Genomic DNA, 51,854 nt, shown 5'->3' with positions numbered 1-51,854 from the left:
TCTTGTAGCTCCTGTACTTCATAACTTCCCTCCTTTTGAATTATTTTCGTGACAAACAACCATGGGGAAGTTTATAATTACTCACTTAGCAATTTCCCGGTCCTTTTTACTTTTCCTGCTGCGTAGTATAGATATCGTTAGATGTAAAGATATATGAAAGAAATATTTGAAATTGCAGCGGCTATAATTGCATCTTCTGGCGTAGCGGGTGCAGTCTTGTTTGGACTTTCAAGTTGGCTTGGAAAAGTCTGGGCAAATAGAATAATGGCTGATGAAAAAGCTAAACATGATCGTGAACTTGCGACACTTAGAGCTGATCTACAGCACCAAAATGATAGAAATATAAGTGCTCTGAAAACGGAATTTGATATATATAGAGAAACTTTTCTAAGAGGGCACAGTGATAAAGTTGTTATTTATCGGCAAATCGCTGACATGGTTGTGGATTTTTTAATGGATATCAATATAGCAATAGTTAATGGGAGCACAATTACTCCCCAAGCAATTGCCGATTTTGAAAGACGTCGAATGAAGGTTTATGCTTATCTTGGAGCTCTTGCGCCTCAAAGGGTTATGGATGCTTATGATCAACTTGTAGATCATCTTTTGTTTGTAATTGAAGGTCGTAGACAGTATAAGTGGGCCGAAGTAAGGAACTTAGCCTTGAATATGATAAATCAGGTTAGATCAGACATTGGTATTGATACAACTCCTATTGAATATAAAGGAGATAGATAAAAACATCTAACAAGTCAGTGCAGTGAAATCGAACCACAAGACACTTTTTCAGCATGTGTTCGGTTTGAAGTCAGCGAATCGGTTTCTTGCTCTTTGATGAGCTTCAGTGGTTCGATTCACTGACTTCTACGTTATCTGTCTAAACATATTGCAGTGGCAAAATGTCATATAATTTTTGGAGGAAATCAGGAACATGAAATGTTTCGATAAGCTGATTAATATCATAAAAGGAGTTACTGATTTCTTTAAAAGCCTTGGACATCCTCAAATCATCTTAATAATCATACTCCTTTTTTATATTCCTTTAAAAAGTTTAATAATAACCGCGACTGAGAGGATGAGTAAGTCTTCACAATTTAGCATAGGTAATATTAAATTTCAATTAGACGATTTTGCACAACGAACTGGTGATAAGGATATTAAAGATGCTCTACAGGGATTGTCCTTCAATGCATTTTATCATTTTCTTGTTATTGGTGGTGAATATGGAGATAAGACTCAATATACCCCTCCTCTTGAAACTTTTGATTCCAGAACCACGATGCAAGAACTACACTCTCGGGGATTAATTGAACTTTTATCAGTATCAAAAGAACCACCACCAGATAGACCTAATATTGCAAAAATTCCCAGCGGTAATTATTGGCAATATAAAACTACTGAAAAAGGAAGAAAAGTTCACAAAATACTTATGCGAGCACTTGATGATCAGTTGTTGCTTTCACAAGAAAGGAACAGATAACAAATCATTGGAGTGAACGAGTGCCTGAAAACTTGCGAGAGGTTGAGCAAAAAAACGGATGCTCAGAATGCGCTGTATTGAATGATCTCGATCGAGGCAAGGGTTTATGATTCCCAAAATCAAATTGATTTTTCGAACTGGAGACTTATTCTACAGGCTCGTTAGGGCAACATAAAAATGGAGAATACGTTGGTAGCAAATGCACGATATGAAAACCTATGGTTGAGTTATTTTGATTTAATGGGATTTAAAAAACTTGTGCAAAAACATCAAGATCTGATCGAATATGTGCTTCTAATCTATGAAGATGTATTAAAAGCAATTGAGCAAAATGTGGGGTTCAAACAGAAATATGGGATTTCTTATTCATGGTTTTCGGACACTTTCATTATTTATTCACAATCAGATAGCAATCAAGATTTTGCTTTAGTGGAACAAGCATCCAGGCATTTCTTCCAAAAACTTATTCTCCATTATATTCCTGTACGTGGAGCTATGACCATTGGTAAGTTATATTCTCAAAGAGAAAAAAATATATTCTTAGGTGAGGCACTCATTGATGCATACGAATATGGTGAAAAGCAAAATTGGTTAGGCTTTATTCTTACTCCGAACATATTCAGAAGGTTCGAGAATACAGAACTAAGTCTTACTCGAAGATTACATTACCGGGAAGTCGATATTCCTGGAGTTATTACTCATTCTGAACCAGATAATGTATATGCTTTTGCGTTCAGTAACAGTGATATAAACGGTGAGAATATTTACTTAGAAGCTCTATCTGAGATGAAGATAGAAGCAGGCAATTTATATGCAGACAAGTATAACAATACAGAGAAATTTATTCGGGGCTCACACATAATAAGGCCCTAACAATCAGATGCACGTGAACGAGTGCCACAGGACGCTTTTACAGATGAGCAGTGATTTGAGATGTGCAAATCAGTTTCATGCTCTTTAACGTCTTACATGGCACTCGTCAGTGATCAGGACTACTTCCCACGTTGTCAAGTATTTTTTTATAAAAAATAAAAATATTTTCATACTCTGCCTGTTTTGAGACGCAGGAATCCTGTTGATTCAGGGATGAGGGCTTAAACCGGAACGGAAGTCCCGTTATTTTTGTCTTCCGGTCAATGCTTACTTTCGTTATACTTGATAACCAATATTCTTATTCGACCCGGGGACTAACGGGGTCAGACTTGTCTATTGACATTTGAGAGTGTGCCCTGCTAAGGTGACGCATGGCAAGGAAACCGAGGATAGAGTTTGAAGGGGCGTTTTACCACGTAATAATCCGAGATCCCGTGCTCATGCACATGAAAGTGCAAAAGAGCAGAAGCGCAACAGTAAGCGGCGCTCTACTCGCTCTTCTTTGTTGAATAGTCGTTGAGGCTGAACTTTTCCATCCTGTACAAAAAGGTCTTGTAGCTCATCCCGAGGAATTTGGCGGCCTTTGTTGCAACGCCGTTTGCCTTTGCCATCGCCTTTTTGATGAGCTCCTTTTCGAGATTTTCAAAGTCCATTCCCTCGTCGGGGATATCAAGGTCGAATGAAGTTTTTAACTGGCCTGTCCACAATTCATTTTTAATGTCGCTGACCGTTATCGTGTCCTTATCATTCATCAGCACCGCGCGCTCTATGGCCGTCTCAAGCTGGCGGATATTACCGGGCCAGTGATATTCGCTGAGCATCTTCAGGGCGGCAGGCTCGATTGCTTTTATTCTTCTGCCGAACTCCTTGTTGTATTTATTAATGAAAAACCTCGCGAGTTCCGGTATGTCGTCCGCCCTTTCTCTCAGGGGCGGAAGTCCGATGTTGACTATCTTGAGCCTGTAAAAAAGGTCTTCCCTGAAAGTCCCCGCGGCGAGTTCTTTCTCAAGGTCCTTGTTTGTGGCCGCGATGATCCGCACGTCCACCTTTATCGACTCTTTGCCGCCAACCCTTCTTATCTCTTTGTCCTGAAGCACGCGAAGGAGTTTCGACTGCATCGGCAAAGAGAGGTCTCCTATCTCATCGAGAAACAGCGTGCCGGTGTCAGTTATTTTAAACAGGCCGTCCTTTCTCGCGACGGCCCCGGTGAACGCGCCGGCCTCGTAGCCGAAGAGTTCGCTTTCAAAAAGGTTGTCGGGGATGGCCGCGCAGTTGATCGCTGTAAAGGGTTTTGTGCGCCTCGGGCTGTTATAATGGATGGCCCTTGCTACAAGCTCTTTCCCTGTGCCGCTTTCCCCCCTGATGAGCACTGTCACGGCAGAAGGCGCCACCTTTTTCAGGACCTCCAGCACTGTCTGCATCTTCGGGGACTTGCCGACTATTCCCTCTATGTTGAATTTCTTGAAAAGCTCTTTCTGCAAATGAATGTTCTCCCTCAGCAGGGTCGCCCGTTCAACCGCCCTGCGAACGTTCAAAAGGAGAGTGTCCTTATTGAGAGGTTTTGTCAGGTAATCAAAGGCGCCCTTTCTCACCGCCTCTACTGCCGAGGAGATCGTGCCGTGCGCGGTTATGATAATGATGGAAGGCTCAAAGGGTGTTTTGGGAATTGCATCAAGCAGCTCGATCCCGTCCATGCCTTCCATTCTCAGGTCGGTAAGTATCACATCCGGCTGTGTGCCCGCGATAATAGCCAACGCCTCTTTGCCTGAAGCGGCGGTATGTGTCTCATAGCCTTCGGAATCGAGGATGGTCTTTAAAATGTCCCTCTGAAGCGGCTCATCGTCGACAACAAGTATCACTGGCATTATTAAGTCTCCTTGTCCAGCGGCAGAAGGATAGTGACAACGCTGCCTCTCATCTCTTTACGGGCAAACGTCACCTTGCCGCCGTGTTCTTCTATTATCCTTTTTGTGAGTGAAAGGCCAAGTCCGAGCCCCTTGCTCTTTGTAGTAAAGAACGGCTCAAAGACCTTTGCGATCTGCTCTTCGGGGATCCCGGTCCCCGTATCGTCAATGACGAGCGAGAACCTTGAGTCGGACTTGCCTGTCTTGATGGAAAGCGATCCGCCGTCAGGCATGGCCTCAAAGGCGTTGATGATGATGTTGTATATGCAGGTCTTGATGAACTCCGGGTCCACATACAGCTCAGGCAGGAGTCTGTATTCTTTTATGATTGAGATGTTCCCTTCCTTCGCTTTTGCAGAGACGAGTTCGAGGACCTCTTCGATTATCTTCCCGATGTCCGATTTGTGGATATTGAGTTCGAACGGTTTGCCGTAATGAAGGAACCTCTCCGCAAATTTACTGAGACGCTGGATCTCGTTCTTCATGTTCAGCACGAGCGAATCATACTTTTCTATATCAGCAGGGTTGCACGGTTTGTAGCGCTCTCTCATATGGTCGATGGAAAGGCTGATGAAGTTCAGGGGGTTCTTTATCTCATGCGCGATGTTCTGCGCGACCTGCCCGATGCCGGCAAGGTGTTCGGCCTTTCTCAATTTCTCCTTGAGCTCGCGCTCCTCCCTGAGTTTCTCAACCATATAATTAAAGCTGCGTGAAAGCTCTCCTATTTCATCCTTCCTTTTTGTGCTCAGCTCCTGGTCGAGGTTGCCTGACGCCACCTGCCTGGCCGCGTTTACAACCTCGTCAATGGGTTTTGTGTACCTCGTTGCAAGAAATACTGCGAGTATTATCCCGATGCCGAATATCAGCAAGGCCGCCACGATCCTTCTGATTATACTTGTATGCTGGAAGACCGAAAAATCCTCGGTATTGAGAGTGAGATTTATATAGCCAAGGTGCTTGTCTCCTGAGATGACCGGGATGATGACCGTGTATACCTGCCCTTCTCCTGAAACAGGCTGGCCGATGTCCGCCTTGACCATGAGGGTCTTCTGGCTTTTTGTGATCCACTTCCCGATGTCTTTGGGATTTGAGCTCGCCACGATCCTGTCGGAGGCGCTGATGATCTGGATCTCCTTCACCCCTTTTGGATTGAGCTTCTTCAGATATTTCTCCAGGCGCTTTTCCGACAAACCGCCCTTTGCGACCTCTTCAAGGCCAAGCTGTATCGCCTTTGAAAGCTCCGAGGTCTGGCGCTCAAATTCATTATACAGCACCTTCTCGGTCTGATAATAAAGAAAGACAAGTATAGAGATAAGGCTCAGGCTTAAAAAAAGCATCATCACCACGAGCCTCTTGTTTAAAGACGGTTTGAGCAGGAACTGTTTAAATCTGTTCATATCGGTCAGTAATATTTAAATGAAATGGAGAACAATAAATCAAGTATACCCTGCGGCGATAAAAAACAGAAACATTATCTGGTAAAATTATAGACAGCTCACTATTCGTCATTCCCGCTGTCTGTTGAGCGGGAATCCAGTTTTTAAATAAGTTCTGGATGCCCGATTAAAAACTTCGGGCATGACAAATTTAATAAATAGCAATTTATGGACAGACACTGTGTCCTGATTTTATTCGAGTCAATTCGTGAAACTTCGTGTCTAAAACTTTTTTTAAGGAGGTCCTCTATGAGAACACTACCGGTCCTGTTTATATTATTTCTTCTAACAGCAGGATGCGCGGGGACCCAAAAGGGCCTGTTCGCCCCTTCGGATATTGAGGTATATTGCCGGAAGATATTGGGAGGCCCTGACGCGGACAATGAGGCAGTGTATCAGTGTATCCAGCAGGAACGAAGCGCAAAGGACCAGCTTGCTGAAATGAACATTCCCCCGGAAGTGGAGAAGCGCTGCCGGAAACTTTCAGACTCGACAGGCGGAAGCTACCAGGTCATGTTAACCTGCGTGCAGCAGGAAATGCCGGTGAAGAAAAAGGGGAAATGATCTGAAAATGAGTCTTACGGGTAGTATATGATATTGTCCGAGTTTTCCACTAAAGACCAGTAGACCGAGCGGGCGTCCTCTTCGTTTAATATTAGATAGATGGAAGTATACGGCCTGTCTTTGATCGTATTCCATATCGTAAGGAGCGGGCGAGATACATACCAGCCGGCGTAGCTTCCAGCGCTGTAGAGCTTTCCGAGAAAGCCTGTCCCCTTCTGCCTGACCGATATGAAGATCCTTTCACGGAATTCCAGGTCGTAGTTCCCCGGCATATCTTTAAGCTCCAGGGCCTCGATATCAAATGCTGCGGGATTTGCAGGCGCGGGGGTAGTGGTGGTTGTATCAACGCTTGTTTCTTCTTCTTTGTTTTTGTTTGGATCAATATTTACCCTTTTTGGTTCCTTAAATAATGCGCTCTTCCTGACTAAGGGCCGCGGCCCCGCGTCAACAAAAGTGCCCCAGAATTTCACATCGTCGATCTTCATTTCTTTAAGCACAACACCGCGCGCTTTTAATGATATCTCTTTGCTTTTCAGGTTGAATATAAAATATATGTTTGTTTTTTTAGCTAATGACAATTCCGATTCAAGCAGACGTGTGTCATCCTCTGTGACGGAAGCGCCCTGGGCCATCGCATTTACGCATGAGAAAATTACAAGTAGAAAAATAAAGGGGAAAGTCCGGGAGATTTTCATGCTAAAAGATCAGCACCTTTGTGCCCGGCGGGATTGTGTCATAAAGTTCTTTAAGGTCTTTGTCTCCGATCCTGACGCAGCCATGTGTTACGTTACGTCCAAGCAGTCTTGTATAAAGAGTGCCGTGAAGCATGTACCCGTCGCCAAGATGAAATGCGTAATCTCCGAGAACGCCTTTTTCAACTCTGTCCTTGAAGCTCTTGGGGACATCCTCCCCTTCTTCAATGAACGCCCAGTCGGGCTTGGTCCATACGGGATTTGTTGTCTTTGACTGGATTGTACGTTCGCCTCTTGGAGTGTCAAATATCCACTGCCTGTCGCCTTTGGGGTCGTTAAGTATACTGCCGCTGCCTGTTGAGACCACAACCTCTTTTAAGGTGGTGTCTCCCTTTCTTACGTAAAGCCTGTTCCTGGCTGTATCAATCACGAGATAAGTCCCCTTTGGAGAAAGTGCGGCAATCTTCTTTTTAAGGTTAGGTTTCTTTGCCTGTGGAGCAGTTGAAGACTTTGCATCTGCCGCACCGGCGCCGCGTTTTGAGAGATAAAAGCCGGCTGCCTCCAGCGCTGCAAAAGCGAACACAATTATAAACAGGACGGCGAGAAATATTTTCTTCTTACTATGATAAAAACTCCCGTGAGAAGCGGGGTTTGCAAGGCTGTTGTCAAGCCCGCCCGCGCTGAGCTGCCGGTATGACTGTTTCATTTTATTTTTAGAGGTCCTTTATTGTTGATGATATGATATTGTCAAAATCGATCGCTCCGACAATTGTCACGGGAGTCCCCACATCCACCAGATCGAAAAGTTCATCCACATGTTTATTGTCCATTGCGATACAGCCGTATGTCATTCCCTCTGTGCCGCCTCCGTGTATTTCAATAAGACTTCCTATGCCGACCCTCGCGGGGATGATGCCTTTCCTCTTGGCCCTCGCAAATTGCCTTAGATCTTCTTCGTTGGGATAATTTATAAGCAGTGCCTTGTAATATTTGCTCCTCCACTGTTTCTTAACGACGCGGTATTTACCCTCAGGGGTTGCGAGGTCGCCGGCGTAGAGTTTATCGTGAAAACCGTTTTTACCGAGTCCTACCGAATAGGTTTTATACGGGACCCCATTTCTATAAACGACCATTTTCCTGTCGATCTTACTCACAAAAATTGAAAGAATTCCTTTTTCCTTCGATAACGCGATAGTCTCGTTTACCCACGTGCGCCATTTTGCTATCTGTTCTTTGTCGGCATACCTGTTGAGCACGGGGGTGATGGCCTCGGTTGCCGATGTGGTATATATAGGGATGACCTTCAGCTTTCTCTCAGCCTCCTGATATTTACCCTTTTCAGCCAGCCTCTGGACTTCGGCCAGGAGCAACTCCGCTGTCATTAATTGCCGTCTCGAAACCCTGCCTTCATTAATGAGAGAAGTCAGTTTTTTCAGGGTGTCAAGCTTGCCCTGATAAAATACGATCTGCCCTGCTATGACAGAAGTTTTTGTCCTTTTATAATCCTGGATCTTACTGAGGAGGTTGTTGCCGGTTGAAAGGATACCGCTGAATTCCTTCTGAACGGATTCGTAATCCCTGAACCATGAAAACCTGCCCTGCTCTTTAATGAGGTTGTCTTTTCCGTTTCTCAGGACTGACTTGTATGCCTTGTATTCCGTGGGCGTATAAATTTCTGCACCAGCCCTCCAGAGTTCGTGTTCTTGCGTTTCCGCAATCGCAACTTCTGGAGGAACTGGTGCAGAATTACATCCGTAGAGAATGCCAAGGCATATAAGAAAAAACGTAGATGTTATGCCTTGAACAAACCGTAATTGCATTCCCTTATTTCTTCTTTGCGATAGCCTGATTGATCTGTTCCGCTACCTGCGCTGCCTTGTCTTTTGCTGCGTTTGCTTTGTCAGCTGCAGCAAAATAGTCTTCGCTGGTGATCATGCTCTCGACTTCTGTCAAGGATGCTTCAAGGCCTGCTACATCAGCTTTCAATGCTTCGATGTCAGCCTTTGAGCCTTTTCCTCTCGGTGCCTTGCCTAACAGTGTCTTTGCATCATTCACAGCGGTCTTTGCAGCTTCTAATGCTGCAGTGGCGTCATTCTTGGCTTTTTCTTTTCTTGCCGGGATCTCAGCCTTCAAAGCATCAGCGCTGCCTTTTACTTTAGCAAGCATCTCTTTTGCCTTGTCGTAGTTCTTGAAGAACTTGCCGTCCTGAACCTTTACTTCATCCAAAGCAGCGGTCAGTTCGTCATTGAGCTGTTTTACTTCCGCGTTCGCATACTTTTCACCACCCTCTGCTATCACGGCATCAATTGATGCCTTTGAAGCGTTCATATCTTCTGTGGGCTGTTTTGCGCAAGAAGTAAGTACAACCAGCATTGCCATTACTACTGTTAAAGTCACTAAAAATCTTTTCATGTCTTTTCCTCCTTTCTCAAAGGTTTTATTTAATACCAATGGTATTCGAGGAAGACATGTCTGCAATTTAGATGCCACATACAACATATTGTAAAACAATAAATCAAGAAACCTCAATCATCCTTAATTGGGGAATTGCTTCTCATTTAGGGAAACCCTGCGTTTATTTATTGCAGAATATTAATACACTCTTTCCAGGAAAGATGGAAAAATATCTTGCGGCTACGTCTCAAGTTGAACAACTATCTCCTTGAAATCCTGCTCTATGGCCATTATAAATCTTTCTCTTCTTTTCTTGTAGCGTCTAATTTTGTTTTTCATATACATTTTAAAGTTAAGCAGGAAATAAATTTCAAAACTGCCGCCCGCCACCGCTATTATAACTACAAAATCCTTAAGACGGGTGATGCCGGGGGACAAGTTCTGGTCCATCTTGAGGATAAAAATTACAACTATAAAAAGCGCCATTACTATTACCTTGGATATATTGTAAAACCGCCTCTCAATCTCTGACATCTCGATTGATTCAACATAATCAAAAAGCCTTCCGGCATTGACCTTAAATGTGTCCCAGTCGCATTTCCTTGCGTAGAAAAGAAGCGCGTTTTTATACCTGTTTACTTCGTCGTTGAATGTCCTGTGCAGATTGCTGTCCATAAGCCTAAACCTCACTGTCTTGTTAATAATATTGTCATCCTTTTATATTTTATATCGGTTTTTTAATAGAAAACTTAAATATTTTTTCAGCACGTTAACATGCTGAAACTTAAGGATAAAACCTGGCACGTATAAACAGGAAACCGGAAGGGACTATGGCCGGTCCATGGGACCTGAATGTTTGACAGATGCACACAACTGTAATAGAATAATTCACGCATTGTTATTAGACGCGGGACAATTGGAGGTTAGTACAATGTACGCTTTCTTTGACACCGGACTGCCGCAGAATATTCATGTGACGGTCCGGTGTTTTGCTTTTCACCTAACTAAAATTAATAAGGAGGGGGAATTATGTTGAAGGTCAAAGATGTTTTAAAAACAAAGGGCGAAACTCTTTGGACAATCCACCCCAACGAGACGGCATACAGAGCTCTTGAGATTATGGCTGAAAAAGATATCGGCGTTCTGCTTGTTATCGAGAGAGGGCAAGTCGCGGGCATTCTTTCCGAACGTGATTACGCCCGCAAGGTGGTCCTGAAAGGGAAATCTTCGCAGGAGACACTTGTCGGCGATTTGATGACGAAAGACGTTTACTCAATAACAACCGAAAAGTCGATTGAAGAATGCATGGCCCTGATGACAGCCGCGCACTGTCGTCATATGCCTGTGTATGAAGGCAACAACCTGGCCGGCCTGTTGACGTTCGGAGACATAGCGCGGGCAATTATGGCGGACCAGAAACTTACCATTACTGATCTCGAACATTACATAAAAGGCAACGGATATGTTGACACAGCCAAGCCGTAAGTTTGCAATTTACTCGCTTGAAACATTCACTGGTTACAGCACAGCTATGAGGCTGTCAATAAAATCCAGGTATTTCTGCGGCGGATTTATAATCTCAACACCAATGCCATTGTAATAACCGCTGATATCTTCCTGTCTGACCAGCCTGCCTGAAAGATGTAACATCTCTTCCCTTAAAGGAATAGAGACCTCGACATGCGAGTTCCGAAGAGAAGTTATTTGATGTGTCCTTATAAGCATCCCGTTCTCGGAGAGGTTTGTCACTGTGCCGTCATAACTTCTATTGTGACAATTGATCTTTACATCAATCAGTACATTTATCCTGTCAAAACCTCTGGCTCCCATTTTAAACACCTTTTCGTTTTTCATGTCTACATAATTTCATTACCACTAAATTCATCCCGTGTCAATTAACATAATGATGAAATAAATATTATTACATCTTGGCTGCCGCTGCACTGAGCGGCAGCCAAGACGTTTTCTCTTGAACAGGCCTCTGCTTAGTGGTAAAGTTATAGTGCCGAGGAGGGACCATGAAGAAAATCCTGACAATAATTATTGCCGTAACAGCAGTCATTATTATTTCATTTGTAGTATTTATTAAAACCTACGTCACGCCGGAAAAAGTCAAAGCCTTTCTCGTGCCGTATGCTGAGCAGGCATTAAACCGGAAGGTAAGCATCGGCCAAATAAACATCAGCCTGTTCAAAGGCATTGACGTAAAAGACCTTGCAATAAAAGAGACGGATGGGAAAACTGATTTCGTAAAATGTAAAGATTTCATCCTTAAATTCCAGCTGCTGCCTCTGCTTTCCAAAAAAGTGATCGTTGATGAACTGAAATTATTGTCTCCTGAGATCAGGATCATCCGTGATGTTAAAGGCAGCTTCAATTTTGAGGGCATCGGGGAAAAAGAGAAGCCGCATGCGGTCAAAGAAGAGAAACAGGCAGCGGAGGCAAAAGGGCTCCCGATCTCCCTGCTCGCAAAGAATATCTCGATCAAAGATGCCGGGTTTGCCTTTGTTGATTCGACAAAGGCGCTGCCCGATATAAAAGGTTCTTTTGCAATTGATTCAAATATTAATAGCGCTGACGGGACACAATTATCTTCTACCGGGAATATTGATCTGAAGCTTGATGAGATTATTTTCGGGACACCTTCGAGAAAACCCATCAGAAGTTTAAATGCGGCGCTGAAATACGCGGCGGACGTAAATCTCGCATCCGGTGATATCCGCATAGATAAAGCAGACCTTAAAATACAGGAGGTGCCCGTCTCGATAACCGGTGATATCAAAAACCTCAGGAAGGAACCCGATATCAATATTGCCGTTTCGATGTCGGGCACAAAGTCCGCTGATCTACAAAAACTGCTTGCGTCTGTCGTTGACATGAACGGGCTGGTCCTGTCGGGAAATTATTCTGCGGACCTTAAGATAACAGGTATGCCCAAAAAATTTGATACCCTGAAATCCAACGGGGAAATAAAAATATCCTCCGCGAAGTACAGGGACCTGACGATGAACGATTTTCACACTAAGTACCTGCTCAAAGACAGTAAACTTGAGATAGCAAAAATGTCCGCCGTTGCAGGAAAAGGAAAATTAAATGTAAACAGCGCGATTGACCTTTCAAAGCCGGGATACACTTACAACCTTTCAGCCAATATTGATTCCCTTCACGCGGACGAAGTTGTAAACTCTTTCTCCCCGAAGGCAAAGGGCACGGTCTTCGGGCTCCTTTCTTTGAACCTAAAATTAAACGGCTCAGGCACAGCGTCTGAAACTATCAAAAAGAATTTAATCGCCGACGGAGATTTTAATATCAAAGACGGAAAGATCACGGGCGCTCAAATAACCAGGAGGCTGTCGCAGTTTCTCAACATAAAAGAGCTGGAGACAATAAACCTGAAACAGGCAAACGGGAGAGTGACCGTCAGAAACAGCGTAGCCCATCTTGAAAGCGTCTTCTCCTCGGACGATATCGCAATGGACCCTTCGGGCAACATCGGCCTTAATGAAACCCTCGATCTCGCTGTTGATCTTAAACTCTCCCCCCGTCTAACCCAAAAGGCAATGGGGTCCGGTGTTGCGAAATATATAAAGGACGACAAAGGCTGGGGCAATATCCCACTGAAGATCACCGGGACTTTTTCAAATCCCATCTACACTGTTGATATTGCAAAAGCGGGGGGGCGTGTAATCGAGAAAGAGATTGATAAGGCGCTGGACAAGCTCTTCAAAAAAGACAAGGGCAATGGCGGTAGCACTGAGCAAGAGGGGAAACCTGTTGGAGATCTACTGAAAGGGTTATTCAAATAAAAGCGAAGCTGGTTTGCCTCTTGCTCTTATTTCCCGCCGGGGATATCAAGCTCCACCCGCACCTTGTTGTTCCGGTCTGATATTCTTACGTGCGAGTAATTGCCCTTCGGCAGTTTGATCATAACGCAGGGGCTCGTTATGACCTGCGCTGTGACATGGCCTTCCCTTGGTTCGATCCATGAAATTTTAACATCGGCAATAGCATTGCTCACAGATACGGTATTTTCAGCAAGTCTGATCTCATAGCCGGCAGTAGAGCGCTGTCCCATTTCAACAAGCAATATGTTTTCAGCGGTAAAATCAACTTCTGGGGCTTTGTCGTTTTCAATTCCGATAATGTGTTTGCGCAATCTGCCGTATATCCTGGAATAAGCTTCAGCATCAGAGATCAAAGTTGCAGCGGGTGCACTCTCAAAGGTGTTGCATATGGAGCTGCTGTAAATGCCAGAGGCGTTGATAGTCATTCCCTGACTGCTCATCACGTGATGAAAACAGCCCGTAAGCAATAAGGCAAGCAGGTACACTGCAAATAATCTAATAATGCGCGGCATCAAATCACCTTTTAATTTGTTTTGAAACATTACGCCGCATACCGGAGGAGGACAACACTGAATAAACCGGGTTGAAACCGGTGGAAAAATCAAGGCCTGTCAGAGAACCGTTAACAGTAACCGAAACGGGCTGGTCCAAGGTCAGATATGAACCGCAGGCTTCTCCCGTGTCACAGATAAAACCGTCATTGTCGAAATCAGTGCCTGCCAGGATGCGGTATGTATTGCCTGTGACCCCTGTAAAGGCATAATTGTATACGCCGTTGTCAGCGCTTGCTTCAGCTTCTTTCACTGTAGCATTAGTGTCAGGGTCCAGTAATAAAACATAGTGATGACCCGCATTGGTGGCAGCTCCGGTATTACTGACCTGCATGATGACAGGCACTGTTACAGGATTTACCGATGAAGCAACTGTAATGGAAGCCGTATATGTGCCGTCAGGAAGGCCGCTCCTGTTGACCGTTATGTTGTAAGCGCCCTGTTTGTTTGCGTCTACGCTCAGTTCGCTTACCGTAAGCCAGACCGCGTCATCAGACAGGCCATTAACGACAAGAGTCCCTCCGCCTGCGTTTTCGACTAAAAGTATCACTCTGTCAAGGGAGGTGCTGAAATTAAGGGATGCGGGATTGACAACGAGAACAGGGGCCAAAGGGATATTGCCTGCGGCTCCGACTGCCTTGTAGGCGTTTATTAAACCATAGCCGAACTGATTATCTTTTCCGGGCTCCCCCAGATCTTCAGTCAGTTGTCCGCCTGCAAGCAGACTGTCGAACTGAGGGGGGGTCAGTCCTGAATTTACGGATTTCATCAACGCGGCAACACCCGCCACGTGCGGAGAAGCCATTGATGTCCCCTGGAGAAATTCATATGTATATTGAAAAGGGTTTTGTAAGTCATCTCCCCTCGTGCTTAATACCCCGTCAGGATAGCCGTCCCCGTTATTGTCCGACCTCGTGTCTCCGCCGGGAGCGGCGATGTCCACAGACAAATTGAAATTGGAATAATAGGCCCTGCTTTTGTCTATAGTCACCGCGCTGACCGAAACCACTCCGTCATATGACGCGGGATAAGAAGGCGTGCTGCTGTTCTCATTGCCTGCCGCGGCAACGATAATGACCCCCGCGTTTCGCGCCTGGGTAAAGACCTCCTGCTCGGACTGCGAGGCCCCTCCGCCGCCAAGACTGAGGTTAATAATGTCCGCTTTCTTAACAGGCACTGTACCGGAAGCATTGGAAAGCCCTGCGGCATAAAGCACTGCCTGCTGTATGTCAAAGGATGTGCCGCCGGATTTACCGAGAACGCGCAAAGGCATTATCTTCACGCCCCATGCAATTCCCGCAACACCTGTAGCGTTGTTTGAAAGCGCGGCAATTGTGCCTGCCACATGTGTCCCGTGAAAACTGCTGCTGCCGTTGAGATTGGACTGGTCTCCCGGATCGGCAGGGCTGCTGTCAATCCCGTCTCCGTCAAGCGACATGGCAGGATCGCTGATAAAATCATAGCCGTCGCCGGCGACCTGCCCCTGAAGGTCAGGATGGTTAAGGAGGATGCCGGTGTCAATTACGCCTACTGTCACATTGCTGCTGCCTGTTGTTATGTTCCATGCGGAAGGGAGATTTATTAAAGAGTAATGCCACTGTCTTGAATAATATGTGTCATCCGGCACGGCATACGCGCGGCGGATGTAGTTGGGTTCGGCATACAGAATGTCGGGACGCTTTCTCAACGCCTTTATTATCTCGAGGGTGTCCTTCTTGCGTTTTATCTCATTATCAGTAACGGCTGAAACGCCTTCACTTCTTTTAATGCCGGGTGTTTTAAATGCGGCCTGCCTCTGCTGTTCATCCCCGATACTCATTAGCATCGCCCGTCCCCGTTCGCCTTGTTTATGGACCAGCCCGAGTGATTGAACGCTTGCCTGTGTCCCGGCGGCATTTCCTTTGGACAGCATCTGGTCCTTAAATTTTACGATCAATTCCCCGGGGACAAATTCATCGCTCAGGCTTGGGGTCCCGGCCGCAAGCAATGGACCGCCCTGGCCTATTGAAAGAGTATAGTTAGAGGCGCCGTTAAAAGCGCGAACTTCTATGTAGTAGTCGCCTTGCAAGGCTACGGTCAAAGATTCCGTTTGAGTTGTATTTTGAGATGAATCCACCGGGGCCTGGGCCTCGTTATACAAATACATGTCGAGGTCGGCTGCCGCATGACTGGCGATGATGAGCGTTATTGTCTGACCTGCGGCAAGAGTGACTTTAAAAAAATCCGAGACGTCCCCTGATTCGTATGATCTGCCGGCTGGACCGAGCCCTGCCACATTTACATAACCGCCTAATGTGACCGGATTGGAAATGGCCTGCGCGCTGTCAAAATTATCGTTGGATGAATAAGGCGCTCCGGGATCATTTACATCACTGTCTACCGCTGAGCCTGCGGACGCATTGACCGCCCCGCTGACAGTGTATCCTTCGGGCTGTGTAACAGTATTTGCACTGCTGCTGCCTCCTCCACCGCCGCCTCCGCAGGCGCTTGTGAAAAAGGATGCAGCAAGTATGACGATGAAAAAATTTAATGACTTCACTGTATCTTAAACGTTCCCCGATGCTTAAATAGTTCTGACTTGCCTCTAACTAAATGAATTTACCTTTTCAAAAAAAATGTTATGACAATAAACTTTCTTTAATATTACAGCTTGAGACGATTTATTTTTGTAATCTCCGTCACAAATTAAAAAAAACATCCCTCACATCCGGCCCGTAAACGAATCTATTTTCCCCATGAACAGCTCTTGCGAAACAAGAAAGGCGTCATTGTGCCCGCCCTGAAGCTGGACAAACTCTTTCGGCCCGGACGCTTCGTCGAAAAGCTTTTTACCCTGCTCAAAGGGGACGATATCGTCATCAACACTGTGGAAGATCAATTTAGGGATACTGATGTTCTTTATTTTCCCCAGCGAGTCATACCGGCTTTTAATGACCGAGGGCGGGACAAAAGGAAAAAACTTCTTTGCCATATCTCTTATTGACGTAAAAGTCCCTTCAATGATCAGCCCGCCTAATTCATGTTTGCCTGCCAGATCGATCGCAACCGCCCCGCCGAGGGATTCACCGTATGCAATGATCTCCTGCGGAATGGACCCTTTCTTATTCACCAGGTAATCATACATTGCCTCTTCATCAAGATAGAGTCCTTCCTCAGACGGCCTGCCTTTGCTCATCCCGTAGCCCCGGTAGTCGAAGATGAGGACGTTCAGGTTGAGATAATTGAACATGCTTATCTTCTCAAGCCTGTGGCTGATGTTTCCCCCGTTGCCGTGGCTGAACAATATTGTGGCCCTCGGTTTTGCCGCAGGAATAAACCACCCGGCGATCTGAACGCCGTCCTTTGTCGTCAGGACAACGTCTTCATACTCAAGGTCAATGCTTTTGGGGGTGGCTTCAATTTTATTCACGGCGTGATACAGCATGCGTCTCTCGATATATTCGCGGAAGAAAAAATGCAGGATGAGTATGACAAAGATAATCAGAAGGATTATTTTCATAAGACGCTTTGCCATTGGACCATGAAAAATGCAGGGCCTTTCATGAAAGCCCCTGCAAAATTAAAACTACGGTATAACTTTATTTAACGGATATTCGATGATACCTGACGCGCCGACCGCCTTGAGTTTTGGAATGATGTCGCGCACGGTCTTTTCGTCGATCACAACTTCAAGGGCGTACCAGCCTTTGTCCGAGAGCTGGGAAATTGTCGGGGAATGCATTGCGGAAAGGAGGGTCATCACCCTCTTCATGGATCTCTCAGGCACGTTCATTTTGAGACCGACCTTTTCTTCAGCGGAAAGAGCGCCCTTCAGCAAAAGCACGATATTCTCCATCTTCTGCCTTTTCCATTTGTCCTTCCAGGCCTTTTTGTTGGCGATGAACCTTGTGCTTGATACAAGAATGGTCTCTATCACCCTTAGATTATTTGCCCTTAGAGAAGAACCTGTCTCTGTCAGTTCTACGATCGCGTCGGCAAGATAAGGCGGCTTCACCTCTGTCGCGCCCCAGGAAAAATCAACCTCCGCCTTGACCCCTTGCGACTTGAGGTATTTTTTCGTGAAACAGACAAGCTCCGTTGCAATGCGCTTGCCTTTTAAGTCTTTGATGCTTTTTATCTTTGAATCATTCGGGACAGCGACAACCCATCTAACAGGCCTCAACCCGCCCTTCGCGTAATTCAATTCTGCGACCTCATGAACGTCAGCGCCCTGTTCCAGTATCCAGTCCTTTCCGGTCAGTCCGGCATCGAGCACTCCGTCGTCCACATAACGCGCCATCTCCTGCGCCCTGATGAGCAAGGCCTGAATTTCTATGTCATCAAAAACAGGATAATATGAACGCGCGTCAACGGACACATTGTATCCGGCCTTCTTGAAAAGCTTCAGTGTTGATTCCTGCAGGCTTCCTTTGGGCAAGCCAAGTCGTAAAACCTTTTTCATAATCTAAACCTCTCAGAACAATTTATCAGCTTTTCTATAATACAAGCGGGAATGAAAATATTCAAATGGACCTACTTATGGGGAACTCTGTTCCAATGGTTGCTGAAATGGAAGGCTGTGGAGGAATTTCTATACGACACCTTATAAAAGCAGAGAGCAAAGAGCGGAGAGCATAGAGTTAAAGGCACAAATACTATTTGCCCTGAAGCAAAAAATGTAATATGCCGTTTGTCGATTATAGAAATTCTGTAGCAGACTTTCATTTCAGCAGAAAGATCTTAAATATCAATTCAACTGTAGAGGAATTGATATTGCAATAGCGTCCAATTTGTGATATTAATCCGTTATAAGACCATCAAAAAAACCTCAAGGAGGACATCATGAAACGTTTGTCGTTCGTCATACTTCTGTTTTTTATTGCATGTCTATTCGCAGTTGACGTGTTTGCGGCTGAAAATCTCGAATTAAGCATCCCGCTTCCCCTGACCGGGGCGCAGGCGAAGTTCGGCGAGATGGAAAAGAAGTCGTATGAGATCGCCGCTGAAGAGATCAACGCGAAAGGCGGCATTAAAGGCAGGAAGGTTGTTCTGACGTTTGAGGATTCGCAGGGCAAGCCTGAGATCTCGAGGTCGATAGTGGAAAAGCTGATCGATGTTAAAAAGCAGCCTGTGATAATCGGCGAATACAGTTCCTCAAGCTCAAAGGCGGTTGCCGCCGTGGCAAATGAAAGGAAGGTCCCCTACCTTGTAGTGACCGGCGCGGACGATTCAATTACACAGCAGAACTATAAATATGTCTTCCGCATGAACCCGTCAAACGCGTACTACGCCACAGGGCTTGTGTCTTTCCTGAAAGAGGTCGTTAAACCGCAGTCCATCGCTATCCTCTATGAGAGCTCGGACTTCGGGACCTCCGGCGCAGATGACATGGCAAAACAGGCGGAGAAGATAGGCATGAAGGTATTGGTGAAGGAAAAATATGAAAAGGGCGCTGTTGATTTCAAGCCGATCCTTACCAAGGTAAAGGCGGAAAGGCCTGATATGATCTACATGGTCTCTTATGTCATGGACGCGTCCCTGCTGATGAAACAGATCAAGGAACTGAGGGTCGACGCGAAACTCTTTGCAGGCGGCGCGGCAGGCTTTGCGATACCTGAATTTGTCGACAACGCGAAGGACGCGGCTGAGTATGTCGTAACAGCAACACTCTGGTGCACAATGGCGAAATATCCTGGCGCAAGTGAATTTGCGGAAAAATATAAAAAGCTCTACGGCGATTATCCTTCATACCACGGAGCAGAGGCGTATTCAGCGCTCTACATCACAAAAGATGTCCTTGAGAGGGCAAAGAGCATGGGGCCGGAAGACATTCGTGAGGCAATGAAGGCCACCAATATAATGACAGCTTTTGGGCCAGTGAAATTTGAGGACAAGGAAGGTTATCAGAACCAGAACTTCATGGACACCCTTGTCCTTCAGGTAATAAACGGCAAGCATCACTGCATCTGGCCGGAAAAGTACGCAAGCAAAAAATATATCTACCCGATACCGGTGTGGAGAGAGAGGAAGTAACAAGTCGCAGGTAGTTAGTAGCAAGTAGTTAGTAGTTAAGGGGGTACAACTACAAATCTGTCCCCCTACCAGCTACTAACTACTTACTACTTGATTTACTACTTGCTCACCATCACGATTACAAATGAGCGTGAATTATGACGCCTGTCCAGCTTGAGGTCTTTCTGCAAACCCTGATAGCGGGCCTGCTGCTCGGCGGCCTGTATGCCCTCATCGGCTTGGGCATGACCCTCATCATGGGGGTGATGAAGATAATCAACCTGGCGCACGGCGAGCTTATGATGGTGGCCATGTATATTGCCTACTGGATGTTTGTTCTCTTTCACATTGACCCTTATTTGTCCGTTTTTATAGCTACCCCGGTCCTGTTCTTATTAGGCGCAGCAATCCAGAAATTCCTGATCAACCCGATGCTCAAGGTGGAATCCATACTGCCGGAGAACCAGGTCATCCTGACAGTGGGGATCGGCATGGTGCTGGCAAACCTTGCCACGCTGTTTTTTAAATCCGATTACCGTTCCACTCCTGTTGATTACGCGACCAGCGCATTTTACCTGAGTGATTTCTGGAAGGCCTCTCCGATCGAGCTTTCCCTGTCGCTCCCATGGGCGGTCTCATTTATCTTTGCTGTTGGAATTACCATCGCGCTGTGGTTTTTTCTTGCGAGAACCGACACGGGCAAATCCATCAGGGCCACTGCGCAGGACACTGACGCCGCCCTGCTCATGGGAGTAAATGTAAAGATGATGAGGGTGGTCACTTTTGGAATTGGATCCGGGCTTGTCGGAGCGGCAGGCTGCCTTTTCCTCCCGATATATTATTTGTTCCCCTCGCTCGGCGGACAGTTCACTCTCATTGCCTTTGTCATTACAATTCTTGGAGGCCTGGGCTCAACCGTCGGCGCGATAATCGGCGGACTGATTTTGGGAGTTTTTGAATCCATGACCGCAACCTATATCGGAATGGGCTGGGCGCCTGTCGGAAGATTCGTCGTCTTTGTGGCGTGCCTGATATTTCTCCCCGGAGGCGTTGCTTCGCTTTTGAAGAAAAAGAGGTTCGGGAAATGACACAAGAAAGTGCAAAAGTGCAAAAGTCAAAAGTCAAAAGCCAAAAGTCCATCCCCCCTTATCCCACTCTAATCATATTGGCGATTCTTGCGGTCCTGCCGCTTACCGGGTTGAGTTCATACATGATGCATATCTTTATTCTTGTCATCATGTGGGCGGTTATCGGCATGGCGTGGAACCTGCTTGGCGGATACTGCGGGCAGGTATCTTTCGGACACGCGGCGTACTTCGGCGTGGGCGCATATACTGCGGGGATACTCTACTCCAAACTCGGCCTCTCTCCGTGGTGGGGTATTCCATTAAGCATCATTGTTGTCGCCCTCTTCTCTTTCGTTTTAGGATTTATAGTCCTGAGACTGAGAGGCCCGTTCTTTGCGCTTGCCACACTCGCAAGCGGAGAGGTCATGAGGGTCACGGCAGAGAACTTACAGCCATTGACCGGCGGCACCCTCGGCATATTGGTCCAGGAGAGGACGTGGATAGTAAAGACATGGTATTACTATGTCATCCTCGCAATAGCGGCAGGCACATTTTTTCTGGTAAAGAAATTGATAGAGTCGAAGCTCGGATATTATTTTGTGGCAATAAGGGAAGACCAGGATGCCGCTGAATCACTCGGAATAAATACCACGTTATACAAGACCCTGGCATTGTGCATCAGCGGCGTGCTGACCGGGATCGCAGGCGCATTTTATACGAACTACATGGGCTACATTGACCCGCACGTAGCATTCGCGCTCCATGATATTTCGATCATCACCATCATGATTGTCATGGTAGGCGGCGTTGCCACTTTCTGGGGGCCTTTTGCAGGCGCTGTCATCATGGTCCTGCTTGCTGAATATATAAGGTCCATGCCGGGGCTCGGGGCCGCGCATCAGACGCTATTTGGAATTTTACTGATCGTCATAATTATCTTTTTGCCCAACGGCATAGTCGGTGATTTCCCGAAGCTTAAAAGGTTGTTAGGATTGCGGAGCGCTTCACAATGAACTTACTGTCAGTGAAAAATGTCTCGATGTTCTTCGGCGGATTAGCCGCGATAAGCGATGTCTCCTTTGAGATCAGAAAGGGAGAGATACTCGGGCTTATCGGGCCTAACGGCGCTGGGAAGACGACCCTCTTTAATGTCGTGAACGGTTTTTATCATCCGTCAAAAGGAGAGGTCTTTTTCAGCGGAAACAAGATTTCGGGATTGAAACCACACCGGATATGCAAGCTTGGTATCGCGCGGACCTTTCAGGTGGTAAAGCCCCTGCAAAGAATGAGCGTGCATGACAATGTGATCGCGTCCGCTTTTTTAAGGGCGAAAAACAGGGCGCGGGCAGAAGAGACGGCCCGCGAGACAATCGACTTTGCCGGGCTTTCCGAAGACAGGGATGTTATTTCAAAGAGCCTGCCCCTCGGCAAAAGAAAAAAGCTTGAGATCGCGCGCGCCCTTGCAACACAGCCGGAGCTGATTTTGTTAGATGAGTCTTTCGCCGGGCTTAATCCCTCCGAGCTTGATGAGTCCATTGAGATCATTAAAAAGATAAAGCAGCGGGGAATAACCATAATGATAATTGAACACCACATGAAGGTCATCATGTCTATTTCAGACAGGATCGTTGTTTTAAACTACGGCCAGAAGATTGCGGAAGGCACGCCCCATGAGATTGGGCACAGCCCGCTTGTCATTGAGGCGTACCTCGGAGAGGCGCAAGGCGCTTGAAGGAGCACAGACAAGAAAGGACAACAGTGCTTGAAGTAAAAAACATAGACGTCTTTTACGGTGATGTCCAGGTGGTCTGCGATGTTGCCTTTGAGGTGAAAGAGGGAGAAGTGGTCGCGCTCATCGGCGCAAACGGCGCAGGGAAATCAACCACGCTGAAAACAATCTCCGGCCTCTTGAGGCCAAAAAAGGGAGAGGTGATTTTTAACGGCGTTGAAATTCATAAGGTCGAACCTTACAAACTCATAGAGATGGGAATTTCCCTCTGTCCAGAGGCAAGAAGGCTTTTTGTAGAGATGACAGTTGAAGAGAACCTGGACATGGGTTCGTTGAAAGGCGCTGCAAGGAAACAGAGGCAGAAGACAAAGGAGATGGTGTTTGAATTATTCCCAAGGCTGAGAGAGCGGAGAAGGCAGCTTGCCGGGACCTTGAGCGGCGGAGAACAGCAGATGGCCGCGATTGGACGGGGGCTGATGTCATTGCCGAAATTGATGATGTTCGATGAGCCTTCGCTTGGGCTCGCGCCGATCCTCGTGCGGGAAATATTCGATATAATAAAAAAGATAAGAAGCGAGGGGACCACAGTCCTCATCGTTGAACAAAACACAAAACAAACCCTTTCAATAGCCGACAGGGCTTATGTGCTGGAGACCGGAAGGATCGCGCTTCAGGGAACAGGACAGTCATTACTAAATGATGAGCATGTGAAGAAGGCGTATTTGGGAGTTTAAAGAACGGGGATTGGGGATCAGGGATTAGGGGTCGGTAAAATTAACTAATCCCTAATCCCTAATCCCTAATCCCCAATCCCTAACCCCTAAGCCCTGTATTAAGGAGGTCACAATGTTTGTATCTGACTGGATGACAGAAAAGGTTTTTACCGTTGGCATTGATGACAGTGTCACTGACGCATTGAAGCTGATGAGAGAGAAAAGTATCAAACATCTGCCGGTCCTGAAGGACGATAGATTAAAGGGAATAATTTCAGACAGGGACATAAAGGAATTCAGCCCCTCAAAAGCCACATCGCTTGATGTATATGAACTCCATTATCTACTGGCAAAGACAAAGGTCAGAGAGGTAATGAAAGGCAAGACCATTACCACCACGCCGGGGACACCGGTCGAAGAGGCCGCAATGATAATGTTCGATCACAAAATAGGCTGCCTGCCTGTGCTGGAAAATGGTAAACTTGCAGGAATTATTTCCGACAAAGACATGTTCCGCGTGCTTGTGGACATTACCGGGGTCAGGCACGGCGGGAACAGGATATTCCTGACGATCGGGGACAGGCCCGGCTCGATAAAAGAAGTGGCTGACATTATCAGGAAACATGGGTTCCATCTTCAGAGCATCCTGACGTCATATGAAGGAGTAAAGGAAGGATTCAGGGACGTTGTGATAAGGACAAAAGGCGCGGGAAATTTTAAAAACCTCAAGGCGGAGCTTGAAGGGACTTTTAGTAATGTTAAGATAAAAAAGAGTTGAGTTGCAACGCAACAAGTGCAGACATTTTTTTAGATTAGAAATTATCACAGAGACACGGAGGCACGGAGTTTTAGATATTGAAAACTTAAATTGTAAATTTTCATTTTCAAATTAAATTTTCCTCAGTGCCTCCGTGTCTCTGTGGTTTTATAAAGATGAGTAGAGGAGAAAAATATGGCGCGTGTTCCGAGTCCGAGCTACAGTATTTTGATCCGTGTTGAAATAGATAACCGTGTCGGCATGTTTTCAAAGATCGCAAACGCCATCAGCATGGCTGGAGGAGATTTCGGCGCGATAGACATTGTCCGGGTCGAGAAGGGGAAGATCGTCAGGGACATCACTGTCAACGCGCGCGATGAAGGGCACGAAAAAAGGATCGTAAACTCATTAAAGACTGTTGAGGGCGTTAAAGTCCTCAGGGTGATGGACAGGACCTTTTACGTCCATGAGGGCGGGAAGATAGAGATACACAATAAAGTTTCCATCAGAAACAGCGATGACCTCTCAAAAGTTTATACGCCGGGCGTGGCAAGGGTTTGCCGGGACATTTATGAAAACAAAGAACACGCTTACCGCTACACCATCAAGGGCAATTCCGTTGCGGTAGTGACTGACGGCACCGCGATACTCGGCCTCGGTGACCTCGGTCCTGAGGCTGCCATGCCCGTTATGGAAGGCAAGGCAATGATCTTCAAGGAGTTCGCTGGAATTGACGCCTTCCCGATCGCTCTCAGGACTAAAGATACTGAAGAGATAATTAATACCGTAAAAAATATTTCACCTGCCTTTGGCGGCATAAACCTTGAGGACATCTCCGCTCCGCGCTGTTTTGAAATAGAGCCGCGTCTTAGAAAAGAACTGGACATCCCTGTTATCCATGATGACCAGCACGGAACTGCCGTTGTGGTGTTAGCAGCGCTTATGAATGTTGCAAGGCTTCTGAAGAGGGACATCAAAAAGTTCAGGGTGGTTGTATCCGGCGCAGGCGCGGCAGGCTCAGGGACCGCCAGGATACTTTTGTCCTTTGGAATAAAAGACATAATAGTCTGCGACAGGCACGGCGCAATTTATCCTGGCAGAAGACAGGACATGAACCCGTACAAAAGGACGCTTGCGAAAACAACCAACCCTCGAAAGATCAGGGGCAGCATGTCTGACGCAATGAAGGGAGCGGATGTCTTCATCGGCCTTTCAGCGCCCAATATCATAACGCCGGATGACATAAATAAGATGTCAAAGGAGCGTGTGGTCTTCGCCCTTGCCAATCCCGACCCTGAGATATCTCCAGAGGAAGCACTCCCGATCGTGAGAGTGCTTGCAACGGGACGGTCTGATTATCCCAACCAGATAAACAACATGCTCAGCTTTCCCGGAATATTCCGCGGGCTTCTGGACGCCAGGGCAAAGGGAGTCAATGAAGAAGTGAAGTTCGCCGCCGCCGCTGCCATAGCCCATATACTGAAGGACGATGAACTGCATGAAGACTATATCATCCCCGGGGGTTTTGACAAGAAAGTTGTTTCCGCAGTCGCGCACGCCGTAGCTGAAGCAGCAAGAAAGACGGGACTTGCTGGAAAGTAAATTATCCACAGATGTCGCAGATTGCACAGATTTATTGAGAATTTATTTTTTCAGGAATCTGCGAAATCTGAGCAATCTGTGGATTGATTTGTTTTTTTATTTTAAAATTAGCTCTGTGGTTTCAATTCATTTTTATGGAGAGCAATGTTGTTTTTTAAAAACACTGTCGGCAGAAAAATAGTAATCGCGGTTACCGGCCAGTTGATGGTGGTGTTTGTTATCTTCCACCTGCTGGGAAACTACTTCAACCCTTACTCAATTAATCTTCCCAACAGCGGAGTCCTCCTGTGGATGATGCGCGTTGTGATGCTCATTTCTTTTCTCCTGCACGCGTTTTTCAGCATACAGGTTGAACTCGAAAACCGCAGGGCCAAACCGGAAGCATACGCTGTTAAGAAAAACATTCGCGCTACTTTCGCGGGAAAGACCATGCTATGGACAGGACTGCTGATCGCCGCTTACATTATCTATCACGTGCTGCAAGTGAAGTTCTTGGTCCTGGAAGGCAGTTTCCAGGTAGGCTACGCTGTAGCGGCTGTTTATGCTGCCGCCCTTGTAACTTTGTTTCTCCATCTGTACCACGGCATTGCAAGTTTTTTCCAGACAATGGGATGGAACAGCGAAAGGGCGCTTCCTGTCATAGAGAAGATCGGCAAAGGCCTGGCAGTTGTCCTTCTCGCCGGGTATATTTCCATAATAATATTTAACAGGATTTAATAACACGAAAAATGCAATTAACCACAGAGGACACGAAGAACGACAAATTTCAGCCACAGATTTCGCAGATAACACAGATCAAGAAAAAATCTCTTAAAAAAATCTGTGTACATCTGTGCCATCCGTGGCTAAATTCAGTTTTATTTTTCTCCGTGTCTCTGTGCTCTCTGTGGTTATTTATGCATCTGCGGATTAGGCGGTCAGCATGATACTCAACGGAAAATGTCCGGCAGGGCCGCTTGCTGAAAAATGGGACAGGCGCCGCAATGAAATGAAGCTGGTCAGTCCTGCCAACAAGCGAAAATATAAGATCATCGTTGCCGGCACAGGTCTTGCCGGGGCGTCAGCCGCCGCGACCCTCGGAGAACTTGGATACAATGTTGAGGCCTTCTGCTATCAGGACAGCCCGCGCAGGGGCCACAGCATTGCGGCACAGGGCGGCATCAATGCGGCAAAGAATTATCCGAACGACGGTGACAGTATCTTCCGGCTTTTTTATGACACGATCAAGGGAGGGGATTTCAGGGGGCGCGAGGCGAATATTTACAGGCTTGCGGTATTGAGCAACAACATCATAGACCAGTGCGTTGCCCAGGGAGTTCCCTTTGCCAGAGACTATGCGGGATATCTTGAAAACCGCTCCTTCGGCGGAGTGCAGGTATCACGCACCTTTTACGCGAGAGGGCAGACAGGACAGCAGTTGCTGCTCGGCGCTTACGGCGCGCTTTCACGCCAGATCAAAGAGGGGACTGTCCGGCTTCATCCGCGCACAGAGATGCTTGACCTTGTAATTATTGACGGCGAGGCAAAAGGGATCACAGTGCGCGATCTTGTGACGGGTAAGATTGAATGTTACGCGGCGGACGCGGTTTGCCTCTGCACCGGCGGCTATGCGAATGTCTTTCACCTCTCAACCAATGCAATGGGATCAAATGTCACCGCAGCGTATCGCGCCTACAAAAAAGGGGCGTTCTTTGCGAATCCGTGTTTCACGCAAATACATCCGACATGCATCCCCGTCTCAGGCGAACAACAGTCGAAACTTACCTTGATGTCAGAGTCTCTGAGAAATGACGGCAGGGTCTGGACGCCAAAAAACAAACGAGACAGGCGCGTGCCCAATGATATTCCCGAAGCAGAGCGTGATTATTTCCTTGAGCGCAAATATCCGGCTTACGGGAACCTCGCCCCTCGTGACATAGCATCGCGCGCCGCAAAGGATATCTGTGATGAAGGGCGCGGGGCCGGAAGCAGCGGTTACGGAGTTTACCTCGATTTCGCTGACGCAATAAAACGCCTCGGTGAAAATAAACTTCGTGAACGATACGGGAACCTCTTTGACATGTATGAAAAGATCACCGGAGAGAATGCCTATAGACAGCCGATGCGCATTTATCCCGCGCCTCACTACGCAATGGGCGGGCTCTGGGTTGATTACAATCTGCAAAGCAATGTCCCCGGACTGTTTGTCCTTGGCGAGGCCAATTTCTCAGACCACGGCGCTAACCGCCTCGGGGCAAGCGCGCTCATGCAGGGGCTGGCTGACGGCTACTTCATCATTCCATACACGATATCAGATTATCTTGCTCAAACTGCTTTTGGAAAAGTTAATGAGGGACATCCTGAATTCAGAAAATCAAGGGAAGATTTGGAGACACTCACGAAAAAACTTTTATCAATAAACGGGAGGAAAACTGTAAGTGAATTTCACCGTGAACTCGGCAGGATTATGTGGGACAATGTTGGAATGGAGCGAAACGAAGAAAGCCTGAAGAAGGCGATTGCACTCATCCCCGGACTACGCACGGAATTTTGGGGAAATGTGAAAATCCCCGGCAACGGCATTGAGTTAAACCAGGAATTGGAGAAGGCAGGCCGTGTCGCGGACTTCCTTGAATTCGGTGAACTTATGGCGCGCGACGCCTTGCATAGAAATGAATCCTGCGGAGGACACTTCCGCACTGAATACCAGATGCCTGACGGCGAGGCAAGGCGCGATGATGAGAATTTCTGTTATGTCGCCGCCTGGGAGTTCAAGGGCGTTGATAAAGGACCAGAGCTTCACAAGGAACCGCTGGTGTTTGAGAATGTCGAACTTGCAGTCCGAAACTATAAATGAACCACAGAGGCACAGAGTCACGGAGAAGAGTGCAGAAGATTCTGTTTAATTATTTTCTCAGTGTCTCCGTGCCTCCGTGGTTTCTTAACAATCTGAACAAGAATGAAGGATAACTGATGAATCTTACTCTCTTCATATGGCGGCAGAAGGGCCCGGATGAAAAAGGCAGGCTCGAACAGTACGAGGCAAAAAATATTAGCGCTGAGATGTCATTTCTTGAAATGCTCGATGTTGTTAATGAAGGGCTGATAAAAAACGGGAAGGAGCCTGTTGCCTTTGACCATGATTGCCGCGAGGGGATCTGCGGCATGTGCTCGCAGGTGATAAACGGGGTCCCTCACGGACCAAAGGAGAAGACAACGGTTTGCCAGCTTCACATGAGGAATTTTAAAGACGGGGACTCGATATACATTGAACCATTTCGCGCAAGGGCGTTCCCTGTGATAAAAGATTTGATCGTGGACCGCAGCGCACTGGACCGCGTAATCCAGTCCGGCGGATACATCTCAGTACACACCGGCGGTGTCCCTGATGCAAATGCCATTCTCCTTCCCAAAGAAAATGCCGGGACAGCAATGGACGCTTCCGAATGCATAGGCTGCGGAGCGTGTGTTGCCGCATGTCCCAATGGCTCTGCCATGCTTTTCACAGCCGCAAAGGTAACCCATCTCGCAATGCTTCCGCAGGGAAAAATTGAAGCGGCCCGTCGTGTCTGCGTGATGACCGACGCGATGATGAATGAAGGCTTCGGCAATTGCAGCAATCACTATGAATGCCAGGCAGTCTGCCCCAAAGGAATCAAAGTGCAATTCATCGCAAAGCTGAACAGGGAATTCATGAAGGCTGTGATACACCGTAAGGGCGGGTTTTAAACCCGCCCTGCAATAATTTGTAATTCATATCCATTTCTGTTATTTTTCTTAATGCCCCGAACCACCAATTCATTAAAATCAAAATGGAATGATCTGTCTACACAGGAATGGTTTCCGAGGGTGTTCCCGTTCGCCGTCTTCATGGCATTTGTCATGCTGGAATCCGCATTCACCAGTCATGTGTACCTTATATATATCGCAAAGAGTATCACTGTTGGGTTGATATTACTGTACTTCAGGAACAGGTATTCCGAAATAAGCTGGAACATCTCTTTGAAAGATATCTCCCTTGCCGTCATCTTTGGAATTACGGTTTTTATCTTATGGATAAATATGACTTGGGACTTCGCGGTAATCGGTTCGCCGCGTACCAATAATCCTTATACAATGCTTGGCAAAGGTATTCTCTATCCCGCGATCTTCTTCCGCATCCTTGGGGCCTCGGTTGTGGTCCCTGTAATGGAAGAGATTTTCTGGAGATCGTTTGTAATAAGATGGATCGATGATAAAAATTTTCTCTCCATGCCAGTAGGCACATTCAGCCTTCAATCTTTTTTCATCACTGTCCTGCTCTTCGGGTCAGAGCACAATTTGTGGCTGGCTGGCATCGTTGCAGGAATTCTCTACAATCTGCTTTTGTACTACAAGAAAAGCATATCCCTGTGCATTATCGCTCACGGCGTCACGAATTTCATCCTGGGGATTTACGTTCTTTATACGGACAAGTGGATGTTCTGGTGAGAATGTTGGAAGGCATTTGTAGGGGCGGGTTTTAAACCCGCCTCTACCCTTTCTCTCTATGTGCTTAAGCCCTTCGGCATCTGCGATGGTTTAACATATCTTCCGAAAATTAGTGTTATCCCCCCTGCAATGAAAAGAAACGAGCTTACCGGCTCAGGCGCAACTGCTGCCTCATCAAAAAATCCCTCCGGCTTCTAAACAGGACCTTCTCAAAGGTGTAACTCCCCGGCTATTTGAAATCCTTTTATTTGGAGTTTTATTATTGTATAGTTGTTATACGGGAGTCATATTCAAAAGTATGAAGAAAAAGAGAATAAATGACATTTATTTCCATGGAGCTGACGACAGAGATGTTTTCGCTTTTACAGGAAAGTTTCTCGCAAGCGGATTATTCTGGATATATATCGCCATTAACCCCGGAAGGGAATGGAAGCAGGTCTATGAAAAACTTTCTCAGGATAAAAAGCCGGTATTCAGGAACGAATACAACAAGGCGTTATTGATATGCAATACTTACAAAAATCTCTCAAAGCTTTTTTTAAAGAAAGAACTTCATTTAAAGAATCTTTTCCTGCATCATGAAGACGAAATCCTGTTTAATAAGCTTGTCAAACTTGAAAAGGCAGATGAATCAAGATGGAAAGAAGTGCTCGAATTGGCAGCCTGAAATCCGTTATCCGTGCGCTTGATACCGCTGCCGGTAAAGCGGACATCAACGGTTTAAAAGTAATTATCTGCGGAGGTCTTGCCGCAATCGCCTACGGCATGGCTGAAAGGGCGACCCTCGATCTTGACGCAGAAGTTGCCGCCGGATTTGAAGTGATAAAGAAACTCAAAAAAGGCCTGAAGTTCCCCGCAGAGCTTGCTGCCGACATATCGAGATGGAGTATGATAGACATCCCCGGAGGTTACAGAGAGCGCGCAGTTCCATATAACAACGTCAAGACAAAACATATAAGTGTATTTCTTCTTTCCCCCCTGGATTTGGTAATTTCAAAACTGAGGGTCTTCAGGGACAAGGACATAGATGACGCGGTTTTTCTGATTGAGAAATACGGGATAAAAAAATCCGACATACTGAAAGCGGCGAAAGATGCAATAAAGACCTCTCCGCCTTCAACGGAAATATTGCGTTTCAAGAAAATGGTTGCTTATTTCATTAAACAGGCTTACACAAAATCGAAGTGGCAGCAAGTTTAAAACCCGCGCCTGCATCTAATCGTATTCCCATGCGCCTCAAGGCCTTCAACATCCGCGAGGGTCTCAACTGTACCGGCGAGTTTATCGAACCCTTCTTTTGTCGCATTGATCAGGCTTGTGCGTTTTGTGAAATCATATACGCCGAGCGGTGAGGAAAAGCGGGCTGTGCCGCTGGTGGGGAGTGTGTGATTCGGCCCTGCAGCGTAATCGCCGAGGGGCTCAGGCGTCCATTTGCCAAGAAAGATCGCGCCCGCGTTTTTTATTTTAGGCAATAGTGCTGAGGGATTCTTTGTCATCACTTCAAGATGTTCCGGCGCGATACGGTTTGCAATCGCGATTGCTGAATCAAGATTCTTTGTGATGATTATTGCCCCGTATTTCGCGAGAGATTTTTTTGCTATGACTTTTCTCTTAAGTTGTCTTAATTGCGATGAAAGCTCTTCCTGCACTTTATCAGCGAAACTTTCCGAATCGGTGATCAGCACCGATGACGCCATTTCATCATGCTCGGCCTGGCTGAGAAGGTCTGATGCTATGAAAGATGCATTCGCGGTTTTGTCGGCAATAATTAAAATCTCGCTCGGCCCCGCAACCATATCAATCCCAACATCTCCAAAGACCATCCTCTTTGCGACCGCCACAAAAATATTTCCGGGGCCGACGATCTTATCAACTTTTTTGATCGTTGCTGTCCCGTACGCAAGCGCGGCCACTGCCTGGGCCCCGCCTATCCTGTAGACTTCCTTCACGCCTAAAAGTTTTACAGCGGAGGCAACATAGGGATTGAGTGTGCCTCCCGGGGTCGGGACGCACATCGCTATCTCGTTAACGCCTGCCACCTGCGCGGGGATAACATTCATTAAGACAGTTGATGGATACGCTGCCTTGCCGCCGGGGACGTATATTCCAACCCTTTCAATCGGCCTTATAATCTGTCCGGTTGTGATTCCGTTTTCTGAGAACTGCCATGACTTTTCTCTCTGCTGCTCATGGAATATTTTTATCCTTCCGGCTGCGTGCCTCAGCGCCTTTGAGAATTTATCGTCAACCTCTTTAGCGGAGGACTCGATCTCCTTCTGACTGATTGCGAGCCCTTTTAATTTTACGCGGTCAAATTTCTCAGTGTATTTTCTGACCGCCCTGTCGCCCTGTCTTTTCACATCAGAGATGATCTTCCTGACCGTCTTCTGGATCTCGTCTTCAATTATTGAGACAGAGGCCCTTTTTTTCAGTTGCTCGATAAATACGTCAACCTGGTTTCCTTTTATGGCCCTCATTTCACTCTCCTGATGTTCGCGCCTAACATTTTCAATTTCTCCTCTATTTTTTCATAGCCCCTGTCGAGGTGATAGACCCTGTCAATGACCGTTGTTCCCTCTGCCGCGAGTCCAGCGACAACGAGAGACGCGCTGGCGCGCAAGTCGGTTGCCATGACAGGAGCGCCTTTAAGTGAGTCTACTCCTTTGACCGTTGCGGTCGAGCCTTCCACCGTTACATCCGCTCCCATCCTTCTCAACTCCGCCACGTGCATGAACCTGTTCTCGAATATATTCTCGGTGATAAGGCTCGTGCCGTCAGCTACCGCCATCATAGCCATGAACTGCGCCTGCATGTCGGTCGGGAATCCCGGATATGGCACGGTCTTTATGTCCACCGATGTTAGTCTCTCAGGCCCTTTCACGGTCAGCCTGTCGTTCTTGTGTGAAACCTTTACGCCGGCTTCCTTCATTTTATTGATGACAGCCTCAAGATGCCCCGGCTTGCACTTTTTTATCTTTACATCTCCCCGCGTGATAGCGGCGGCGGCGATAAATGTCGCTGTCTCTATCCTGTCAGGGATGACCATGTAATCAAGCGGCTTCAGTTTGTTGACGCCTGTGATTTTGATAATGCTCGTGCCTGCGCCTTCGATCTTCGCCCCTATCGAGATCAAGGCGTTTGCGAGGTCCACGACTTCAGGCTCGCAGGCCGCGTTCTCAAGAACAGTGGTCCCGTCAGCAAGGGCCGCGGCCATCATCAGGTTTTCAGTCCCCGTCACAGTCTGTGTATCAAAATAAATCGCGGCCCCTTTAAGGCGTTTTGCCTTTGCCTCAATGTATCCCTCCGACAAAGTAATTTTTGCCCCCATCTTTTCCAGTCCCATGATGTGCAGATTAATGGGCCTCGCCCCGATCGCGCAGCCGCCGGGCAAGGACACCTTTGCCTTTCCGGTCCTTGCGAGTAACGGGCCTAACACAAGCACGGATGCGCGCATTGTCTTAACGAAATCATACGGCGCGTCAACAGATGTTATTTTTTTTGTATTCAGAATGATCTCATTGTTTTCAAGGTGGAATCCAAACCCGAGATGCGCGAGAAGGCTGCCCATGGTCCTGACGTCCCGAAGGTGCGGAACGTTCCCGATAACGCTCTCGCCGGAGCTGAGTACCGAGGCGGTCATAAGAGGAAGCACCGCGTTCTTTGCGCCGCTGATCGCAACCTCGCCGCGCAATTTAATTCCGCCTGTAATTTCTATCTTGTCCATTTGTGTACAGAGTCCTTAAATTAAAAAGACTTAAAAACGCATGAAATGTCATGCCGTACCTTGTGCTGAACTTGTTTCAGCATCTAAGCAAGCAAACTGTTATGAGACCCTGAAATAAATTCAGTGTGACACAAAACAAAAAAGTGCAGCAGTATTTTGAGCTATGAGGGATTACTTTTTCAAGCTTTGAATTTGAAAGGGCCTGTCTGAAGAACAGACCTGCCGGCTATTCATCAAGAATGTCCCTTACCTTTTTTAATAATTCTTCAGGCATAATGGGTTTCGTCATCAAGTTTATGCCGTCTTCCAGAAGGACCTTTCTGTCGAGAATGTCAGCAGTATATCCGCTTATGAAAAGCGCCTTGATTCCGGGTTTGGACTTTCTTATCTCTTCATACACCGCCTTTCCGTCCTTCCTCGGCATTATAACATCAAGGATAAGCAGGTGGATGTCTTCTTTGTTTTTATTGTATATTTCAATGGCCTCAATGCCGTCCTCTGCCAGAAGGGGGGTATAACCAAACTCTTTGAGTATTGAGTTCATAAGCTTCCTTATTGATTGATCATCTTCTGCAATCAGTATCGTCTCGGTCCCCCTCTTAATAACTGCGTCCTCTGTCTGCCGGTCTTCTTTGACAGCGGTTGCCATCAAAGGCAGGTATATCCTGACTGTCGTGCCTTTTCCTGATTCGCTGTCTATATTGATATGACCTTTATTCTGCTGCACCGCCCCGTACACCATTGAAAGGCCAAGCCCCGTGCCGCGGCCCACCTCTTTTGTGGTAAAGAAAGGCTCAAATATCCTTCCCCTGGTCTTTTCGTCTATTCCGGTACCGGTGTCCGCTATCGAAAGAAGAGCATATTCACCCGGCTTCCCAAAACCATATTCCCTTATAAACTTCTCATCTAATTGGACTGCTTCAGTTTTAATTGTGAGCGAACCTCCTGCCGGCATCGCATCCCTTGCGTTGGTGGCGAGGTTCATTACAACCTGCTCTATCTGTCCCCTGTCGGCCATTATTGTCAGGGGCGTCCTGTGCAGCGCTGTTTTTAATTCTATGTCTTCACCGATCACACGCCTGAGGAGCTTGTCCAGGTGGCCCACAATTTCATTCAGGTCAGCAGGACCGGGATTTATTATCTGCTTCCTGCTGAATGCAAGAAGGCTTTGTATCAGGCTCGCCGCCCTTTGCGAAGATTGGAGTATAAGCTCTATATTATTTTTTAAGGGATCGCCATCTGTCATCTTGATCATGGTTACGTGGGCGTAACCGATTATTGCCGTAAGGATATTATTGAAGTCGTGCGCAACTCCGCCCGCAAGCAGGCCGACCGCCTCCATCTTCTGCGAGTGGCGAAGCTGTTCTTCCAGTCTCCTCTGCTCTTCCTCAGCATGTTTAAGTCCTGTGATGTCCTCCACTACCTCAATAAAGCCTTTTGGGACCGCATCGGCGCCAAAAAACGGAGCAGTCCGGATATGCACTGAGAACCTGCTGCCGTCATCGCGGACCCCCTCGGTATACGCCTCCGCGGGTTTTCCTGTAGCCATGGAAACCGTGCCCGGGCAATGGGGGCAGGGAAGGTCCCGTTTTTCAAATTCCTTATGACAGTGCTTTCCCTCGAATTCAGAGCGGGCCTTGCGAAACCATTTTTCATACAGGGGGTTTGCCATGATGACCCTGTAGTCCGAATCTACCAACGTGATGCCGAGCGGGATATTATCTACCAGCAGGCGGTAACGCTCCTCGCTCTCCCTCAGCGCATCCTCCACTATTTTGAGGTCTGTAACGTCCTGAACAGTTCCAACTCTTCTGACAGCCCTGTTGTGTTCATCGCAGATCGTTCTTGATTCTTCATGAATGTACCGGGGTTCACCAGCCGGCATCTCTATCCGGTAATCAAGCTGCAGGGGAGCCCCTTTAGAAACAGCGTTGTTTATGCTCTCAAGCACTCGTTTTCTGTCTTCATGGAAAAGCTTATTACTGAAGATTTCAACAGAAATTTCCTGACCCGGCAGGAGATTGAAAATGCGAAAGGCCTCATCCGACCACCAAAGGGCATTATTGATAATGTCCCACTCCCAGTTGCCGATATGCGCAATCTTTTGGGCCTCCTTCAGTCTCGCTTCGCTTTTGACCAGCTCATTTCCGGCCTGCTTGCGCTCCGCTATTTCTCTGGAGAGCTCTCCTGTCCGCTCTTGTACACGCTGCTCAAGAGTTTCATTGATTGTCCTCAACTCTGAAAAATTCTGCCTGAGCACTTCCGTTGTCAGTTTAAAATTATTTATCAGGCCGGATATTTCGGTGATAGAGCTTTCCGGCCACATTATGTTGTCCTGCCGGGTTAATTTCACCGGGATGTCGCTTGTGATATTCTGAAGTCTTCCTAAAGAGGCAACCAGCCCCCTGCTTAAATAATGAGAGAAGAAAACCGCCATCAGCACGAGGAACATCATGGCAGTGAGGTTGTTAATCGCTGTAGTTTGCACCTTTCCAATGTAAGGAGACATGGGGACCTCAACAACGATGGTCCATGGCGCTTTATCACCGGGCGTCGTTTCCTTTGCAAAGAGCGCCTTTCCCCAGCGCGTCAGCGTGCTGACATTTTGTTCCGGCTTAGGCACCCACTGGTATATGCCGTTATCAAAGGTCCTGATCTCGGCGTTTCCCGGACGCTGGAAAGTGTCCATAATTTTCCACTCGCCGCCGGTGCTGACTATAATGTTTTTCTTACTGTCAAATACGGTGATCTCAACAGGCCGCTGGCGAATGATACTCTTTAATTTTACTGTGAACTCAGCAAGGTCAAGGTCTCCGACGCAGGCCCCTTTTAATTCACCGGAATCAATCGTCGGGACCGCCATGAAGATATACGGTGTTGAATGGTTGCGTCCTATGGTTACGTCTGAAACAACAGGCTGAAGCGTGCGTCTCAATTCCTTATACGCCTGCGTTTCGGAAAAATCCGTCCCGATGCCGGATTTGCCTTTGCCGTCTGTTCTCGGTGAACGTGCGACAGCGACTCCCCTGCTGTTCAGTACCCCGACATGAAGGAAATCTGTTGTTGTCTTTCTTATGAATTCAATATCGTTCTGTATCTTTTCCTGTGAGGTCACGTCCGGTTCTTTTTCAAAATAGGACACCACCTGAAGGACCTCCCGGTGTTCATCCAGCCAGTTTTTCAGCATCTCACGGGACGCATTTGAAACATTCAGCACCCTCCTCTTCATCTGACTCTCTTGATGGTCCATTTCGTCCCTTATATTGGAGATCATAAAAAACAGGGCCGGGAAAAGTATCGCCGCGGTTAATATGTTCCCTATGGCATGACGGAAAGATATGGTTGGGGTATGGTTTGGCTTCCCCCTGAATTTATAGTAATTAATGAAAGCAAGCAAAAAGGTCGCAAGCAGGGTGTTGAATATCCCGTTAATCGCCTGCTTTAACATTAACAGCAAAGCGCCCTGGTGAGTAACTCCCATTATGCTGCTGAAAAATACCCAGCCCATCGGCATCCCGATCAAAAGCCAGAAGAAGGTGTCGAGCAATACCATGTTTTTCGATTTGTGTTCGAGGGTATATCCGACAAACAATGCTTCACAAGTGAAGATGATTATGGACCAGGGATTGTTCCACAGGAAGTATGTGCAGCTTGCGGCAACGGCTGCCGTAAGAATACCGGGCAGTGTTCCGTACAGGCCCACTGCAATCATCACGAAGATGGAACCGAACACGAAATCGAGATTGAAAAATAATGGAAGGTTGAACCAGTTGCCGGCAAAACCTGCCGCGCTGAGCAACAGTACCGGTATGATTCTACTTGTCTTTTCTTTACCCATTATATTTACTGATTATAACAGAGATGCCGACTATCCCATAGGTCCCGGTCCGGCGGGCCTGAGCTTTTTATGAAGGGACAAAACCGTGTCTCTGAGCTTTTCCTTTGATGTTTCCCCCTCTTCAATAAGGGAGATCAGTTTCAGCAATTCGGAATCAACGTGCCTCACAACATCCTCTTTGTAGCCCTGCGCCTTTTCAAGCTCATCGAGTATCTTGTTGACTTCCTCGATAAACGATCTTATGTACAGGTCGTCATTATTCCGAACCCCCAGCCTCCTCCGGTATTCACCGGCCACGATAAGCCTTATCTCTGTTTTCAATCTTTGAAAAGGTCCAATCAGGCGATGAGAAAAAAGCAGGGTCAGCACAACCACTATCGCGACATACCCGATCATTACAATGGCGAACAGTAAGATGCCGTGGCCTATTTTTTCGCTGAGTTCTTTTGCGAAATATGTGAAGAAAACGGCCACAAGCAGCGACCATAGGATAATAAGTGCGATGGAAATACGGAGCTCTTTTGATACAAAATATTTCTGCCGGACAATTTTCTTTGACATGCAGTTACTATTGTACCATGTCGTCACTTTCTAAAAAAACAGGTCAGGCAAAATACCTGACCTGCTTTTTTTAAAACGATGTAAGATGCCATCGTTAATCGTGGTGGTGCTTTTCTTTCCCTTTCCCTTTTCCCCTTCCTTCATGATCGTCGTCATTATCTCGATGCCGGTGTTCATCATCCCAGTGCTTTTCCTTCTCCCAGCCTCTCCAGTTCTCTTTGAGGTGTCCGTAAGGAATGCGGGAGTGCCGGGGCGGTATATGCCGGTAATCCGGGGGCAGATTCAAAATGACAACCGGCACTCTTTCACGGACGATATATCCCCAGGGTCCGTTATAGCTGCTGGCCCTGTACCAGTGGTCCCTGTGCGGGCGGTACCAGTAACCGTGATAAAAGATGATATCCACGTCAATATCAGGGACAAAATAGGCATATGTTCCGGGTATCACAAGAACTTCAGGCGGCGCCGGGATCTCAAAGACCGGCGGCGGCCCGATATTTATGTTAACGTTTACTTCCGCGTCAGCACTTAAAGGGTGAATGAGACATAAAAACATGAACAGCAACGAGGCAAACATAAGTTTTATTGTTCTCTTGATCATAGAAATCACCTCCACTTCAATTTTGCGACATATTTTATTATACAGGCAGTTTCAAAAAATACAATCGTCAGGATCACAACTGAAGATAGGACTTGAAAGCAAAAGAGGCCAGGCTGAATACCCCGCCTCTTTTGGATTTATAGACGCTGAATCAATTTTAGCGCAGGGTCCAGCATGACATTATAATTTTAAGCGCTTACGGTTGGCTGCTGTTCCGCCTTTGCCCTTTCCCTCGCTGCTTTTTTGGCCTCAAAGGCCTGCAGTATCCCGGCGTAATTGAATGTGCCGTTGATTGCGACAACCGGACACTTGGATGTGCAGATGCCGCAGCCGATGCACTTGTCCTGGGCGATGACATGCCGTTTCTTCATCTCGCCTGAGGGGGCATTCACAGGGCATACCTTTGCGCACATATGACAGCCGATGCATTTTTCTGTAATGAATGCCTTCGGCCTCTTGGGTATGTAGTCCATAATTGCGTTAGTCGGACATTTTGAAACACAGAGACCGCAGACTTTGCATTTGTCAAGATCAATCTTTGAGAGGTTGTTCGTCACTGACGGGGCGTTATAAGGACAAACCTTTACACAGATTCCGCAGGCAATACAGCCAACCTGGCAGTTCTTCTTAGTGGCAGGGCCCTTGTCCTTTGAATGACAGCGCACAAGGACTTCCTTTGCCATCGGCAGTATCTCGATGACCTTTACCGGACATGCCTGAGCGCATTTTCCGCAGGCCGTGCATTTCGCCGGATTTATTACAGGCAGGTTGTCATCACTCATTGTAATAGCGCCAAAAGGACAGGCCCTTGAACAGGTCCCATAGCCAAGGCATCCGTAGATACATGATTTGTCACCGCCGCTTGCAAGTATCGCGGCCCTGCAATCAGCAACGCCTTCATATTTAAACCTGCGCACTGACTTGGAGCACCCTCCCTGGCAGAATACACGCGCGATCTTGGGCTCAAGCTGGGTCATTACCTTTCCTGTAATTTTAGCAACGGCTTCAGCGGAAGCCTTACCGCCGGGCGTACAGAGATTCGGTGCGACCTCAGGCTTCAGGACCACTGCCTCGGCATACTGCCTGCAGCCCGCGAAACCGCACGCGCCGCAATGGGCATGCGCAAGCACTTCCGATACCTGGTCAATGCGGGGGTCTTCCTGGACAGCGAACTTCTTGGCGGCAAAGGCAAGTCCCACGCCGAATATGGCGCTGATCCCGGCAAGGAATATCGCTGTGAATTTTAGGACCTCGGCAAGGTTTACCGACTCACGCGCATCAACACCGCCGCCGACTCCGGCGTAGAGCGCAGACGCGCTTAAGAGCAAAAGTGCGGAAGTAAATATTGCAGTTTTTATTTTTCTGGAAATTTTAAACATATCGTGTCCTCATAAAAAATCTTAGAATGGTTACAACCTAATTATAACAATTTCATCTCAGTAATTTTCAAACAACCACTTCTGTACTATTGCACTTCTGCTCTTTTGCGCTTCTTACAGCGTTATCAATCCTGAGAACCCCGTAAATGCCAGGGCGATCAGCCCGGCGACTATGAACGATATCGGCAGTCCCCTGAAAGGCGCCGGTATGTCTGCAAGCTCCAGCTTCTCGCGGATGCTCGCCATTATCACAAGCGCAAGGGCAAAGCCTAATCCCGAACCTACGCCGAATGCCATGCTCTCAAGGAAGCTGTATCCCTCGCCTGAATTTATCAGTGGCACTGCAAGGATTATGCAGTTCGTGGTGATCAGCGCGAGGTAGATGCCGAGTTTGTAATAGAGCGCGGGACTGACCTTCTTCATAATAGTATCGGCGGACTGCACGAATGCAGCGATAATCCCGATGAAAACAATTATCTTCAGGAACGTGATATCCAGCGGCACCATCAGGTATTTAAAAACCACCCAGCTCAGCGCGGAGCTTATGACCATGACCGCGGTAAATGTTACGCTCATCCCAACGGCGGTCTCCATCTTTTTTGAAACGCCGAAGAAGATACACAACCCCAGGAATCTCGTAAAGACGAAGTTGTTGATCAATGACGCGGCTACTACAAGCTGAAAAAGTTTTCCAAAGTCCATCTCTCCCCCAATTTTTTTAATCCGCAGATTTCGCAGATTAAACAGATTATTTTCTTGTTTTTTTCATAATCTGCGGCATCTGTGTAATCTGTGGAAAATCTTTTCATCATTTATTCTTAACCAATCTCCGGAGCAGCAGCCGTCTCCGCCGCTGCCGCTTTGCGTTCAGCTAATTTTATATCGACCCAGTTGAAAAACCCCATCAAAAGGCCGACCGCAAAAAACCCGCCTGCGGGCAGCACCATTATGAGAAGGGGATTGCCGTTTACAATCGGGAAGCCCCATAAAGCGCCTTTGCCGAGAAGCTCCCTGAAAAAGCTGATCACTATCATCGCAAGAAAGAAACCTATGCCCATGCCGAGGCCGTCGGCTACCGACGGAATTATTTTGTTCTTTACCGCAAAGACCTCGGCCCTTGCAAAGATCGACGCAAACGCAACGATGAGCTGTATATAAAGGCCTATCTGCTTGTAAACCGGGCGCGCGAATGCCGCCATTGACATGTCTATGAGACTTACATACCCCGCAATGACCATCATGAATATCGGTATACGGATCTTGGGGTTAATGAAATTTCTTATTAATGACACTGTAAAATTGACCATTGTCTGGACAACAATGACCGCCGCGCCCATAAAAAAACCGTTCTTCAAACTATTGGTGACCGCGATTGAAGGACACAGGCTGATGGCCATCCTGAAGATTGTGTTCTCGCTGAACATCCCGTTCTTTATTAATTCCCAGTTGCTTTTATTAGTGTGAGCCATGTTCATGCTCCTTTCCCTGTTCTTCCTTCTTTTCTTCTCCGCCGCCTGAAAGTTTTTCCTTCAGCATTTTGACGCCGTTTCGAACGCCGTCTTCCGTTACCGCACGGCTTGATATCGTGGCGCCGGTGATCGCCTCGACTTTATCCCCCGCATCTCCTTTTACTACGACAAGTGTATCAATTGTCTTGCCTTCAAACCTGCTGAGGAAGTAATCCTTTTCGATCTCGTCTCCCAATCCGGGGGTTTCAGCGTGATGCAGGATATTTATCTTCTTAACTGTAAGGTCCTTGTCAACCGAAACAAGCACATTTATGTAACTTGAATAACCCTTCCCGAAACATTCAATGATATAGCCGAGATCTTCATTGCCTTTCCTGGCAGTATAATATCCGGCATGCTTGCCGTGCGGCGACCACTTGCCTATCTCTTCTATCTTGTCCGCATCCGGCATCATTGTCTTGAGCGCCGCTTCCTTTTCTTCCTTCGCCTTTATGAACATGATCGGGGACGCCTTGGCATACACAAAGGCAAGGATCAGCCCGCCAATAACATATATAACAACAAGGTTGATCGCTATTTTTACAATCTCTTTTTGTGTCATTTTTTCTCTTCCTTCTTCTTTACAGCGCCGAACATTTTTGGCGCTACACCTCTGTCAATAAGCGGCGCAAAACAGTTCATTAAAAGTATCGCGAACATGACGCCTTCAGGGAAACCGCCCTTCAATCTTATAAGCATTGTGATCGCGCCGCAGCCGATGCCGAAGATTATCTGACCTTTTTTAATTGTGGGACAAGTGACATAATCCGTTGCCATAAAAAACGCGCCAAGCATAAGACCGCCGCTTAAAAGATGTATGACCGGATCGCCTGTAAAAAGTCCGCCCTTGCCGCCGAATATCCAAGCTGCTACCGCGACTGTTCCAAGAAATGAAAAGGGGATATGCCACGTGATATATTTTTTATAAATGAGGATGGCCGCGCCGATAAGCAGTGCTATTGCGGAAGTTTCACCGATAGAACCGGCCCTGTTTCCCAGAAGCAGGTGTGAGTAGAGGCTCATCTTGTCTCCGAAGACTTCCATGAGCTTGACCGCGCCTTCTTCTTTTAAAATGCCGAGAGGGGTTGCCGTTGTTTTGGCATCCATTGCCAGAAACTGCGCGGTAGGCGTTGACCATATCGTCATCAGTTTCGGCCAGCTTATTAATAAGAACGCCCTGCCGACAAGCGCAGGATTAAAGATATTGTATCCAAGTCCGCCGAATAGCATCTTTGTGATAACAACCGCTACTAAAGATCCTACAATTGGAATATAAAACGGCACACTTGGCGGAAGGTTCATTCCAAGCAGAAGTCCTGTTAAAAACGCGCTTCCATCGGTTGAGGTAATTTTCCTGTTCAGGCCCTTCTGGAAAAGGTGCTCTGATAAGACCGCGGTCAAAATGCAGAGGCCGGTAACATAGACTGCCCTTGGGCCGAAATAATATACAGACATAATGAAAGCGGGAAGTAGCGCGAAGTTGACCGTCCACATGATCTTTGCAATGGATTCCTCGTCCCTAACATGCGGGCTTACTGAAACTACTAATGGATGTGACTTTACATCAGTTGCCATTTCTATTTTCCTCTTTGTGTCATGCCGAACTTGTTTCGGCATCTCTCGTTAATCCTGCTTATTCATTCTCTGGATTCCCGCCTTCGCGGGAATGACGCTTCATTACTTATGCACTTTTGCTCTTCTGCGCTATTGCACTTTTCTTACGGTTTCACCTGCGATTTTGCAAGTCTCATAAACTGCACCATGGGCCTCTTTGCCGGGCACACATAAGCGCATGATCCGCACTCAAAACAGTCGTAGAGGTTATAATCCTTTGCCTCTTCGTAATGCCCTTTCTCGATCAGGATGCTAAGCATTGACGGGTTGAGTCCCATGGGACATACGTCAACGCAACGCCCGCACCTTATGCAGGCGAAATACTCCTCCGACGATACGTATTCCTCTTCACTGAGGACCAGTATGCCGGAAGTGCCTTTTGTAACAGGCACATCAAGGGTCCACTGCGCAAATCCCATCATTGGGCCTCCGGAGATCACCTTCACAGCGCCTTCAACAAGGCCGCCGCACTGATCAATTACATCCGACAAAAGGGTCCCGACCCTCACCATCATATTGCGGGGTTCTTTAATCCCCCTGCCGGTAACAGTTACAACCCTTTCTATCAAGGGCTTGCCGAACCTCACTGCTTCATAGATCGCGATAGCGGTGCCGATATTCTGGACGACAACACCAACGTCCATCGGAAGCCCCTTGCTTGGCACCTCCCTGTTCTTTATCGCCTTTATCAGCATCTTTTCAGCGCCCTGCGGGTACTTTATCTCAAGAGTGTGGACTTCAATACTGGACTCGCCGGAAGCGGCGGATTTAATAGCCGCGATGGCGTCAGGTTTATTTTCCTCAATGCCGATATAGCCTTTATTAACGCCGAGCGACCTCATAATGATCTTCAGGCCTTCAACAACATCTTTGGGACGTTCTACCATGAGCCTGTGGTCTGCGGTAAGATAGGGCTCGCATTCCGCGCCGTTAAGTATGACTGTGTCAATGGGTTTTTCTTTTGGCGGGGAGAGTTTTACATTTGTCGGGAACGCGGCGCCGCCCATCCCGACGATTCCCGCGTCTTTTATAGCGGCCTTGATCTCATCAGCGCTTAGATTCATATAATTCGGATTTTCTTTAAACGAGACCGCTTCATCTTTCCCGTCGCTTTCTATAACAACCGATGGGACCAGCCTTCCAACAGCGGTGGGAAAATCGGCAATTGCTATTACTTTTCCTGAAATAGACGAATGGACCGGCGAGGACACAAAACCTGCGGGAGAACCGATGACCTGGCCTTTTTTAACTTCGTCTCCGATCTTTACTTCACATTTCGCTGGAGCGCCGATGTGCTGGCTGAGCGGGATGACTACTCTCTGAGGCAGCTTTGCCGGGGTGATGGATTTCCCCGAAGATAATTCCTTGTTATACTTGGGATGGATCCCTCTTTCGAATGTCGCAACTTTACTCATTTTACTGACCCCTTCAATATTATTCAGAACCGAATTTAGAAGAAGAGTTTAAGTTTAGTTTATGAGCTTATAACTCAAACTTGTTACTTCAATTTTAAGCAAAGCGATTATTATTAACATTTGCCCGGTTTAATGTCAAGCGATTTTGTCAGCGGGTGGAGGGCAGAATTGCAGAGCGGAGAACAATTCTTTACACAACAGCAGGGATGCCCTTATAATTAAGATATGCGATTATTCAATCTGTGCATTCTCATTTTAGTTATAGCACTTCTTCCCGGGACTGCATCCTCCAAAAAGGCGGAGACAATTGACGAGCTTGTGGAAATGTACGACATCAAGTCATGCGCTGACTGCCACGAAGACAAATACAATGAATGGAAAACCTCAACCATGGGAAATTCCGTTGCGGACCCGCGGGTGCTGAGAGGAATGAGGACTTTTATCAGGCTGGCGCTGGACCAGGAAAAAACTCTGGGCAGGGGAGATCTGACAATATGCCTGAATTGCCACGTGCCTCAAATAAAAGACGCGACTCCAGAGCTTGTTCTGCGTATCGGCGATCTGGTGCTTACTGCCGTGGAAGATAAGGACGAAACAAAAAGGGAAGCGGCGAGAAAGGAGCTTGCCAAGCTAAACCTCAATTGTCTTGGATGCCACAATTTATCGGCAACGGGGCCTAAATCTCAACCCAAAGAAAAGATGATCTACGGACCGAGGAGACTTGAAGACAACCCGCATGAAGAGATCGGCTTTCAGACCGCGAAGTCAGACCTGCTGCCGGCATCCGAGTTCTGCGCGGGATGTCACCACTGCCCGCCTGATGTGCCGTGGAAGGAATGTCCCACTCTTTACACTTCTTACATGGAAGATTTTGTACATAAAGGGCACAAAGAATCCTGTCAGGACTGCCATATGCAGGGGGAAAAATTAAGTCACAAATTCCTGGGCCCTAACAATCCTGACTTCCTTAAATCATCGGTCAGCCTTTCCGTTAACGCAAGACCGACCCACTACATAGATATCTATGAAAATAAAAAAATACCGGTGGTGGTCGTAAAAACTGAATTAACAAACAACGCGGGACATGTGATCCCGCACGGCTGCGCTGTAACGCCCCGGATGCATATGGATGTGACCGTGAGAGACCAGGACGGCAGGGAAATATTTTCCAACCGGAAGGAATTCACGGTCGGCGACCTGTATTTTAAAGGGGGCAAGCAGGTCGCGATGGCTGAGTGGGACGTGACCGCTACGGAGCATGTTGAATTAGGGCTGAAGCCCAACGCGCCTGATACAAACACTTTCGTTGTCCCTCTTAGAGCCGATACAACTTCTGCGATTATTGAAGTAACTGTTAACTATTTATATACCCGTGACGAGACATTCACAATGCAGAAAGTAACTCAGAAGGTTGAAATAGAGAAGTAAATTCCCCATTCAGATTTTCCCGGAATCTTCCGATATATATTCAAACAGATTTTTCAGCTTCTTCCTGTCAAATAATTACGGAGAGAGCATTATGTCCAACAAGTGGACAGATATCGGAACATTGCTGCTGGAATACGGATTGATCAACAATGATGACCTTCTGGAGGGGCTCAAGCTTCAGAAAGAATCCGGGCTTAGACTGGGCGAGGCCCTGGTCAGACTCGGCAAGGTCAGCATGGATGATATAGACTGGGTGCTGAGCAAGCAGCTTGATATCCCCTTTGTGATCGTCGAGGACATTGTCCCGAACCTGGAACTGCTTAGCAAATTCGAGAAAGAGTTTTTGATCGGCAACAGGATCCTCCCGCTTCATGAAACAGATGAGCAGATATCAATCGTGGCGGAAGACCCTCTCAATAAAACCGCTATCGGCCTAATCGGGGACTCTTTCAGCAAAAAAGTCAATGTATCAACAGGCAGCGGCAGCAAGATTGAGGAGCTGTTAAAAAACACCTTCAAAGAGCTGGTCCTCCCTGACCTGCTCTCCGCCCTTAAAAACATCACTGAAAGAATTAAAAGGACCTCTTTCTACCGGATAGATTTCCTGCTTGGGGAACACGCCTGCAAGATAAGTATCTTCGGCTCCGGGATCTTAAAAAACATAATGACGATCAAAGGGACTTTCAGCAAGGAAGATATATGCGCCGCATTTGATGAGATGAGAACACCATTCCTTTATGACCATGCCTCAAACGGCGAAAGGACTTTTCTGGCGGCCTACCCTCTGAAAAACAAATTTGATACGCCGTCCCTGCCCGCGATCACCGGGGAGTACGGGCTCATACTTCCCGGCGATATTTCATTCGCAGACGCTCATGTTCATGGCCTTCATAAAGTTTTCCATTCTGACAACCCGGTCCACGGGTACAATTACTTTTCGACAAAAAGAACTCCTTTTGTTTTTGATAAATCTGTTTATGTCATTGATGCGGCGCCGGAAGATTTCAAAAAGTGTTATGTGAAGATACTCGTCCCTGAAAAATGCCCGTCCTGCAGCGGGAAAGGCTGCGCGGCGTGCAAAGAACTGGGGTATGAGTTTCAGGAACTTGAAGGGATGTATTCCTCCGGTGATCTTCGGGAAAGGTTAAGCAGAGGTTAACATGGCAAAGATTGACGCATTATTTAATTACATGATGGAAAACAGCGCAAGCGATCTACACCTTAGCACCGGGGCAAAACCAAAGATAAGAAAGCACGGGGAGCTTGTGGAGCTGGACCAGCCTGAGCTGACAAACGATTCAGTGAAAACCCTCCTGTTTGAGATAGCAACCGAGGAGCAGCAGAAGACATTTAACGCAAAAAGGGACCTGGACTTCGCATACGAGATACCCGGGGTCGCGAGGTTCCGCGCGAATTATTTTGAGCAGAAGCGGGGCATGGCCGCGGTCTTCAGGATCATTCCCACAAAGATCCTCACTGTGCAGGACCTGGGATTGCCGGACCAGGTTTTGAAATTTACTAATTTAAGCAGGGGGCTTGTGCTTGTAACAGGCCCGACAGGAAGCGGGAAGTCAACCACACTTGCGGCGATCATTGATTACATCAACACAAACAGGAAAGACCATATCCTGACAATCGAAGACCCTGTTGAGTTTGTGCATCAGAACAAAGGCTGCCTGGTCAATCACCGGGAGATCGGAAGCCATACCGCGTCATTCGCCTCCGCATTGAGGGCCGCGCTGAGAGAAGACCCTGATGTAATCCTCGTTGGTGAAATGCGCGACCTGGAAACAATTGAGCTTGCGATAACCGCTGCTGAGACCGGGCATCTCGTCTTCGGCACGCTTCACACAAGCTCCGCCGCAAAGACCATTGACCGCATAATCGACGCCTTCCCCGCAGGACAGCAGGCCCAGATCAGGACGATGCTCTCCGAGTCATTGAAAGGCGTCATCTGCCAGCAGTTGTTAAAGAGGTCTGACAAACCCGGACGGCTGGCTGCGCTCGAAATTCTGTACTGCAAAACCGCGATCGCAAATTTGATCAGGGAAGGAAAGACATTTCAAATACCATCCATCATGCAGACATCAAAAGGCGAAGGGATGCAGCTCCTGGACCAGGCGATAATGGACTTTCTGATGCAGAAGAAGATCGCGCCGGAAGAGGCGCATCTGAAGGCCAATGATAAAAACGCATTCGAGAGGTTTTTGAAGAAGGGTTAAACCCTGCCCGTGTGTTTCTCGGTTGCGATGACCGTAATTCCTGAGGGGTCTAAGTGCGCGCGCCAGTATGGTTTCTTGCTGTCATACCCGATATGTATACCTTCTTCTATCACATTGTGCGCGTCAACGATCACTTTATTTAAAGTGCATCCTTTTTTCAGAGTCACGTAATCCATGATGATTGAGTCCCTGATCTCAACTCCGGCCTCGATAACGACCCCGCGGCGGATAACGGAATTCACTATCTTCGATTTATTGATGAGCGTCCCCTCCGCGATTATGCTGTTGGTGATCTCTCCGCCTAATATTTTTGTGGCAGGCAGTTCATTTCTTGACGGACGGATAGGCCACAGCTCGTTGTTGATCTCAAACACCGGCTTTTCTCCAAGCATGTCCTGATGCGCGTCCCAGAAGGATTTGATGTTGCCAACATCCCTCCAGTATCCAAGCTCCTCATGGGGCTTTGACCCGGGAATGACATTGGTCGCAAAATCGTATGCATAAAGACTTTCGCCCGCGTTTAAAAGATTCGGTATAACATGTTTGCCGAAGTCATATTCTTTATTCCTCTCGGCCTGTATCAGCGCCTTGATCAGGACATCAGTACTGAAAATGTAATTGCCCATTGAGCAGTAGGCCCTCGTTGGATCATCGGGCATCGGCGCCGGGCTCTTCGGTTTCTCTACAAAGCTTTTTATCCTGCCGTCTGCTTCCGCGTCAATAATGCCGAACGCGCTGGCCTCGCTTATTGGAACGGGCCTCGCGGCGACTGTCACATGCGCTTTGCGTTTAAGATGAAAATCAATCATCTGCCTGATGTCCATACGGTAAATGTGGTCGGCCCCAAAGACGATCACAAGTTCCGGTTTGTGCTGCCGGATGAGATTGAGGTTTTGAAAGACCGCGTTCGCAGTGCCCTGAAACCAGTCGGGGCCATACCTCATCTGAGGCGGGACAACGGTCACGAAATGGTCGCTCATCACAGCGGAAAGCCCCCAGTTTTCCCTCGTATATTCAATGAGGGACTGGGACTTGTACTGCACAAGGAGATAGATCGAAAAGATCTGTGAGTTGATAAGATTGCTGAGCACGAAATCAACAATGCGGTATCGGCCCCCGAACGGAACAGCCGGTTTGGAACGCTCAAACGTCAGGGGGAAAAGCCTTTCTCCCCTGCCGCCTGCCATTATCATCGCAAGAGTCTTCGGATATGCCATATAAACTTTCGTTCAGAAAAATATTAAGAAATAATTCAGACAATTAAAGTATACGAATAATCTGAAAAATTGCAAGACAGGGCGTGGCTCATGTAATCGCGCCACAGCAGATTCCCTGGGTTCATCATCAATAGGTCACGCCCGTAACAAAATATTAGGATTCATATATTAAAAGGGACTTGCCGAAACAAGCCCCTTTCAGTTTGACTCAACATGTAACTCTCTATAACTATTTTTTCTTGTGAGCAGCACAGCATTTTGAGATGCCGGTTGCGGTATTTTTACATCTTTTCCCCTCTTTTGTTTTTTCGACACATCTTGTTTTCTTTGCCATTTTTTCTCCTTTCCGCATTGCAGGTTTTTATTTATTGCTTACAATGCAATTGAGTTATAAGTACGTCCATTACAAACAAGAACTTTAGTCTTTCCAAATATCTTTATGCTCATCATACTAACAAACGTTGCTGTAACCTGCAAGACAATAATTTATGAGGGCTTTGAAATTGATGCTTACAGGTTCAAAGAATGATTTCCATTTGATCGAAGGAATGTTGCTTTGGCTAACAAAGAGATACTGTGTAACTTCGGAGTGAACGTTATCTTCGTGCGTATTTCAATCTACAATTATGGAGGGACATGGAAAGAAGAAACCGCGCAAATATGGTCTTGACACATCGCGGGTCTTATAGTAGAAAATGGATAATCACGAACGGGCATCAGTAGATATGTACAATCTCTTTCTCTGGTATATACAAAAAAACCGGGTCACTGTAACCCTTGGATACCGCATCTTTCAGCGCAGTTTCCGGGTCATCGCCGACCCCTACGATAGTTGGGTCATCAAAACTTTTCATGGCAACATATCGCCCGTTATATTCATCCGTTTTTACCAGAACTCTTTCCATGTATCAGCCTCCTTGTTTATGGTCATTTTATCATAAGTCTTAAAGATTAAGGGCGAGAAGCCTTGCTTGTAATTCTACATCGCTTTCTTTCCCGTCCAGTCAAGAGTTGGCGTGGAATTAGTAAGGAGACCCTGAGTTTTTCAATTATTGCAAAGCATCTTCTACAAGAAGCAGGGGTTTGACCCTTATCACTTTTTGTGCTGAGACAGTAGGAGAGATGCGGAATTTGATATGAGAAATCGGGAACACAGAGGTTGCCGGGAACGTTATTGATGCGGCGTGATCTCTTCAACTGCCACAATATTTTCGTACCATGACAACGGCCTGATCCTCCAGCCGTACTTTTTTATTTCCGCCTTTTTGCCTTTGAGCCTTATGCACGTATTCTGAATGTCTGAAGAGTTGAACTTGACCCGATAACGAGCGTCCGTATTCTGCAAAACCCCGTAGTCAGTAAACACAAGATATATGTCATTCCCGTCATACCTTTTCACTTCAGTGTCATTGATAACGGTCTCCACTTTGTCGGCGACAAAATAGCTGTAACAACCGATGGCTGCAATGACAAGAACGATTCCTGTTGAAATGAGAAATGATCTTTTTATTATTTTAAGCGTGTCGTTCATTTATCTCAGGGTGCTGTAACCAAATTAACGGGCGGCAATTCGTCGTCCCGTTGAATTGCTTGCAAGATTCTTCTTTATTAATTTTGATTTCAAAGGATATTTCTCCGGAGTTTCAAGATTATCAATTTCAAGATCAACATCCAGATCCGGCCAGTACAAATGAATGCCATGGAGCAATTGAACATTCTGTATTGAGTTCAATGTCTGGTCTATAAAATATGGATAATCCTTATAACTAAGAAAATATTCCTTTTCTTTAACAAAAAGCCAGATGCCAAAAGGAGTTATATTTTCAACGCTTACCGAAATGTCTTTGCCATGCTTTAATGATTTCATTCTTGTGCTCCTCTACGATCTTTTGAATCTCGTTCAATCTTCTTGGATTCAACCCGTGAGATATGGCCAATGATATTATTGGCTCTAACCAAAATTTCGCTTCGCCTTCCTCGCATGTTATATGAACATGGATTCTTTCCTCTTCATTTGAAAGGAAATAAAATCTATAGCCTTTCACTCTGAAAATTGAGGGGCTCATGACAAGTATTTTACCATCTAACTGTTTTAATAAGTCAACCGTGTAAATCCCTGTCGGCTGGATGTTCTTGTTGTACGATGCTCTGATATTTTTTATCAGTAGTGTCCGGTTAATATTATGAGAATCATTCATAACAATATGAATACAAAAAACTTTTCCCATGATTTTCATGGTGTCGACTTGAATATAAGTCAGCATATTGGCAATCTTTTCGGAACTGTAATTTCCGGAGGT

50 protein-coding genes are annotated in these 51,854 nt (G+C 46.9%); 22 read left to right on the top strand and 28 right to left on the bottom strand.

The features are described from left to right. Positions 1-153 precede the first annotated feature (153 nt). From HZB61_07480 to HZB61_07470, 3 genes are all read left to right on the top strand, one after another. Positions 154-738 carry a hypothetical protein gene (locus tag HZB61_07480; GenBank protein MBI5056439.1) on the top strand — a complete coding sequence of 195 codons (585 nt, stop codon included), beginning with the start codon at positions 154-156 and terminating at the stop codon, positions 736-738. A 193-nt stretch (positions 739-931) separates the two neighbouring features. Further along, positions 932-1,480, top strand: coding sequence for a hypothetical protein (locus tag HZB61_07475; protein ID MBI5056438.1), 549 nt, complete (start codon positions 932-934; stop codon positions 1,478-1,480). Between the two features lie 189 nt (positions 1,481-1,669). After that, entirely contained in the window at positions 1,670-2,353 is a 684-nt protein-coding gene (locus tag HZB61_07470) for a hypothetical protein (GenBank protein ID MBI5056437.1), read from the top strand. A gap of 488 nt (positions 2,354-2,841) precedes the next feature. Here the strand turns inward: HZB61_07470 and HZB61_07465 are convergent, their stop codons facing one another. Together HZB61_07465 and HZB61_07460 are read right to left on the bottom strand one after the other, a co-directional pair. Then, complete coding sequence (locus HZB61_07465; protein MBI5056436.1) at positions 2,842-4,218, bottom strand: sigma-54-dependent Fis family transcriptional regulator; 1,377 nt, start codon at positions 4,216-4,218, stop codon at positions 2,842-2,844. Positions 4,219-4,220: 2 nt separating this feature from the next. Further along, positions 4,221-5,654, bottom strand: coding sequence for a HAMP domain-containing protein (locus HZB61_07460; protein MBI5056435.1), 1,434 nt, complete (start codon positions 5,652-5,654; stop codon positions 4,221-4,223). Positions 5,655-5,942: 288 nt separating this feature from the next. Here HZB61_07460 and HZB61_07455 point away from each other — a divergent pair, with 288 nt between their 5' ends. Then, a complete protein-coding gene (locus HZB61_07455; protein ID MBI5056434.1) occupies positions 5,943-6,257 on the top strand; it encodes a hypothetical protein in 315 nt (104 codons plus the stop codon). A 14-nt stretch (positions 6,258-6,271) separates the two neighbouring features. Here the strand turns inward: HZB61_07455 and HZB61_07450 are convergent, their stop codons facing one another. The 5 genes from HZB61_07450 to HZB61_07430 all read right to left on the bottom strand — a co-directional run bounded on the left by HZB61_07450 (position 6,272) and on the right by HZB61_07430 (position 10,018). After that, positions 6,272-6,952: a hypothetical protein gene (locus tag HZB61_07450; protein ID MBI5056433.1), complete on the bottom strand. Its 681-nt coding sequence runs from the start codon at positions 6,950-6,952 to the stop codon at positions 6,272-6,274. Position 6,953: 1 nt separating this feature from the next. Continuing rightward, positions 6,954-7,655, bottom strand: a complete 702-nt coding sequence (locus HZB61_07445) for a L,D-transpeptidase family protein (protein ID MBI5056432.1) — start codon at positions 7,653-7,655, stop codon at positions 6,954-6,956. A gap of 7 nt (positions 7,656-7,662) precedes the next feature. Next, a complete protein-coding gene (locus HZB61_07440; protein MBI5056431.1) occupies positions 7,663-8,769 on the bottom strand; it encodes a L,D-transpeptidase in 1,107 nt (368 codons plus the stop codon). A 4-nt stretch (positions 8,770-8,773) separates the two neighbouring features. Next, the gene (locus HZB61_07435; GenBank protein MBI5056430.1) at positions 8,774-9,361 is read right to left on the bottom strand and encodes a hypothetical protein; all 588 of its coding nucleotides are present in this window, start codon (positions 9,359-9,361) and stop codon (positions 8,774-8,776) included. A 222-nt stretch (positions 9,362-9,583) separates the two neighbouring features. After that, positions 9,584-10,018, bottom strand: coding sequence for a hypothetical protein (locus HZB61_07430; GenBank protein ID MBI5056429.1), 435 nt, complete (start codon positions 10,016-10,018; stop codon positions 9,584-9,586). A gap of 354 nt (positions 10,019-10,372) precedes the next feature. Here HZB61_07430 and HZB61_07425 point away from each other — a divergent pair, with 354 nt between their 5' ends. Next, complete coding sequence (locus tag HZB61_07425; protein MBI5056428.1) at positions 10,373-10,828, top strand: CBS domain-containing protein; 456 nt, start codon at positions 10,373-10,375, stop codon at positions 10,826-10,828. A 33-nt stretch (positions 10,829-10,861) separates the two neighbouring features. Here the strand turns inward: HZB61_07425 and HZB61_07420 are convergent, their stop codons facing one another. Beyond that, positions 10,862-11,197 (bottom strand): PilZ domain-containing protein, encoded by a 336-nt coding sequence (locus HZB61_07420; protein MBI5056427.1) that lies wholly within the window; start codon positions 11,195-11,197, stop codon positions 10,862-10,864. Between the two features lie 164 nt (positions 11,198-11,361). Between HZB61_07420 and HZB61_07415 the strand changes: the two genes are divergently transcribed. Further along, on the top strand, positions 11,362-13,149 hold the full coding sequence (locus tag HZB61_07415) for an AsmA family protein (protein MBI5056426.1): 1,788 nt from the start codon (positions 11,362-11,364) through the stop codon (positions 13,147-13,149). Between the two features lie 26 nt (positions 13,150-13,175). Here HZB61_07415 and HZB61_07410 read toward each other — a convergent pair whose 3' ends face one another. The 4 genes from HZB61_07410 to HZB61_07395 form a co-directional block, all read right to left on the bottom strand. Continuing rightward, on the bottom strand, positions 13,176-13,700 hold the full coding sequence (locus tag HZB61_07410) for a protease complex subunit PrcB family protein (protein MBI5056425.1): 525 nt from the start codon (positions 13,698-13,700) through the stop codon (positions 13,176-13,178). A gap of 4 nt (positions 13,701-13,704) precedes the next feature. Next, entirely contained in the window at positions 13,705-16,278 is a 2,574-nt protein-coding gene (locus HZB61_07405) for a S8 family serine peptidase (protein ID MBI5056424.1), read from the bottom strand. A gap of 162 nt (positions 16,279-16,440) precedes the next feature. Beyond that, complete coding sequence (locus HZB61_07400; GenBank protein MBI5056423.1) at positions 16,441-17,253, bottom strand: alpha/beta hydrolase; 813 nt, start codon at positions 17,251-17,253, stop codon at positions 16,441-16,443. 51 nt (positions 17,254-17,304) lie between these two features. Then, positions 17,305-18,180 carry an ATP phosphoribosyltransferase gene (locus tag HZB61_07395; GenBank protein ID MBI5056422.1) on the bottom strand — a complete coding sequence of 292 codons (876 nt, stop codon included), beginning with the start codon at positions 18,178-18,180 and terminating at the stop codon, positions 17,305-17,307. Between the two features lie 380 nt (positions 18,181-18,560). On the opposite strand from HZB61_07395, the gene HZB61_07390 reads away from it, so the two are divergent. The 13 genes from HZB61_07390 (at position 18,561) to HZB61_07330 (ending at position 31,247) form a co-directional block, all read left to right on the top strand. Next, positions 18,561-19,751, top strand: a complete 1,191-nt coding sequence (locus tag HZB61_07390; GenBank protein ID MBI5056421.1) for an ABC transporter substrate-binding protein — start codon at positions 18,561-18,563, stop codon at positions 19,749-19,751. Between the two features lie 137 nt (positions 19,752-19,888). Continuing rightward, positions 19,889-20,818 (top strand): branched-chain amino acid ABC transporter permease, encoded by a 930-nt coding sequence (locus HZB61_07385; protein MBI5056420.1) that lies wholly within the window; start codon positions 19,889-19,891, stop codon positions 20,816-20,818. Then, positions 20,815-21,810 carry a branched-chain amino acid ABC transporter permease gene (locus HZB61_07380; GenBank protein ID MBI5056419.1) on the top strand — a complete coding sequence of 332 codons (996 nt, stop codon included), beginning with the start codon at positions 20,815-20,817 and terminating at the stop codon, positions 21,808-21,810. The genes HZB61_07385 and HZB61_07380 overlap by 4 nt, the downstream gene beginning before the upstream one ends. Then, positions 21,807-22,529, top strand: a complete 723-nt coding sequence (locus HZB61_07375) for an ABC transporter ATP-binding protein (GenBank protein MBI5056418.1) — start codon at positions 21,807-21,809, stop codon at positions 22,527-22,529. Before HZB61_07380 ends, HZB61_07375 begins: the two co-directional genes overlap by 4 nt. Positions 22,530-22,555: 26 nt before the next feature. Then, entirely contained in the window at positions 22,556-23,260 is a 705-nt protein-coding gene (locus HZB61_07370; protein MBI5056417.1) for an ABC transporter ATP-binding protein, read from the top strand. Positions 23,261-23,372: 112 nt separating this feature from the next. Then, positions 23,373-24,017, top strand: a complete 645-nt coding sequence (locus HZB61_07365) for a CBS domain-containing protein (protein ID MBI5056416.1) — start codon at positions 23,373-23,375, stop codon at positions 24,015-24,017. A gap of 174 nt (positions 24,018-24,191) precedes the next feature. Continuing rightward, positions 24,192-25,598, top strand: a complete 1,407-nt coding sequence (locus tag HZB61_07360) for an NAD-dependent malic enzyme (GenBank protein MBI5056415.1) — start codon at positions 24,192-24,194, stop codon at positions 25,596-25,598. Between the two features lie 144 nt (positions 25,599-25,742). Beyond that, on the top strand, positions 25,743-26,315 hold the full coding sequence (locus tag HZB61_07355) for a succinate dehydrogenase cytochrome b subunit (GenBank protein MBI5056414.1): 573 nt from the start codon (positions 25,743-25,745) through the stop codon (positions 26,313-26,315). Positions 26,316-26,520: 205 nt separating this feature from the next. Then, positions 26,521-28,434: a fumarate reductase/succinate dehydrogenase flavoprotein subunit gene (locus HZB61_07350; protein ID MBI5056413.1), complete on the top strand. Its 1,914-nt coding sequence runs from the start codon at positions 26,521-26,523 to the stop codon at positions 28,432-28,434. A 116-nt stretch (positions 28,435-28,550) separates the two neighbouring features. Beyond that, positions 28,551-29,306 carry a succinate dehydrogenase/fumarate reductase iron-sulfur subunit gene (locus tag HZB61_07345; GenBank protein MBI5056412.1) on the top strand — a complete coding sequence of 252 codons (756 nt, stop codon included), beginning with the start codon at positions 28,551-28,553 and terminating at the stop codon, positions 29,304-29,306. Between the two features lie 51 nt (positions 29,307-29,357). After that, positions 29,358-30,047, top strand: a complete 690-nt coding sequence (locus HZB61_07340; protein ID MBI5056411.1) for a CAAX prenyl protease-related protein — start codon at positions 29,358-29,360, stop codon at positions 30,045-30,047. Between the two features lie 298 nt (positions 30,048-30,345). Next, a complete protein-coding gene (locus HZB61_07335) occupies positions 30,346-30,714 on the top strand; it encodes a hypothetical protein (GenBank protein MBI5056410.1) in 369 nt (122 codons plus the stop codon). Continuing rightward, entirely contained in the window at positions 30,684-31,247 is a 564-nt protein-coding gene (locus HZB61_07330; GenBank protein ID MBI5056409.1) for a hypothetical protein, read from the top strand. Before HZB61_07335 ends, HZB61_07330 begins: the two co-directional genes overlap by 31 nt. On the opposite strand, the gene hisD is transcribed toward HZB61_07330, so the two are convergent. The 11 genes from hisD to rsxC form a co-directional block, all read right to left on the bottom strand. Further along, the gene (gene hisD / locus HZB61_07325; protein MBI5056408.1) at positions 31,244-32,524 is read right to left on the bottom strand and encodes a histidinol dehydrogenase; all 1,281 of its coding nucleotides are present in this window, start codon (positions 32,522-32,524) and stop codon (positions 31,244-31,246) included. The genes HZB61_07330 and hisD overlap by 4 nt on opposite strands. Continuing rightward, positions 32,521-33,771 carry a UDP-N-acetylglucosamine 1-carboxyvinyltransferase gene (murA, locus tag HZB61_07320; GenBank protein MBI5056407.1) on the bottom strand — a complete coding sequence of 417 codons (1,251 nt, stop codon included), beginning with the start codon at positions 33,769-33,771 and terminating at the stop codon, positions 32,521-32,523. The genes hisD and murA overlap by 4 nt, the downstream gene beginning before the upstream one ends. Before the next feature lie 226 nt (positions 33,772-33,997). After that, the gene (locus tag HZB61_07315; protein ID MBI5056406.1) at positions 33,998-37,609 is read right to left on the bottom strand and encodes a response regulator; all 3,612 of its coding nucleotides are present in this window, start codon (positions 37,607-37,609) and stop codon (positions 33,998-34,000) included. A 30-nt stretch (positions 37,610-37,639) separates the two neighbouring features. After that, positions 37,640-38,170, bottom strand: a complete 531-nt coding sequence (locus HZB61_07310; GenBank protein MBI5056405.1) for a hypothetical protein — start codon at positions 38,168-38,170, stop codon at positions 37,640-37,642. A 94-nt stretch (positions 38,171-38,264) separates the two neighbouring features. Continuing rightward, complete coding sequence (locus HZB61_07305) at positions 38,265-38,771, bottom strand: hypothetical protein (GenBank protein ID MBI5056404.1); 507 nt, start codon at positions 38,769-38,771, stop codon at positions 38,265-38,267. A gap of 188 nt (positions 38,772-38,959) precedes the next feature. Next, complete coding sequence (locus HZB61_07300; protein MBI5056403.1) at positions 38,960-40,150, bottom strand: RnfABCDGE type electron transport complex subunit B; 1,191 nt, start codon at positions 40,148-40,150, stop codon at positions 38,960-38,962. A gap of 114 nt (positions 40,151-40,264) precedes the next feature. Beyond that, positions 40,265-40,852: an RnfABCDGE type electron transport complex subunit A gene (locus tag HZB61_07295; GenBank protein MBI5056402.1), complete on the bottom strand. Its 588-nt coding sequence runs from the start codon at positions 40,850-40,852 to the stop codon at positions 40,265-40,267. Positions 40,853-40,968: 116 nt separating this feature from the next. Next, complete coding sequence (gene rsxE, locus HZB61_07290; GenBank protein ID MBI5056401.1) at positions 40,969-41,619, bottom strand: electron transport complex subunit RsxE; 651 nt, start codon at positions 41,617-41,619, stop codon at positions 40,969-40,971. Further along, positions 41,606-42,220, bottom strand: a complete 615-nt coding sequence (locus HZB61_07285) for an FMN-binding protein (GenBank protein MBI5056400.1) — start codon at positions 42,218-42,220, stop codon at positions 41,606-41,608. Before HZB61_07285 ends, rsxE begins: the two co-directional genes overlap by 14 nt. Beyond that, positions 42,217-43,233, bottom strand: a complete 1,017-nt coding sequence (locus HZB61_07280) for an RnfABCDGE type electron transport complex subunit D (GenBank protein MBI5056399.1) — start codon at positions 43,231-43,233, stop codon at positions 42,217-42,219. Before HZB61_07280 ends, HZB61_07285 begins: the two co-directional genes overlap by 4 nt. A gap of 143 nt (positions 43,234-43,376) precedes the next feature. Next, positions 43,377-44,687, bottom strand: a complete 1,311-nt coding sequence (rsxC, locus tag HZB61_07275; GenBank protein ID MBI5056398.1) for an electron transport complex subunit RsxC — start codon at positions 44,685-44,687, stop codon at positions 43,377-43,379. A gap of 225 nt (positions 44,688-44,912) precedes the next feature. Here rsxC and HZB61_07270 point away from each other — a divergent pair, with 225 nt between their 5' ends. From HZB61_07270 to HZB61_07260, 3 genes are all read left to right on the top strand, one after another. Then, positions 44,913-46,115: a hypothetical protein gene (locus HZB61_07270; GenBank protein ID MBI5056397.1), complete on the top strand. Its 1,203-nt coding sequence runs from the start codon at positions 44,913-44,915 to the stop codon at positions 46,113-46,115. 91 nt (positions 46,116-46,206) lie between these two features. Next, positions 46,207-47,274 carry a hypothetical protein gene (locus HZB61_07265; protein MBI5056396.1) on the top strand — a complete coding sequence of 356 codons (1,068 nt, stop codon included), beginning with the start codon at positions 46,207-46,209 and terminating at the stop codon, positions 47,272-47,274. A gap of 1 nt (position 47,275) precedes the next feature. After that, complete coding sequence (locus tag HZB61_07260; GenBank protein MBI5056395.1) at positions 47,276-48,337, top strand: type IV pilus twitching motility protein PilT; 1,062 nt, start codon at positions 47,276-47,278, stop codon at positions 48,335-48,337. Here the strand turns inward: HZB61_07260 and HZB61_07255 are convergent. The 5 genes from HZB61_07255 to HZB61_07235 all read right to left on the bottom strand — a co-directional run bounded on the left by HZB61_07255 (position 48,334) and on the right by HZB61_07235 (position 51,620). After that, entirely contained in the window at positions 48,334-49,554 is a 1,221-nt protein-coding gene (locus HZB61_07255; GenBank protein ID MBI5056394.1) for a glucose-1-phosphate adenylyltransferase, read from the bottom strand. The genes HZB61_07260 and HZB61_07255 overlap by 4 nt on opposite strands. Positions 49,555-50,270: 716 nt before the next feature. Then, a complete protein-coding gene (locus tag HZB61_07250) occupies positions 50,271-50,459 on the bottom strand; it encodes a hypothetical protein (GenBank protein ID MBI5056393.1) in 189 nt (62 codons plus the stop codon). A 266-nt stretch (positions 50,460-50,725) separates the two neighbouring features. Beyond that, the gene (locus tag HZB61_07245) at positions 50,726-51,085 is read right to left on the bottom strand and encodes a DUF1523 family protein (GenBank protein ID MBI5056392.1); all 360 of its coding nucleotides are present in this window, start codon (positions 51,083-51,085) and stop codon (positions 50,726-50,728) included. Positions 51,086-51,109: 24 nt separating this feature from the next. Beyond that, positions 51,110-51,421, bottom strand: a complete 312-nt coding sequence (locus tag HZB61_07240; protein ID MBI5056391.1) for a DUF2442 domain-containing protein — start codon at positions 51,419-51,421, stop codon at positions 51,110-51,112. Next, positions 51,378-51,620, bottom strand: a complete 243-nt coding sequence (locus HZB61_07235) for a DUF4160 domain-containing protein (GenBank protein MBI5056390.1) — start codon at positions 51,618-51,620, stop codon at positions 51,378-51,380. Before HZB61_07235 ends, HZB61_07240 begins: the two co-directional genes overlap by 44 nt. Positions 51,621-51,854 lie beyond the last annotated feature (234 nt).

The sequence above is a fragment of the Nitrospirota bacterium genome (assembly GCA_016214845.1).
Lineage (GTDB): Bacteria > Nitrospirota > Thermodesulfovibrionia > UBA6902 > UBA6902 > SURF-23.
Note: the sequence above shows the minus strand (reverse complement) of the source record. Positions and strands in the feature narration are given on the sequence as shown.

Bases quoted from the DNA above. Each gene is read 5' to 3' on its own strand.
- HZB61_07355 (MBI5056414.1), top strand. From the start codon at position 25,743: ATGTTGTTTTTTAAAAACACTGTCGGCAGAAAAATAGTAATCGCGGTT.
- HZB61_07380 (MBI5056419.1), top strand. From the start codon at position 20,815: ATGACACAAGAAAGTGCAAAAGTGCAAAAGTCAAAAGTCAAAAGCCAA.
- HZB61_07340 (MBI5056411.1), top strand. From the start codon at position 29,358: ATGCCCCGAACCACCAATTCATTAAAATCAAAATGGAATGATCTGTCT.
- HZB61_07335 (MBI5056410.1), top strand. From the start codon at position 30,346: ATGAAGAAAAAGAGAATAAATGACATTTATTTCCATGGAGCTGACGAC.
- HZB61_07425 (MBI5056428.1), top strand. From the start codon at position 10,373: ATGTTGAAGGTCAAAGATGTTTTAAAAACAAAGGGCGAAACTCTTTGG.
- HZB61_07350 (MBI5056413.1), top strand. From the start codon at position 26,521: ATGATACTCAACGGAAAATGTCCGGCAGGGCCGCTTGCTGAAAAATGG.
- HZB61_07460 (MBI5056435.1), bottom strand. From the start codon at position 5,654: ATGAACAGATTTAAACAGTTCCTGCTCAAACCGTCTTTAAACAAGAGG.
- HZB61_07330 (MBI5056409.1), top strand. From the start codon at position 30,684: ATGGAAAGAAGTGCTCGAATTGGCAGCCTGAAATCCGTTATCCGTGCG.
- HZB61_07420 (MBI5056427.1), bottom strand. From the start codon at position 11,197: ATGAAAAACGAAAAGGTGTTTAAAATGGGAGCCAGAGGTTTTGACAGG.
- HZB61_07315 (MBI5056406.1), bottom strand. From the start codon at position 37,609: ATGGGTAAAGAAAAGACAAGTAGAATCATACCGGTACTGTTGCTCAGC.
- HZB61_07365 (MBI5056416.1), top strand. From the start codon at position 23,373: ATGTTTGTATCTGACTGGATGACAGAAAAGGTTTTTACCGTTGGCATT.
- HZB61_07390 (MBI5056421.1), top strand. From the start codon at position 18,561: ATGAAACGTTTGTCGTTCGTCATACTTCTGTTTTTTATTGCATGTCTA.
- HZB61_07270 (MBI5056397.1), top strand. From the start codon at position 44,913: ATGCGATTATTCAATCTGTGCATTCTCATTTTAGTTATAGCACTTCTT.
- HZB61_07240 (MBI5056391.1), bottom strand. From the start codon at position 51,421: ATGAAATCATTAAAGCATGGCAAAGACATTTCGGTAAGCGTTGAAAAT.
- HZB61_07385 (MBI5056420.1), top strand. From the start codon at position 19,889: ATGACGCCTGTCCAGCTTGAGGTCTTTCTGCAAACCCTGATAGCGGGC.
- HZB61_07235 (MBI5056390.1), bottom strand. From the start codon at position 51,620: ATGAGCCCCTCAATTTTCAGAGTGAAAGGCTATAGATTTTATTTCCTT.
- HZB61_07310 (MBI5056405.1), bottom strand. From the start codon at position 38,170: ATGTCAAAGAAAATTGTCCGGCAGAAATATTTTGTATCAAAAGAGCTC.
- murA (MBI5056407.1), bottom strand. From the start codon at position 33,771: ATGGACAAGATAGAAATTACAGGCGGAATTAAATTGCGCGGCGAGGTT.
- HZB61_07465 (MBI5056436.1), bottom strand. From the start codon at position 4,218: ATGCCAGTGATACTTGTTGTCGACGATGAGCCGCTTCAGAGGGACATT.
- HZB61_07440 (MBI5056431.1), bottom strand. From the start codon at position 8,769: ATGCAATTACGGTTTGTTCAAGGCATAACATCTACGTTTTTTCTTATA.
- HZB61_07410 (MBI5056425.1), bottom strand. From the start codon at position 13,700: ATGCCGCGCATTATTAGATTATTTGCAGTGTACCTGCTTGCCTTATTG.
- HZB61_07300 (MBI5056403.1), bottom strand. From the start codon at position 40,150: ATGTTTAAAATTTCCAGAAAAATAAAAACTGCAATATTTACTTCCGCA.
- HZB61_07475 (MBI5056438.1), top strand. From the start codon at position 932: ATGAAATGTTTCGATAAGCTGATTAATATCATAAAAGGAGTTACTGAT.
- HZB61_07250 (MBI5056393.1), bottom strand. From the start codon at position 50,459: ATGGAAAGAGTTCTGGTAAAAACGGATGAATATAACGGGCGATATGTT.
- HZB61_07305 (MBI5056404.1), bottom strand. From the start codon at position 38,771: ATGATCAAGAGAACAATAAAACTTATGTTTGCCTCGTTGCTGTTCATG.
- HZB61_07255 (MBI5056394.1), bottom strand. From the start codon at position 49,554: ATGGCATATCCGAAGACTCTTGCGATGATAATGGCAGGCGGCAGGGGA.
- HZB61_07265 (MBI5056396.1), top strand. From the start codon at position 46,207: ATGTCCAACAAGTGGACAGATATCGGAACATTGCTGCTGGAATACGGA.
- rsxC (MBI5056398.1), bottom strand. From the start codon at position 44,687: ATGAGTAAAGTTGCGACATTCGAAAGAGGGATCCATCCCAAGTATAAC.
- HZB61_07285 (MBI5056400.1), bottom strand. From the start codon at position 42,220: ATGACACAAAAAGAGATTGTAAAAATAGCGATCAACCTTGTTGTTATA.
- HZB61_07435 (MBI5056430.1), bottom strand. From the start codon at position 9,361: ATGAAAAGATTTTTAGTGACTTTAACAGTAGTAATGGCAATGCTGGTT.
- HZB61_07295 (MBI5056402.1), bottom strand. From the start codon at position 40,852: ATGGACTTTGGAAAACTTTTTCAGCTTGTAGTAGCCGCGTCATTGATC.
- HZB61_07360 (MBI5056415.1), top strand. From the start codon at position 24,192: ATGGCGCGTGTTCCGAGTCCGAGCTACAGTATTTTGATCCGTGTTGAA.
- HZB61_07450 (MBI5056433.1), bottom strand. From the start codon at position 6,952: ATGAAAATCTCCCGGACTTTCCCCTTTATTTTTCTACTTGTAATTTTC.
- rsxE (MBI5056401.1), bottom strand. From the start codon at position 41,619: ATGGCTCACACTAATAAAAGCAACTGGGAATTAATAAAGAACGGGATG.
- HZB61_07445 (MBI5056432.1), bottom strand. From the start codon at position 7,655: ATGAAACAGTCATACCGGCAGCTCAGCGCGGGCGGGCTTGACAACAGC.
- HZB61_07395 (MBI5056422.1), bottom strand. From the start codon at position 18,180: ATGAAAAAGGTTTTACGACTTGGCTTGCCCAAAGGAAGCCTGCAGGAA.
- HZB61_07260 (MBI5056395.1), top strand. From the start codon at position 47,276: ATGGCAAAGATTGACGCATTATTTAATTACATGATGGAAAACAGCGCA.
- HZB61_07375 (MBI5056418.1), top strand. From the start codon at position 21,807: ATGAACTTACTGTCAGTGAAAAATGTCTCGATGTTCTTCGGCGGATTA.
- HZB61_07430 (MBI5056429.1), bottom strand. From the start codon at position 10,018: ATGGACAGCAATCTGCACAGGACATTCAACGACGAAGTAAACAGGTAT.
- HZB61_07400 (MBI5056423.1), bottom strand. From the start codon at position 17,253: ATGGCAAAGCGTCTTATGAAAATAATCCTTCTGATTATCTTTGTCATA.
- HZB61_07245 (MBI5056392.1), bottom strand. From the start codon at position 51,085: ATGAACGACACGCTTAAAATAATAAAAAGATCATTTCTCATTTCAACA.
- hisD (MBI5056408.1), bottom strand. From the start codon at position 32,524: ATGAGGGCCATAAAAGGAAACCAGGTTGACGTATTTATCGAGCAACTG.
- HZB61_07345 (MBI5056412.1), top strand. From the start codon at position 28,551: ATGAATCTTACTCTCTTCATATGGCGGCAGAAGGGCCCGGATGAAAAA.
- HZB61_07415 (MBI5056426.1), top strand. From the start codon at position 11,362: ATGAAGAAAATCCTGACAATAATTATTGCCGTAACAGCAGTCATTATT.
- HZB61_07280 (MBI5056399.1), bottom strand. From the start codon at position 43,233: ATGGCAACTGATGTAAAGTCACATCCATTAGTAGTTTCAGTAAGCCCG.
- HZB61_07455 (MBI5056434.1), top strand. From the start codon at position 5,943: ATGAGAACACTACCGGTCCTGTTTATATTATTTCTTCTAACAGCAGGA.
- HZB61_07480 (MBI5056439.1), top strand. From the start codon at position 154: ATGAAAGAAATATTTGAAATTGCAGCGGCTATAATTGCATCTTCTGGC.